The organism is Comamonas sp. Tr-654, assembly GCF_011752915.1.
Classification (GTDB): domain Bacteria; phylum Pseudomonadota; class Gammaproteobacteria; order Burkholderiales; family Burkholderiaceae_C; genus Comamonas.
In genome coordinates this window covers 228,081-285,751 of record NZ_VWWQ01000007.1, presented here as the reverse complement: position 1 = coordinate 285,751, position 57,671 = coordinate 228,081, and the positions used below count along the sequence as shown (strand labels likewise).

Here is a 57,671-nt window from a genome sequence, read left to right as displayed (position 1 = left end):
GTGCCAGCGGCGCGGGCTGCAGCACCACATGGTGGTATTGCACGGTATCCAGCCAGAGCTGGTCGCGCACCATCAGCCGCTCCAGCGTCAGGCGGCCCTCCATAGGGTGTTGCTTGACGGCGTCGGCCTGCTGGCTGTTCAGCGGCGTGCGTTGCTCGGCCAGCTGGTTTTGCAGCACGGTCATGCCGATATTCATGGTCAGCGCGGCGCGTATCAGTGTGTCGCGCTCGGGCTGGGGCAGGCCCAGCTCCTTGGCCAGGATGTGACACAGCCCTGCGCAGACCACCGCATGAGAGGGGCTGTAGCCCACGGTGGTCGAGCTGGCACGCTGAAACATCAGGTACAGCGCGGCGTCGCTGTCCTGGGTGATGAGGTCCTGCAGCCATAGATCGAGCTGGTGCAGCTTGATGGCAAAGCCGGGAATGCGCAGCGGCTCGGTCAGCAACAGCGCCAGTGCCGCCTCCAGATCTGACCACAGGCCCAGCAGGTCTTCGTAGGGATCGTCGTAGCGTGCTTGCATGGGCGTGAGGCGGGTTCAGTTCTTTTCCAGAACCATCTCATTGCCCCTGCGGGTCATCTGAAACTGGGTCAGCAGATTGTTGCCCAGCAGCACATAGGGCATGGATTGGGGGGCGACGACGGCGTCCATGCCGTAGACCTCCATTTCGCCCAGCTTGACAGTGTCGAGCTTGATGCGCCAGCCCTGGGCAGTGCCGTTGGCGGTGCGCATCAGTACGGGGACGCCCTGTTCGTAGGGCAGGCCCATGCGATCGGCATCGGCACGGCCTATGGCAATGGTGCTGGCGCCGGTGTCCACCATGTACTGCATGGTTTTGCCATTGATATAGCCACGATCGATGAAATGGCCGCGCGAGTCGGCGATCAGGACCAGCCGGCCCGAGCGCGCGGCGCCGCCAGTGCCGCCCCGGCTGCCCACGCTGACCGGAGCATCGCCCAGGCGCACAGTCTGGCGCCGGCCCTTGATATCCACCACGGCGGTGTCGCCGCTGATCTGCAGCAGGCGCACTTCCCTGTGGCTTTCGTTGACGGCCAGCGCTTTGGGCGCGCTGCCATCAATGACCAGCAAGGCCTTGCTGCCCAGCACGCCGGTCAGTGCCACGGACTGGCCCCAGGCGCCGCCGGCGGTCAGGCCGATCGACAGCAGAAGACCCATGCGGCGCAGACCGGCGGCACCCGGCCAGGGCGTTGGCTGGTCGCTCCGCACGGCTACAGAGGAGCAGGCAGCGAAGCTGCGCAGCAGGGGCTTCATTCAATCGCGGAAGTTGTTGAACGACAGGGGATGGTCGGCCAGGTCCTTGCGGATCAGGGCCATGGCCGCCTGCAGATCGTCGCGCTTGGCGCCGGTGATGCGGACCTTCTCTTCCTGAATGGCGGCCTGCACCTTGAGCTTGCTTTCCTTCATCAGCTTCTGGATCTGCTTGGCCAGCTCGGACTCGATGCCGTTTTTGACCTTGATGAGCTGCTTGACCTTGTCGCCGCCAATCTTCTGTGCCTTCTGGATGTCCAGGAAGCGCACGTCCACATTGCGCTTGGTCAGCTTGTTGCGCAGCAGGTCCTCAACTTGCTGCAGCTGGAACTCGGCATCACCGTACATGGTGATTTCCTTGTCCTTGAGCTCGACGGCGGCCGAAGTGCCCTTGAAGTCGAAACGGGTGCCAATTTCCTTGGTGGCGTTGTCAACGGCGTTCTTCACTTCGACGAAATCGGCTTCGCAAACAGTGTCAAAAGAAGGCATGAGTAATTCCTATCAGTATCAGAGCGGTAAACAGCCACAGTGCGCCGGACCGTGATCTGCTGCTTGCCAGCAGCGGAGCAGGCGCAGTGCGACAATTGGGTGGATGTTAGTCGAGAAAAATGTTCCCCTGCAGCATTGCAACACCTTTGGCATTGCCGCGCGCGCCGAAACACTGGTGCGCATTCGTAGCCAGGACGATATCCGCCAGTTCCTCGCCGACCCGCTATGGGGCCGGCAGCCTGTGTTTGTCCTTGGCGGTGGCAGCAATGTGGTGCTGACGGGCGATGTGGCCCCCGTGGTGCTCAAGATGGAAATCATGGGCATGCGGCTGCTGCACGAAACCGACAGGGACTGGATTGTCGAGATCGGCGCCGGTGAGCGTTGGCACGATATGGTGGCATGGACGCTGGCCCAGGGCTATACAGGTCTTGAGAACATGGCGCTGATTCCCGGCACGGTCGGCGCGGCCCCGGTGCAGAACATCGGTGCCTATGGAATTGAGTTGCAGGATCGCTTCGATTCCCTGGACGCGATGGATCTGGTGACCGGCGAGCAGTTCAGCCTCAATGCCGCGCAATGCGCCTTTGGCTACCGTGACTCGGTGTTCAAGCATGCACCGGCCCAGCCCAAGTACTGGCCCGTGACCGGCTCGGCGGCCGTTCCGCGCGGCCTGGGTCTCAAGGGGCGGGCGGTGATCACCCGCGTGCGCCTGGCGCTGCCCAAGAGCTGGAAGCCGGATCTGGGCTATCTCGATCTGCAGCGCAAGCAGGCCGAAAAAGGCATAGAGCAGCCGACTGCGCAGCAGGTCTTTGAATGGGTCTGCGAGATCCGCCGTGCCAAGCTGCCGGACCCCGAAATCATCGGCAATGCAGGCAGCTTCTTCAAGAACCCCACGGTGACGACCGAGCAGTGCGCGGACATCATAGCGCGCGAGCCCAAGATTGTTCACTACCCCATGGATGACGGCTCCATCAAACTGGCGGCCGGCTGGCTGATCGATGCCTGCGGCTGGAAGGGCAAGACCATGGGGCGCGCAGGCGTCTATGACAAGCAGGCGCTGGTGCTGGTCAACCGCGGAGACCGCCACAGCATAGACGCCAGCGTGACCGGCGGCGAGGTAATGACGCTTGCCGGGGCCATCCAGACCAGTGTCTACGAGCGCTTCGGGATTCGCCTGGAACCCGAGCCGGTGGTGATCTGAACTTGCGAGAGCCCACAAAAAATGGAGCCCAAGGGCTCCATTTTTTGTGGGCGGCAATGGCTTACTTCCAGAATGCCGGACGCAGCAAGATACCGGAGATGCGGTAGGGGGCCTTGGGCTCGACCGCCAGCTCCATGGGCACGAAGCCCTTGGTGCAGCTCAGCAGCACGCTGGTGGCCAGAGGCGTGGAGCTTTCCATGCGACCGACTGTCTGGCAACTGCCTACGCCGGTGCGCACCGAATCCAGGGCTTTCTGCACGGTGTCGATGGGAGAGTTCTTCAGGAACTCCTCGTTGAAATTGCTGGCGGCCAGCTTGGACTTGCCGTCCATGGCCGCCACTACGGCTTGCAGGCGTTTGCGCAAGGCGGCGTCAGCGGCAGCTGCATCCACATTGGCAGGGGCTGCCTGGGCTGCAGGTGCAGCCTGTGGTGCGGCGGCCTTGGCGGCATCGGCTGCTACGGCATCGGGCTGGGCCTGCGCTGCAGTCATGAAGCCGGCGGCAGCCAGCAGGGCGGTCAGACAAACAGCATTGCGTGTTTTGGTGGAGATCATTCCGTTGAGCCTTTCGTCAAACAACGAGAGGCACTGTAAACCTTCTGCAAGCTTTATTTCGCCAGACAGCAAGCTGTTTTTGTGAATGAATGGCAAAGACCTGGTGCAGGCTGTGACGGTGGTGCGACTTTGTTGCAGCGCAGACAAGCTTGCTTGTCAGGGTTACTGCTTGCCGGGACGGCTTGCGCACTGCCTAAAATCTGTTGCACTGCAATAGCTCAATTGACGACGGGGCAGACCCCCAGAACATAAAGGACTTGCGATGCAAGAAAGCAAAGAGGGCAAAGACGGTGATGTCCAGGCGGGGAAGCAGCGAATCATCAAGAAGTACCCCAACCGTCGTCTGTACGACACCAATACCTCTTCATACATCACGCTGGCCGAAGTCAAGCAACTGGTCATGGATAGCGAGCCGGTGGTCATCAGGGATGCCAAGACCAATGAAGACCTGACGCGTTCCATTCTGTTGCAGATCATTCTGGAGGAGGAGGCCGGTGGGGCACCCATGTTCTCCGAAGCGATGCTGGCCAACATCATCCGCTTCTATGGCCATGCCATGCAGGGCTTCATGGGAAGCTATATCGAAAAGAACGTGCAGATGTTCACGGACTTCCAGAGCAAGCTGGCGGGCCAGTCCCAGGGCGCGAATCCCGAAGCCTGGAAGCAGTTCATGAGCATGCAGCCTCAGGCCATGCAGGGGTTGATGGGCAGCTATATGGAGCAGTCCCAGAACATGTTCACCCAGATGCAGGAGCAGATGCAAAAGCAGACGGAGCAGATGCTGGGAGTGTTCGGCATCAAGCGCTGAACGTTCAAATACTGTTCCAGAGCGGGCCTGCGGCCCGCTTTTTTTATGGCCGCGACGCTGGCCTGCCTGCGCTAGTCCCAATTGACGATGCTCTTGAGTGTCACCGGCCGAACAATGATTTCGTTGCTTCGCAATTGCGAGTCGGCAAGGAAGAAGAACGACAAGAGAAGTTCAATGACAGGTAGATGCATGGCAATGCATCCAAGGAGACTCCGCATGAAGTTAGGAGTGAGGCCCTGTTCGCAGACGGTCTTGGCCGCAGGCGCGTTGTGGGCGGGGGGCGGTCCGGGCCAAAGCAACGCCTGATGAACTGGCCAGGTTGGGCAAGTCGTTGACATGCGCAGGCGGAGAAAAAGCGGGCACGGCCAGCGGCGTGCCGGAGTTCACCGGGAAATGGCTGGGCACGCCACCCGGCATTCAATACAACCCGCATGCGGGCCAGCGTCCGGTGGACTTTTATGCCAGTGAAAAGCCTTTTTCACCACTACGGCAGGGAGCCAGGCTCAGCATGCCGAGCGCCTTGCAGAAGGCCGGAAGGCCATGAATCCGGCAAACAGCCTGAGGTACACATGGGTGTGGCTGCGGGCTATTTTCCGGCCAGGCTAGGAGGCGCTTGCGCCTCCTTTTTGTGTGGCAGTGGCAATGCCCTGTTCAGGGCCGAGAAAAAATCACGAGGAGACAGAGGATGACAAATCGTTTGCAGGGCAAGGTGGCCCTGGTCACTGGTGGCGCCAGTGGCGTGGGGCTGGAGGTGGTGAAGCTGCTTCTTGCCGAAGGTGCCAAGGTCGCATTCAGCGATATCAATGAAGCGGCAGGTCTGCAACTGGCGGCGGAGCTGGGCGAGCACGCCATGTTCATCCGCCATGACGTGAGCAGCGAGACGGACTGGAAGCTTGTGATGGCGGCGGTGCAGCAGTGTCTGGGCAGGCTCGATGTGCTGGTCAACAACGCCGGCATCCTGCTGCCGGGAGACATGGAAACCGGGCGTCTGGAGGATTTCAGCCGCCTGCTCAGGATCAACACCGAGTCGGTCTTCATCGGCTGCCAGCAGGGCATAGCGGCGATGAAGCAGGCCGGCGGCTCCATCATCAACATGGCTTCGGTATCGAGCTGGCTGCCCGTGGAGCAATATGCGGGCTACAGCGCCAGCAAGGCGGCCGTGTCCGCGCTGACGCGCGCTGCTGCGCTGAACTGCCGCAAGCAAGGCTATGCGATTCGCGTCAACTCCATTCACCCCGACGGCATCTATACGCCCATGATGCAGGCTTCGCTGCCCAAGGGCGTGAGTCAGGAAATGGTCTTGCATGATCCCGAGCGCAATCGCGCCGGACGTGCCTACATGCCCGAGCGCATCGCACAGCTGGTCCTGTTCCTGGCCAGCGACGAGTCCAGCGTCATGAGCGGCAGCGAGCTGCATGCCGATAACTCGATTCTGGGCATGGGGCTGTAGATGACGGCCTGAATCCGGTGGACAGTCACAAAGGCCTTGAATCATTTCAAGGCCTTTGTCGTTTTGCTGAGTAGGATGACGGCGCTGAACGGCAAACAGGCGCGCGTTCAACGTTTCAATTCGCTTGAGCTTTGAGAAGGTGTTTCATGAAACTGGGCTACACAATCGTCTATGTCCCTGATGTCTCGGCATCTCTGGACTTCTTTACCCGCGCATTCGGCATGCAGCGGCGTTTTCTGCATGAATCCGGAACCTACGGCGAGCTCGAGACCGGGCAGACGACGCTGGCATTTGCCGCCCATGAGCTGGGTGGGCTGAATTTTCCGGGAGGCCATGTCGAAGCGCACAGCTCCGCCAAGCCATTGGGCTTCGAAATCGCGCTGGTCACAGAAGATGTCGAGCAGGCCCATCGAAACGCGCTGAGTGCTGGCGCTGCCGAGATGGCCGCACCGACGGCCAAGCCCTGGGGCCAGGTGGTGTCCTATCTGCGTTGCCCCGATGGCTGCGTGGTGGAACTCTGTACGCCCATGACGGCCTGAGCCCGGGAGGTGCTTGACCGTCGCCTGGCGGCCCGGTTGCCTTCAGTCAAGCGCGAGCTGCATTGGAAGCCGTCTCCGTGGTGAGGCGGTCGATATGTTTTTGATAGCTTAAAGCGCTTTTTGGATAAGGCATTGCTTCTATATACTCGCCTCTTTTTTGCGAACAGGAGAAGCAATGCTTGCGAGATGGTCTGGTGCTTTGGTGCTCTCGACTTGGCTCTCGGTCTGGGGTTGTGCCCAGGCCCAGCCCAGCGATACGGTCAACGCCGCAAAGACAGGCGATGTCGCGGCACAGTACGAGTTGGGAAAGGCCTATCTTTACGGCAAGGGCGTGGAAAAGAGTGCCGACGATGCCTTGCGCTGGCTGAGGCTGGCCGCCGATCAGCAGCATGCACCGTCCCAGTATCTGCTGGGCCTGGTCTATGTGCTGGGGGCCGAGGGCGTGAAGAAAGATCCTGAGGCAGGCCTGGCACGCATTCATCAGGCTGCAAACGCTGGCAATCTCGATGCGCAGAACCTGCTGGGTACGATCTATCTGAAAGGCGAAGCGGTTGAGAAGGATGCCGCAACAGGTGTTGCATGGCTGGAGCGCGCCGCGCAACAGGGCTCTGCGACAGCACAGAATAGCCTGGGCTTTGTTTACCGCAAAGGCGAGCTGCTTGCCCAGGATCTGCAGGCCTCGTTTCGCTGGTATCTGATGGCGGCGCAGCAAGCCGATGTGCTCGCGCAGTTCACGGTGGGCGAGATGTACTACCTTGGCGAAGGCGTAGAGAAGAACCATGCCGAAGCTGCGAAATGGCTGACCCCGCTCGCAGACAAAGGCGTGCAGAAAGCCCAATTGCTGCTGGGGAGGATTTGCTTCGAAGGCCAGGGTGTGGCCCCCGACTACAAGCGAGCCGTGCTGCTCCTGCATGCTGTTGCCATCCGCGGCTCGGGCGAGGCGTACTATGAACTGGGCCGCCTGTTCGAACAGGGCGAGGGCGAGTATCGCAACGATAAGGAAGCGATTGCCTATTACACCCAGGCACTGAAGTACCAGCATGCAGCGGCGGCGCAGCGGCTGGAGCAGCTCTCCGCTTCGTCGCCCAAGGCAGCGGAGTTTGCGCAGTCCATGGAATACATGGAGAACCTGAACTCGGCTCTCAAGGGCAATGTTCTGGCCCAGTACAACGTCGGCGTCTTCCAGTACCTGGGCAAGGGTTTCGACAAGCCCAACTACGCCGAGGCCGCCAAGTGGTTCACCATGGCAGCCAATCAAGGCTATGCCAAGGCCCAGTACAACCTGGGCACCTTGTACGAGAACGGCGAGGGAGTGGGCAAGAGCATGGCTCAGGCACTGAAGTGGTACAAGCTGGCCGCCGAGCAGCAGGATGCCCCGGCCCAGTACGCGCTGGGAACTTTGTACCGCGACGGCCTGGGTGTGAATAAGAACGCCAGGCAGGCTCGTGAGTGGTTGCAGCGCGCCGCCGAGCAAGGTTATGCACCTGCAAAAAAGGCTTTGGCACAGCCCTGACCGAGCGCCGGGGGTATGCCTCCCGGCCTTGGTAGATCGGGGGGCGGCTAGGCCAGTTCCGAGATTTCGATGAGGTTCAGATCGGGATCGCGCAGATAGATGGCTATATGCAGATGGATGAAGCGCCCTCTCTGTGAGGACAGACAAATCTCTTTAATTTGCCATGGCAGACGCCATAAATTCCTTGACCAGTCCTCCGGAATAGTGAGGCTGACATGGAGATGAAGGCGAGCTAAGCAATAGCTTCCGTGGGATGCTTGAACATCTCGATATGGGGGATACCATCGTCATCGTAGACATCTCCGACAGGCTGGAATCCGAGCGAGCCATAGAAATTTTGAAGATGGGCTTGTGCACCAATGCGGATGCCTTGACCTTGAAAATTCGACTCGGTGAACGCTATAGCCTCGGCGACCAAGGCTCGCCCGATTTGTAAGTTGCGGAACTTTTTCAGTGTTATCACCCGGCCAATAGAGGGCTCAGGGTACTTGATGCCCGGTTCAACAACACGCGCGTAGGCGGCAAGCTCACCATCTAAAAGCACGCTGAGATGCCAGGATTGAGGGTCAGCGCCATCTGCTTCCTGATACGCACATTGTTGCTCTACAACGAATACGGACTCACGCGCCTTAATAACTTCGTACATCTCCAGAGCCGTCATCGACTCCATGCGGTTCCATTTGAAATGCAGACTCATCTTCTACTTTCTTTGTATTTCGGTTGAGGGAGGTGTCGCTACTGGTAATGCCTTTTGACCACGAGGTAACGAGCAGTCACTGCTGCTTGATTGCCAAACGCGCTCTCCTGGGTGGTTGAAATCCGAGCACAGTCGCCCGGCTGTAGTTCATAGACGATGTCTCCGCTGCGCAGACTCAATCGGCCTTCAAGTAACAAGACCTGGTCGGATGAATGAAGACTCTCTGTTGCGGGAAAAACCACGGTCTGACCTGCGGGCAGCTCCACTGCAACAATCTCAACCTCTTCGTCATCGCCCGGCGGAGATATCAGCCGGCGAATGTAGCCAGTCTCGGGGTCGACCCAGTGCGGCTGCTCTTGCAAGTAACGAAGTTGTGGGCTCACCGTGCGTGGCTCGCTCATCAGTGACGACAGGCTCAGACCCATGGCATCCGCAATTTTTGAAAGAAGCACTGCGGTTGGGCTGCTCTCTCCGCGTTCAATCTTGGAAATCATTGCGCGGCTAACGCTCGCCATCTTCGCAAGCTGGTCAAGTGTCAAACCACGTCGAGTCCGTTCTTCACGAACACGCAGCGGGATCAGGTTCTCAGGAGATGGGTTGTTTGCCATGACATCTACTATAGTGGAAAATCCACTATGATGGAATTGACTGTGGAGATGCTGGCGTCACCGTATTTTCGAAGAGAGGATTGAAGAGGTCGGTCTTCTGTCGATTGCTCTTCTTAAGCTTGTCAGTGGCAGACTCAAATCGGATGGCGAGGTTGACGCATGTCGCGAAACGTCACCGACCACTGTATCTCGAAGGTCTCCTCCACGCAGTGCTGCCATTTCCAGCAAGCATCTCCTCGCATGACATAGATGGACCGAGACTTAGCCTCAGGCTGACAACCCCGTGCACGCAACTTATGTTGTCAGGGTTCGAGCGGAATATCCGCGTCGCTGTTCCTCTGAATGAGGCATCCGCAGATGCTCTCGAAGTCTGGGGCATCGCGATGCCGATCTAGCGGTGTACCGAGCGAATACTCAGGCACCAAGGCGTGAGAGAGCCTTTCGCGCTCCATGTTGGCTCACTGCGCGACATGCGCACGCAACGGCAACAGGCGCTTGTCGAGTGGCTATCCTGGCTTCAGTTGGTTCATATCCTGGCAAGACTGCTTCTGGGTTGCGAAGACGGATGTGCTGGCATGCCGCAGGGCACGGTATGACCGTAGTGGAGCGAGGGACTGCGGCGGCTCTCAGACGGCTGCCGTCCCGTCCTGGCGCATGACTCCCTGCAAAAACGCCTGCTCGGCAAGCTGAGCCAGCGGCGCGCGAGGGATGCGGCCACGGCGCTCGCCGTCGATCAGGGCGATCACGGTTCCCAGCCACAGCTCGGTTAATGTTGCCGCGCTGAAATCGATGCGGAACACGCCTTCCTGCTGGCCGCGCAGGAAGAAAGCATCGACCTTGGGCTCCCAGATCGCATTTTCCTCCATGGGTTTTTCGACCTCGTTCCAGTAATAGGTCAGAAACAGCGTGAATTCGCGGTGTTCAAGATGCTTGGCATTGAGGCGCTTGAGGGCCTCGAGCACCGGGCCTTCCTCGATGCGGGCTTCGTCCAGCGCGTCGTCCAGCGTGCGCAGGCTCTGCTCCAGCAGGCGCTTGATCAGCAGATCGCGCGTGGGGCAGAAGCGGTAGAGCGTGGCCTTGCTGATGCCAATGGCCTTGGCCAGCTCCTGCAAGGTGGCGCGTGGGTGGTTGACCAGGGCCAGGGCCAATGGGGGGAGGATTGCTGTGTTGTCGTGGGGGGCTGTTGTCATTCGTAGCTCCGGTTGGGGCGGATACGGATGAACCTATTTTGATTCAATCAGCGAGTCTAAAAGCAAGAGCTGTCAACTTTACACGCCAGCAAAATATCAAGAATCAATACAGGTCTTAATGAATCAAATTTGATTCAAAAAACTTTTTCGTGCATCATGCGCGTCTTTCTAGATTTGACAAGACTCAAAAGCCATGAAGACGAAAAGCCAGAATGTGCGTGCCTGGCCGGCCCTGGCCGCATTGGCGGCCGCAATGATGTTGAGCGGTTGCATCCAGTCGGAAGCGGGCGGCCAGCCCCAGGAGCAGCCGCAGGTGGATGTGGTGACTGTCAAGCCCAGGGCGCTGAGCCTCAGCGCTGAACTGCCCGGGCGAATCGAACCTGTGCGCGTGGCCGAAGTGCGTGCGCGTGTGCCGGGTATCGTGCTGAGCCGCCATTTCAAGGAGGGCGCCGATGTGAAGGCCGGCGAGGTGCTGTTCAGTATCGACCCGGCGCCGTTGCGCGCTGCGCTGTCGCGGGCCCGGGGCGAGCTGGCGCGAGCCGAGGCTGCGCTGTCGGAAGCGCAGTCCGTGGTGCGCCGTTACGAACCGCTGGTGACGCAGGAAGCCGTGAGCCGCCAGGATTTCGACAGTGCCAAGGCCGCGCTGCAAAGCGCCACAGCCACGCGTCAATCGGCCCAGGCTGAAGTCGAAGCGGCACGCCTGAATCTGGACTATGCGACGGTGAAAGCACCGATCGCCGGTCGCATCGGCCGTGCCCTGGTGACCGAAGGTGCCCTGGTTGGCCAGGGGGAGGCGACAGCGATGGCGGTGATCCAGCAGCTGGACCCCGTCTACGCCGATTTTCGCCAGCCTGCCGCGCTGGCCACGCGCTGGCGTGCCCAGCAACTGCAGGGCCAGTCGCCACGCAGCACTCCGGTGACGCTGGTGGCTGACGGCCTGGACCAGAAGCGCCAGGGGCGGATGCTTTTCTCGGATGTGACGGTGGATCGCGGTACCGGTCAGCTGGCGCTGCGCGGTGAGTTTCCCAACCAGGATGGCTTGCTGCTGCCCGGCATGTATGTGCGCGTGACCCTGGGCCTGGGCGAGGACCCTGCGGCCATTCTCGTGCCTCAGCGCGCGGTGCAGCGCGGCGCAGACGGACTGGCCCATGTGCTGGTGCTCGACGAGCAGAACATGGTGCAGTCCCAGAAGGTGAGCACCGGCGCCATGTACGGCTCCGACTGGCATATCACCGAGGGCCTCAAGGAAAACGCCAGGGTGGTGGTCGGAGGCCTTGCGGCAGCCGTGCCCGGCACCAAGGTGCAGATCCGAGCGGCCGCTGCAGCTGAAGCCGGCGTCGTCAAAGACTCTGAAGCCACTTCAAAAAAATGAGCAATATGCGCTGATTCTGAAAGCGCTGAATGCCAAATAAGACAAGCCTTATTCAAGGATAGATGATGTCCCGGTTTTTCATTGATCGCCCCAAGCTGGCCTGGGTGGTTGCGATCTTCATCCTGCTGGCCGGCCTGCTGGCGATCCCGGCCTTGCCCGTGGCGCAGTTTCCCAATGTGGCGCCGCCGCAGATCTCCATCTCGGCAACCTATCCGGGGGCGTCAGCCACCACGGTGATGGAGTCGGTGACCAGCGTCATCGAGGAGGAACTCAACGGCACCAAGGGGCTGCTGTACTTCGACTCGTCCAGCGGCGCCACGGGCCTGGCCGAAATCACCGCTACCTTTGCGCCGGGCACCAATCCTGCATTGGCCCAGGTCGAGGTGCAGAACCGCATCAAGAAGGCCGAGGCCAGGCTGCCCGCATCGGTGATGCAGATGGGTTTGCAGGTCGAGCAGGCCAGCGCCAACTTCCTGCTGATCTATTCGCTGACCTACAAAGGCGATGACAGCGGCAAGAACGAGGTCCGTCTCTCCGACTATGCGGTGCGCAACATCAATAACGAGATTCGCCGCGTGCCTGGCGTGGGCAAGGTGCAGTACTTCGGCGCCGATGTCGCCATGCGGGTCTGGGTCGATCCGCAGAAGCTGCTGGGTTACGGCTTGTCGGTGGCGGACGTGAATGCGGCCATTGCCGCGCAGAATGCCCAGGTGCCGGCAGGCAGCTTCGGCAGCCAGCCCGGATCGTCCGAGCAGGAGCTCAGCGCCACGATTGCCGTCAAGGGAACGCTGAGTTCGCCTGAGGAGTTCGGCCAGATCGTGTTGCAGGCCAGGGCCGATGGCTCGGCCGTGCACCTGGCAGATGTGGCGCGTCTCGAAGTCGGCCAGCTCGATTACAGCTTCGCCTCGCGCGAGGACGGCCACAAAGGAGTGGCGGCCGCCGTGCAACTGGCACCTGGTGCCAATGCTATGCAGACCGCCAAGGCGGTCAAGGCGAGGCTAGCCGAGCTGTCGCAGAACTTCCCGGACGATATTCAGTACGCCGTGCCCTATGACACCTCGCGCTTTGTCGAAGTCGCCATCGGCAAGGTGATCCAGACCCTGGTCGAGGCCGTGGTGCTGGTGTTCCTGGTGATGTGGCTGTTTCTGCAGAACTTGCGCTATACGCTGATTCCCACCATCGTGGTTCCGGTGTGTCTGGCCGGCACCCTGGCCGTGATGTATGCGCTGGGCTTCTCGGTCAATATGATGACCATGTTCGGCATGGTGCTGGCCATCGGTATTCTGGTCGACGATGCCATCGTGGTGGTGGAGAACGTGGAGCGTCTCATGGCCGAGGAGGGTCTCTCGCCGCTGGCCGCCACGGTGAAGGCCATGCAGCAGGTCTCGGGGGCCATCGTCGGCATCACGCTGGTGCTGGTGGCCGTGTTCCTGCCCCTGGCCTTCATGAGCGGCTCGGTGGGCGTGATCTACCGTCAGTTCTCGCTGTCGCTGGCGGTCTCCATCCTGTTCTCGGGCCTGCTGGCGCTGACATTCACGCCGGCACTGTGCGCCACGCTGCTCAAGCCTGTTTCGGGGGATCACCACGCGGAGAAGAAAGGTCTCTTTGGCTGGTTCAACCGCCACTTTGCCAAGCTGACCGAGCGCTTTTCGCTGCTCAATCAGCGTCTGGTCAAGCGCACGGGCCGCTATATGCTGATCTATGCAGCCATAGTGGGCGGGCTGGGCTTTGCTTACACGCGCATGCCCGAGTCCTTTGTGCCTTATGAAGACATGGGCTACTACATCGTCAGCGTGCAACTGCCTCCGGGTGCGACCGAAGCACGTACCGAGGCTGTGGTGCGCGACATGGAAACCTATGTGAAGAGCCGCCCTGCGACGGCCCAGGCTGAGTTCCTGATGGGCTACAGCTTCTCGGGCATGGGGCAGAACGCGGCCATGGCCTTCGTCACGCTCAAGGACTGGTCCTTGCGCGGCAAGGGCCACGCGTCGTGGGACGAGGTCCAGGCCTTCAATCAGCGCTTCGGCAGTCTGTCCGATGGCGCGGCCATGGCAGTGGATCCGCCACCCATTGACGGTCTGGGCAATTCCGGCGGCTTTGCGCTGCGTCTGCAGGATCGCGCCAATCTGGGCCGCGAGGCCCTGGTTGCAGCCCGCGACGAACTGTTGAAGAAGGCCAATGCCTCGCCTGTGATCGCCTACGCGATGATGGAAAACCTCGAAGATGCGCCGCAGCTGCGCCTGGACATAGACCGGCGCAAGGCCCAGGCCCAGGGTGTGAGCTTCGCAAGCGTCAGTGCCGTGCTGTCCACGGCCTATGGCTCGGCCGTGATCAACGAGTTTCCGAATGCCGGACGCCTGCAGCGTGTGGTGGTGCAGGCAGACACGGCCGCGCGCATGACGCCCGAAGCCTTGCTGCGTCTGTATGTGCCCAATGCTCAGGGCGAGCAGGTGCCGCTGGCGTCGTTTGCCAGCGTGGAGTGGGAGCAAGGGCCGGTGCAGATCTCGCGCTACAACGGCTATCCGGCCTTCCGAATCGCGGGCGACGCCAAGCCCGGCCACACCACGGGTGAGGCCATGGCCGAGCTCGAACGCATTCTGGGCGAGATGCCGCGCGGCATAGGTTACGAGTGGACGGCGCTGTCCTATCAGGAAAAGGCCGCTGGCGCACAGGCCCCCAAGCTGTTCGCACTGGCCATCGTGGTGGTGTTCCTGTTGCTCGTGGCCCTGTACGAAAGCTGGAGCATCCCCGCAGCCGTGATGCTGATCGTGCCCATAGGTGCGCTGGGCTCGGTGCTGGCCACTTCGGCGCTGGGTCTCTCGAACGACGTGTACTTCAAGGTCGGCCTGATCACCATCATCGGCCTGGCGGCTAAGAACGCCATCCTGATCGTGGAGTTCGCCAAGGACCTGCACGAGCGTGGCCATTCGCTGACGGAGGCAGCATTGCAGGCAGCACGTTTGCGCTTTCGCCCCATCGTGATGACTTCGCTGGCCTTCATCCTGGGGGTGGTGCCGCTGGCGCTGGCCACCGGCGCGGGTGCCTCCAGCCAGGCCGCCATCGGTGTCGGCGTGATCGGCGGCATGCTCAGCGCGACTCTGCTGGGCGTGTTGTTCGTGCCCATCTTCTTTGTCTTCGTGTTATCGCTGCGGCGCAAGCGTCGCGCAGTGCCTCAGGAAAAAAATACAGACTCCAAAGGAGAATCCGCATGAACCGGCATGAAACCATGCGCAGGGCGGCGCTGACGCTGATCACCGCGGCACTGGCCGGCTGCTCTTTTGCACCGACATACGACAGGCCTGCTGCGCCCATTCCCGGCAGCTGGAGTGCAGCCTCGGCAGCCACACCTGTATCGGCGCAGAGCTTGCACTGGAAGGATTTCGTGATCGATGAGCGCTTGCGCTCGCGTATCGAAACAGCGCTGGCCAACAACCGCGATCTGCGTCAGACACTGCTCAACGTGCAGACCGCACGTGCGGCCTATCGCGTGCAGCGTGCGGACCAGCTGCCCGGTCTGGAAGCTCAAGCCAGTGGCAACCGCCAGCGCCTGCCTGCCGATCTGAGCGGCACAGGAGCGGCCAGAGTGCAGAGCAACTATCAGGCAGGCGTCGGGTTGATGGCTTTCGAGCTTGATCTTTTCGGCCGCGTGAGCTCGCTGTCCGAGGCCGCGCTGATGGAATACCTGGCCACCGAAGAGGCCGCGCGCAGCGTGCAGATCAGTCTGGTCGCCGAAGTGATTCAAGCCTCGCTGGCGCAGGACAGCGCGCGGCAGCGCCAGGCCCTGGCGCTGCGCACCCTGCAGGCGCGCGAGAAGGAGTGGCAGCTGATGGGCGAGCGCCGCAAGACCGGCACGGCCAGTCGCCTGGACGAGCAGGAGGCTCAAGGCCAGCTCGAGCTGGCGCGCGCTGAAGTCGAGCGCCTGGCACGCGAGCTGCGCCAGGCAGCAAACGCGCTGGATTGGCTGGTGGGCGATGGCTCGGTCCAGGCAGCAGCGGATCTGAGCGCTGCTCCCCTGGTGCAGGAGATCGGTGCCGGCATGCCGTCCGATCTGCTGGAGCAGCGCCCGGACATCCGTGCAGCCGAATACCAGCTGCGTTCGCGCAATGCGAGCATCGGCGCTGCGCGGGCCGCATTCTTTCCACGCATTTCGCTCACGGGCTCATACGGCTCGGCCAGTGCTGAGCTCTCCGATCTGTTTGCCGGTGGCCAGCGCTCCTGGTCCTTCATGCCGCAGCTCAGCTTGCCGATTTTTGATGGCGGCCGCAATCGCGCAAATCTGGAGATCGCGCAGCTGCGCAATGACATGGCGATAGCCAGTTACGAGCGAAGCATCCAGACGGCGTTTCGTGAAGTCAGCGACGCGCTGGCCTCTGTCGAGACCCTGAGGCGCGAGGAGCTGGCCCGCCAGCGGCTGGTGCAGACCAGCGCGAATACGCTCAAGCTCGCCGAGCTGCGCTATCGCGCCGGGCTGGATAGCCATCTGCGCTATCTGGATGCACAGCGCACGGACTTCGCGCAGCAGATGGCTCTGATCGAGGTCAGTACGCAGCGGCAAATGGCCCTGGCCACGCTGTTCAAGGCCTTGGGCGGAGGCTGGCAGTCGCAGCAGGGTGCTCAGAGCTGAGTGCACCCCAGGGGCGGCGTATTGGATGCCGCCCCCTTAACTTCGGTGAACAGGAGTCCACCCAGTGCGCCGGAGATATCTGCCAGGCAGGGCGTTCCGGAAAAACCACAGCTATTTCAGTTTGCTCATCGATCGATAATAATTCTCATTACTGAAATGAGTAAGCTGCTGTATCTTGTCACACCCATCCCACTCCTTGACCGACATGGCCGCGATCTATGGAGAGCATCACCCCTGGCTTCTAGGCTGGTTGAGGCGCAAGCTAGGCGGGGCGGATCACGCCGCGGATCTGGCACAAGATACTTTTGTGAGAGTGCTGGCGGCCCAGGCCGAGCAGCGCGCGCTGGTATTGCGCGAGCCGCGAGCCTATCTGACCACGGTTGCGCGCAATCTGCTCATCAATCATGTGCAGCGGCTGTCGCTGGAACAGGCATGGCTGGACGCAATGGCCCAGCTACCGGAGCCCCTGGCGCCTTCGCCCGAGCAGCAGTTGCTGGTGCTGGAGGCATTGCATCAGATCGATGCCATGCTCAACGGCCTGCCGCCCAAGGTGCGTGAGGCGTTCCTGCTGTCTCAACTCGATGGCCTGACTTACGCGCAGGTGGCGCAGCGCCTGGATGTCACGGTCCGCACCGTCAAGCGCTATATGGCGCAGGCCTTCGAGCAGTGCATCTTGCTGGTGGTCTGAGCATGTCCGCTTCACCGTCCCCGACCCTGGCTATCGATCCAAGCGCAGCGCGGCAGGCAGCGCAGTGGCTGGTGCGGCTGCACGCCGATGAAGGCGATGCGACGCTGCAGGCAGAACTCATGCAATGGCGCAACGCGGACCCGCGCCATGAAGTCGCCTGGCAGCGCGCCGAACGGGTGCTCGGCCAGTTGAATGCAAGCCGGGCCGGCAAGACGCTGGGTGTGCTGAGCGCGGCGGCCCTGCGCGATGCGAACCGGTCGCAGCGGCGTGCCGTCACGCGGCTGCTGGCGACTGTGATCGTGGCGGGGCCCGTCAGCTATGGGGCCTGGCGTCTTGCGCCCTGGCATGAATGGTCGGCGGATATGCGTACTCATACGGGAGAGCGCCGTGAGTCGACGCTGGCCGACGGCAGCAGAATGCAGCTGGACTCCGGCAGTGCCGTAGACATGATGTTCACATCTTCGGAGCGCCGCCTGATCCTGCGTGCGGGCGCCATCTGGGTACAGACTGCTGCCGATGCCGCGCAGCGGCCGTTTCTGGTCCAGACGGCACAAGGAACGGCGCGTGCGCTGGGAACGCGCTTTACCGTGCGTATCGCTCCACCTTCTGCGCCGACGGATCGCAGTTCCCTGGTTGCGGTTCAACAGGGGGCGGTGGAGCTGATCCCCGCCAACGGCGGCGCGGCGGTGCGCATCAATGCGGGGCAGCAGGCACATATGAGCGCAGAGTATGTGGACGCGCCCGAAGCCGCCGGTCTTGCCGCCGATGGCTGGACGGCAGGGGTGCTCTATGCGGAAAAGACAGCGTTGGGCGTCTTTGCAGCCGAACTCTCGCGCTACCGTCCGGGCATTGTGCGGTGCGATCCGGCGGTGGCAGCCTTGCCGGTGAGCGGAGCCTTTCAGCTGCGTGATACGGACCAGGCACTGGCGGCGCTGGCGGCCTCCTTGCCCATCAGGGTTCTGCAGCGCTCGCGCTACTGGGTGACCATCGTGCCGCGCTGAGGCACTTGATTTATTCCGCTTCCATGTCCCCTTTTGGCGGGACGCCGGTCATACCAGAAAGACAACACATTTATCGGCGTTTTCAGAAGGGTCACTTCATGGTTATGGCGCAGCATTTTTGCGGGCAGACTTCGCTTCTTTCCTCGTCCATCCTGTCCGTTGGCGGCCAGGGATTCAAACATAGTGCCGTGCAAGCCGGGCTGATACTGCTGATGGGCATGGCCGCTGCCGGCAGCGTTCAGGCCCAGTCTGGCCAGAGCTTTCCGAGTGAGCCGGAGCGGCGAGAGTACAGCCTGCCTCGGGGGCCATTGAGCCAGACCCTGGCGCGTTTTGCGGGCGAGTCGGGGGTGACGCTGTCGGCGGACTCTGCACTTTCCGGGGAACTTCAGACTGCAGGTTTGCATGGCAGGTTCGCGGTCGCAGAGGGCTTTGCTCAGCTGTTGCGCGGCACGGGGCTAGAGGCTGTCCAGACCCAGCCTGGCGTTTTCATCCTGCGCAAGAGCACTGCGGCTCCTGTGGCGGCCGGCACGGCCCCCAGCCTGGCGGAAGTGCTGGTGACTGCACCGGCCGAGGTTTCGACCTTCTCGGAGGGCACGGGCTCCTACGCGGCGCAGCTGGTCACCGTCGGCAAGAGCGCCCAGAGTCTGCGCGAAATTCCGCAGTCGGTTTCCGTCGTGACGCGTCAGATGCTCGATGACCAGAATATCCAGAGTCTCGATGACGCCATGCGCACTGTGCCCGGCGTCACCGTGGAGCCTGGCAGCACCGGAGGCAATCATGGCAATTTCTATCTGCGCGGCTACGCGGTGGATACCGTGCAGGTGGATGGCATTAACAACCCGGCCAGCACAGGCAATGATCTTTCGAGCGGATTCGGTATGGCCATGTACGACCGTATCGAAGTCCTGCGCGGCCCTGCCGGACTGTTTCAGGGCGCAGGCGATCCTGGCGGCTCCATCAATCTGGTGCGCAAACGCCCCAAGGCGCACAAGGAGTTCACCACTCAGCTGTCGGCCGGTTCGTGGAGCCGCTATTACGCCGAGGCGGACATGACGGGGCCTTTGAGCAGTGATGGACGCATACGCGGGCGTCTTGTCACGGCCTACCAGGACCAGGGCTCCTTTGTGGATCATGTGTATTCCAGGAAGCCGCTGATCTATGGTGTGCTGGAGGCCGATCTCACGCCATCGAGCACGCTCACCGCCGGAGCCAGCCATCAGCAATACAAGGGGCGTCCCGCATTCGGACTCCCGGCCTATCCGGATGGACGCCTGCTGGACATTCCGCGCTCCAGCTATCTGGATCCCATCTGGAACCACATCACCGAACGCAATACAGAGTACTTCGCAGAACTGCAGCATCGCCTGGACAACGGCGGGCAGATCAAGCTCAGCGCCAGCTACCGCGAGCAGGACGAGCCCTCGCGGCTGTTCGGCTGGTCGGACTGTGCAGCGGACCCCGCCACCGGCGACAGCTGTCTCATCAGCTGGGCTTACCGCAGCCACTGGAAGACGCATGGCCTGGACGGTTTCATCAGCACGCCGTTCACCGCTCTGGGTTCATCCAACAACGAGCTGACGCTGGGAGCAGACTATCGCAAGGTGCACAAGAGCTTCAAGTACGGCGGCGGCGATGGTGCTCCGATCAACATCTTCGATCCTGACAACAACGTTCCCAAGCCGACGAACTACAGTTTCTCCAATGGCAACGACAACCGCACGGAGCAGTACGGGCTGTATGGGCGGGTCAATCTGCGCCCGGCCAGCGGTGTGCTGCTCAGCATGGGTGGGCGCATGACCTGGTGGGACAACCATGCCGTCAATCGCAACGCCTATTTCAACCAGTTCTCCGAAACCAATACGCGCATCAGCGGCAAGTTCACTCCTTATGCGGGTGTGGTGTTCGATCTGAGCGAGCAGCTGTCTGCCTATGCCAGCTACACCCGCATTTTTGCGCCGCAGACCGCCAGCGATGCCGACGGCATGACATTGCGTCCACGCGTGGGCCAGCAATACGAAGCAGGTGTGAAGGGCGAGTGGCTTAACAAGCAGCTCAATGCCCGTGCGGCGATTTTCCGCATGGAGGACACCAACCGTGCGATGACCGACCCGGCAAACCCGCTGTTTTCGGTTGCCGCAGGCAAGATGCGAAGCCAGGGGGTGGAAGCCGAAATCAATGGCCGCATCACGGCGGGCTGGAATCTGGCTGTCGGGTATGCGTACACGCAGACCAAAACCCTGGAAGGAACGCCGGACGAGAAGGCCCAGCTCTATACCTTCATCGCTCCGCGTCACAGCTTCAACCTGTGGACGCGCTATCAGTTCGGTCCGGGTGCCCTGGAGGGCTTCAGCCTGGGTGGCGGTCTGCGCAGCACCAGCCGCATGTACCGTCTCAATGGCGATGTGAAGTTCTCGCAGGGGCCGGTGACCACGGCTGCGCTGCAGATCGGCTACCGCTTCAACAAGCATCTGGATGCAACGCTGACCGTCAACAATGTCTTTGACAAGGTGTACTACCAGCGTGTCTGGGCGGCCTATGGCTCCAACTACTATGGCGAGCCGCGCAATGTGATGCTGACGCTGCGCGGCAGGTTCTGAGCGCCTGATTCAAGGCGAGCTCTGGATCCGGCCTGCAGATGCCCTGGCCCGTCAAAGCCCGCCAACGCGGGCGTGAGGGGGCATTGCTGGCAGGCTGATCGTGCGTTGCGTTTTTTCCAAGCCGGCCCGAAAATGGCCGGGCTCGACTTTTACGATTCGGCCCGTGGCATTGCCCGGTGCCGGGCAGGATATCCAAGATGCTATTGCCGTACAGTGAATTCAAATCGTATTCACAGCTGAATGCGGCAAAAAGAAAAAAGGCCTTGAATTACTTCAAGGCCTTTTGTCATTTGGCGGAGCAGGCGGGATTCGAACCCGCGGTGGGCTATTAACCCACACACGCTTTCCAGGCGTGCGACTTAAACCACTCATCCACCGCTCCACAGCGATCCCAAAAATACTTCATTGCTGAAGTAAAAAACCAAGTGTGGTCGACTTGATTTTAAAATCTGGCGGAGCAGGCGGGATTCGAACCCGCGGTGGGCTATTAACCCACACACGCTTTCCAGGCGTGCGACTTAAACCACTCATCCACCGCTCCGTGTGATGAAGCCGCTATTCTAACCAGAAATTTCGACCTCAAAATGAAAGTGCAGAAAGTTCTTTTCTGCACGGCGCATCAAGCGAGGCGGTCAGGCGTTCTTGCCCACCTGCACCATCTTCATGGCGGAGGCAATCAGGCCGGAGACTTCAGTCATGTTTGCAGGAATGACCAGGGTGGTGTTGGAGTCTGCGGCCACCTTGCTGTAGGCCTCCACGGCGCTTTCAGCCACCTTGAGCTGCACCGCCTGCTCGCCGCCGGGCTGGCGGATGGCCGTGGCCACGCGCTCCAGCGCCTGTCCGGTGGCTTCGGCCACGGTGGTGATGGCTGCCGCCTCACCCTGGGCCTTGTTGATGGCGGCCTGCTTTTCGCCTTCGGAGCGGGCGATGAAGGCCTCGCGCTCGCCGGTGGCGATATTGATCTGTTCCTGGCGGCGGCCTTCGGAGGCGGCGATCAGGGCACGCTTTTCACGCTCGGCCGTGATCTGGGCCTGCATGGCGCGCAGAATTTCAGCGGGCGGTGTCAGATCCTTGATCTCGTAGCGCAGCACCTTCACGCCCCAGTTCAGCGCGGCCTCGTCGATGGCATTGACGACCTGGGCGTTGATCATGTCGCGTTCCTCGAAGGTCTTGTCCAGCTCCAGCTTGCCGATCACGCTGCGCAGCGAGGTCTGGGCGAGCTGGGTGACGGCCATGATGTAGTTGGACGAGCCGTAGCTGGCACGCATGGGGTCGGTGACCTGGAAGTAGAGAATGCCGTCCACGGTCAGCTGCGTGTTGTCCCGCGTGATGCAGACCTGGCTGGGCACGTCCAGGGGAATTTCCTTGAGGCTGTGCTTGTAGGCGATGCGGTCCACGAACGGGATCAGAAAGTTCAGGCCGGGCGTGAGCGTGCCTGCATACTTGCCCAGACGCTCCTTGACCCATGCATGCTGCTGGGGAACCACCTTGATCGAGCGGACGATGAAGATGACGGCAATGATGGCGATGGCGAGAGGGACTGCGTAATCCATATTGTCTCCAGCCCTTGTGGGGCGTTGATGTGAAGAAAGAGTGCGAGGCGTTCCAGCGTCCAGCATAACCATGCCGGGGCCGGGCGGTATCAGATCTTGTCAACCAGCAGTCGGTTGCCGATGACTTCGGCCACGCGGTGGGGGCCGGGAATGGGCAGGGCGCCCTGGCGTCCCATGACGGTCCAGGTGGCGCCTCGATAGCGGACCTGGGCCGTGCCGTCGGTGTTCCACTGCTCCACGACCACGGTTTCGCCCACATCCATGTTGACATCGCGATTGCTGGAGGCGGGCTGCCGGCGCGGGCTGCGTTTGCGCAGCAGATAGCAGACGAGGACGGCGCCCGAGCCCAGCAGCGCCGCAGTGACGATCTGGCTGTTGGTGCCCATGCCGAAATGGGCACAAAGCGCACCGGCAATGGCGCCAAGGGCCAGCATGAGGAGATAGAAAGTGCCGGTCAACAGCTCCGCAATGACCAGCAAACCTGCAAGCAACCACCACGCGGTGGAGTGATCCATACCTGAGCTCCTGTTAAGGCCTGTATTTAGTGCACCACATTCTGGGTTAAAAACAGCCTGTTTCAAAGCCGCAATAAGGATATTCCTTACACTTCGCGGCTGTTTCGTTTTTTAGGCCTGATTGGTACGGAGGCTGTTCATGAAGTTTCGCTTTCCCATCGTCATCATCGACGAGGACTATCGTTCCGAGAACACCTCGGGACTGGGCATTCGCGCCCTGGCTCAAGCCATTGAAGAAGAGGGCTTTGAAGTCCTGGGCGTGACCAGCTATGGCGACCTGTCGCAGTTCGCACAGCAGCAAAGCCGGGCCAGTGCCTTTATTTTGTCGATCGACGACGAGGAATTCCAGCTCGGCGGCGACAAGGACCCCATCATTCACAGCCTGCGCGACTTCATCGGTGAAGTGCGCCGCAAGAATGAGGAAGTGCCCATCTATATCTACGGTGAGACCAAGACCAGCCGTCACTTGCCCAACGACATTCTGCGTGAGCTGCATGGCTTCATTCACATGTTCGAAGACACGCCCGAGTTCGTGGCCAAGCACATCATCCGTGAAGCGAAGAGCTATCTGGAGAGCGTGCAGCCTCCGTTCTTCAAGGCACTGCTGGACTACGCCGAAGACGGCTCCTACAGCTGGCACTGCCCCGGTCACTCGGGTGGCGTGGCCTTTCTGAAGAGCCCCGTGGGCCAGATGTATCACCAGTTCTACGGTGAGAACATGCTGCGCGCCGACGTCTGCAATGCCGTGGAAGAGCTGGGCCAGTTGCTGGACCACAACGGCGCCATCGGCGAGTCCGAGCGCAATGCGGCACGCATCTTCAATGCCGATCACTGCTACTTTGTGACCAATGGCACATCGACCTCCAACAAGATCGTCTGGCACCACACCGTGGCACCCGGCGATGTGGTGGTGGTGGACCGCAACTGCCACAAGTCCATCCTGCACTCGATCATCATGACCGGTGCGATTCCGGTGTTCCTGAAGCCGACGCGCAATCACTTCGGCATCATCGGACCGATTCCGCAGAGTGAGTTCTCCGTCGAGTCCATCCAGGCCAAGATTGCCGCCAACCCCTTGCTCAAGGGCGTGGACGCCAAGGCCGTCAAGCCCCGCGTGCTGACGCTGACGCAGTCCACCTACGACGGCGTGCTCTACAACACCGAGACCATCAAGGGCATGCTGGACGGCTATGTGGCCAATCTGCACTTTGATGAGGCCTGGCTGCCACACGCTGCCTTCCACCCCTTCTATGGCAGCTATCACGCTATGGGCAAGAAGCGCAAGCGTCCGGTGCACTCGGTGGTCTATGCTACCCAGTCCATCCACAAGCTGCTCGCCGGCATCAGCCAGGCCTCGCATGTGCTGGTGCAGGACAGCCAGACCGAGAAGCTGGACCACCCGCTGTTCAACGAGGCGTATCTGATGCACACCTCGACCAGCCCCCAGTACAGCATCATCGCCAGTTGCGACGTGGCTGCCGCCATGATGGAGCCGCCCGGCGGCACGGCCCTGGTGGAAGAGTCGATTGTCGAGGCGCTGGACTTCCGCCGCGCCATGCGCAAGGTGGAGGACGAGTTCGGCGACGACGACTGGTGGTTCGAGGTCTGGGGCCCTGAAGCCCTGGCCGAGGAAGGCGTGGGCACGGCCCAGGACTGGATCATCCGTGGCACGGACGCATCGACCAAGACCCGCTCCAAGAAGAACGGCAAGGAGTTCGACAACTGGCACGGCTTTGGCGATCTGGCCGATGGCTTCAACATGCTGGACCCCATCAAGTCCACCATCGTCACGCCAGGCCTGGATCTGGATGGCGACTTTGCCGACACCGGCATTCCCGCGTCCATCGTCACCAAATACCTGGCCGAACACGGCGTGGTGGTCGAGAAGACGGGTCTGTACTCCTTCTTCATCATGTTCACCATCGGCATCACCAAGGGCCGCTGGAACACCATGCTGACTGCGCTGCAGCAGTTCAAGGACGACTACGACCGCAACCAGCCTCTGGCGCGCATCCTGCCCGAGTTCTGCCAGCAGCACCGCCGCTACGAGCGCATGGGCCTCAAGGACCTGTGCCAGCACGTGCACGAGCTGTACGCCAAGTACGATATCGCACGCCTGACGACCGAGATGTATCTGTCGGATCTCAAGCCCACGATGAAGCCCTCGGATGCCTATGCTCATATCGCGCAGCGCAAGACCGAGCGTGTGGAAATCGACCATCTGGTCGGCCGCACCACCGTGGGTCTGGTCACGCCTTACCCGCCCGGAATTCCGCTGCTGATCCCCGGTGAGGTCTTCAACAAGAAGATCGTGGACTACCTGGTGTTCGCGCGCGAGTTCGCCAAGGAGTGCCCGGGCTTCGAGACCGACATCCACGGTCTGGTGGAGCTGGAAGACGAAAACGGCGAGATCCGCTATTACGCCGACTGCGTCGCGGAGACCAAGTCCGTGCCCGCCAAGAAGGCCCCTGCGGCCAAGAAGCCTGCAGCCAAGTCCGGCGCGGTCAAGGCGGCAGCCAAGCCCTCGGCGAAGACGGCGGCCAAGGCCGTAGCCAAGCCTGCGACAAAGCCCGCAGCCAAGACGGGCAAGGCTTCGCCCAAGGTCAAGGCTTCTACGCCTGCCGATATGGACGTGCGCGTGGCCGGAACCGCCGCCAAGCCGGCCCGCAAGGGCAAGAAGCCGGTGCAGGTGGGCGATGCCGGACCGTTTGGTCGCACGCTGTGACGCACCGATGATTCGTTGACGCGAATCGCCGTGCCAAGACAAAGCCCGGGGTGCTCCGCATGCCGGGCTTTTTCATGCCGGAGATGAAAGAGGCCATGCGTTCACAACTGTCGATGACTGCTGCAGCCTGGCCTGGGCGCTGTTCATGCTGTGGAGCTGCCTCAATGAAACCGGTGCCAGCGGCGGCTTGATCCTGAGGCTGTTCCCGATTCTGCATGGGATACGGATAAGTTTTCAGCGGAATTCACGACAGGTAAGTTGTTATGAAATCGGCGTGGCTAATCTTAAATGTTGGTCGTCGTTGTTCGGCATTCCGCCCTTAGTTCAGCGGTGTGCTTGATCTGGTCGGCGGCAATCGCCGACACCAGTCGTTGAACGCCGTCTGTACTGGATGAGCACTTTGCCCTCATGGCTGGTCACTCGCTTGCGCGGTGCTTCGCGGACGAGTTTGAAGGTTCGCTTTGCAGCGATTGCTGCCTCTCATTCTTTTCACCGCTACGCAGCAGCCCCTTGACAACAAAGCCCGCAGCACATTAGCACTGCGGGCTTTGCTCAATGGCTATTCAAATAATCGCTCAGATCACCATTGCACCCTCACGCCCAGCGAGGCCTGCACGCCACTCTTGATCCGGCTGTCACCACCTACGGCCCAGAGCTTTCCCAGTTCTCCGTAGATGCTGGTGCTCTTGTTCAGTTGCAAGCTGGCACCGGCCGCCACTTCCGTGGAGGTGTAGCCACCCTTGGCCGTGATCTGCGTGGTGGCTGCCGAAGTAATGAAGCGTGCTGCATCATTGGTACTGCTTGCCTTGTACACATTCACGCGTGCATAGGGCTGCAGGTGACCTGCGCCTGTTGCAAAACTGCCTTTGATACGAGCTCCCAGGCGGAGCGTCCAGTCATTGTCAGCCTTGTTCTGCACCTGGGCTAGGCTCATGGCGCTGTCGTGCAGGTTGATGCTTCGGTAGCTGATCTGGGTCTGGGGCTCGATCTGCCAGTGGCTGCCTACTGCAAAGGACTGCCCCAGCTCCAGCGAAGCCAGTACCCCCGTTCCGTTGATGATGCTCGAGCCTGATGCACCTGTGCTTTCTGAAGTGTGCAAAGTGCTGCGATAGTCTGCAGCTTGCAGCACGGCATCGGCATACAGGCCGTTGGCGCTTTGCCAAGTTCCATACAGACCCAAGTAACGGCTGGTCAGGCTGTTAAAGCCCACATATTTGCTATTGATACCGCCAGCAAACCCTGTGACGCTCATATCGCCTTGCAGCTGACCTACATAGAACCCCCCTTTGAAACTTTGGCCAGCATACAGATCCAGCCCGGCCTGGAAGCCCGTTAGGTGGCCGCTGCTTTGAGGGTTCACAGTGCCTTGTTGGGTGATAGTGGGATCGGCGCGAAGAATGCGGCCCCAGGCCCTGCGACCCGAGCCGGTGTCGCTGCTAAAAGTGCCGCTAGCAGCCATGCCCGTCACATTGTCATCACCCATGCGCTTGCGCAGATCGCCGAGCATGGCGGCATCGGCTTGGCGCAATTGGGCCGGCAGAGCCGAAATCAGAGGCACTTCGCTGCGATAGGCCAACTGGGTGTTAATGGACTGCAGCGCTGCACCCTGAGCTGTCTGGAACAGGCGATATTCATAGGCGCCCGCATCCACATGTCCTCCCGCCAGCGCAAAACTGCCAGGTTGCAGGCGGGCACCGTTCTCGGTCGCAACGACTTGAATGCCGCTGCCGGTGGTCTGCGCACCTAGCCCGCCGGCATTGGTGATCTGGATAGCCGTTGTGCCGCTGGCCACGGCATCGGCGCCGCTTAGCAACAGCTTGTCACTGGCGCTTCCGTCGGCAGCCAGCACGGTGGAGATGCCCAGCGTGCCGTTGTTGCCCACATAGGGACCCGTCAGTTTGAGCACGGCTCCTGGCGTGCCGCCGCCATGGCGACTGAGGTTCACTGTGCCGCTGTTGCTCAGGCTGCTCAAGCTCTGGCTGTAGCCGGCCAGATCCAGCACGGCACCGGCAGCCACACTATGGGCCGAGCTGCTGCTGAAACTGTTGACCGCTGCCGCCTGCAGTGTCCCCTGGGCCACCTGAGTGGCGCCGGTGTAGTTATTGGCTGTGCTGCTCAGCGCCAGGACTCCCGAGCCTTGCTTGGTCAGGAAACCTGTACCGCTGATGGCACCAGCCCAGATGGCGCTGTTGGCGCCGGTATCGATGACGGGGTCATTGCTACCCGTCATCACCAGGTTGTTGGCAATCGCCATGCCATTGGCTGTCAGAGCCAGGCTGGTGCCATCGTCCATGGCCAAGCTGCCTGTGCCTAGGCCCTGGGCATTGCCCAGATTGATGCGGCCCTGCTTGAGGCTGACCCCGCCGGCGAAGCTGCTGGCATTGTTCAGGGCCAACACCCCCTCGCCCTGTTTGACCAACTGGCCCGTGCCTGCAATCTGTCCGTCAAATTCGGTGCTCTGACCTGCCGCATTGTTGATGGTCAGATTGGCCGAACCCAGCAGCAGATTGCCGCCCCCCGTCAGCACCGAAGCCAGCAGCGCGTGGCCGTTCAGGTCCAGCGTGGCGCCCTGGTTCAAATGGTAGGCGGTGTTTTGCACCAGCGCACCGGAGGAACCCGCCCGCAGCGTGCCTGCCACCACCACCGTGCCCCCTGTATAGCTGTTGCTGCCCGTCAGCGTGGTTGTGCCGCTGCCCAGTTGCTGCAGACTGCCGCTGCCGCTGATGTTCTGAGCCAGGGTCACGGCGTCCCTGCGCAGCACGCTGAGCACGCCGTTGTTGGTGACAGCACCCGTGCCCAGGCTGCCCGAGTTGCCGCCGGCGCCCACCTGCAGCGTCCCGCTGGCAATCGTGGTTTGGCCCGAATAGCTGTTGTCGCCCGTCAGGGCTACCGCACCCGTGCCTTGCTGGGTTAGGCTGCCCGTGCCGCTGATGCTGTTGGCAATCAGGTAGGCATCGCTGCGATCAAGCAGCAAGGCCCCGTTGTTGAACACATTGCCAGCACCCAGCGTGCCCGATATGCCGCCATTGCCGAGCTGCAGCGTGCCTGCCTCAATCGTGGTGTCACCGGCATAGCTGTTGCTGCCGGTCAGCACCAGCGTGCCGGCCCCACCCTGGGTCAGGCCGCCCGTGCCTTGCATGCCGCTGTTAATGGTCAGCGTGGTGGCGGCATCGGGGCGGAAGCTACCGCCATTGGCGCCCAGCGTGATTTGGCGCTGGGTGCTGGTATTGGCTGTGGTCTGCAATGCTCCGCCGTTTAAGCTCAAGGCTCCGCTGGCTGCGCCCAGGCGAGCGTCCGAGTCCACCTGCACTGTGCCGCCGTTGATGCTGGTGCCCCCCTGATAGCTGTTATTGCCGGTCAGCACCAGAGTGCCGCCTTCCAGTTTATTCAGGGTACCGCTGCCGCTCAGGTCAACAGCCAGAGTCGCGGTGTTGCCGCTGCCTACGCGCACGCCAGTGAAACCGGCAACGCTGTTGATCAGGTTTAGACCGCCGCCCGTGCCGTTCGAGAGGGTGTAGCCGTCGCTGAGGAATTGCAGTCCGCTGGTGTTCTGCAGGCCATCCACCGTCACGCTGCCCGCCGTGCCCTGGAACACCACGAAGGCACCGTCGAGCCAAGCTTGGTTGAAGTTGCCGCTGGCAGTTGTCCAGTTCTTGATCGGACCGCCCCAGGTACCGCTGCCGCCTTCGATGACGCCGTTGCTGGTGGTGTTGCCATCCCAGAACAGCACATTGCCGGCCGCGCCGCCGACCACCAGGTTGACCTGCTTGTTGGTGCTGGTCTGCACTTCCAGGTCACTGATGGCCAAGCCGCTCGGGATGATGCCGACGCTCAGGCCGTTGTCGGTCAGGGTGCCGGTGTAGTCAATTAGGCGGTAGACGCCCATACCGAAGCCGCCGATATCGGAAACGTTGAGTTTGCCGTCCAACACCAAGTTGCCGTTGACCCGCAGCAGGCCTGGCGCGCCATCGACGGGCGCACCGAGGGAAGCAGCGAGTATGGAGTTGGCGCTCAGGTTCAGGGCGCCAGTGGTCATCGTGTTGCCACTGACGAGGCCGAGACTGGCGCCGTCGGCGACGTTCACGGTGCTGTCGAAGGCAGCGCCACCGAAGCCAATCAGACTCGCGCCGCTGGCAACGTTTACGGCGGAGGCGCTGAAGACCACATTCGAGCCGAAAAGGATTACGCTTCCACCGGAAACAGTGAGCGAGCCACCAATCGCACTGTTGCCGGCAAGTATCAGACTGCCATTGCCGACCTTGGTCAGGTGGCCGCTGCCGCTGAAGCTGCCGCCGAGGCCTCCCCCGTTCACCGTCAGGGTCGAGTTGGCCAGCTCCACGTTGCCACTGCCGGTGAGTTGGTTCAGGGTGCTGTCGGCTGCGACCTTCAGAACGGAGCCGCTCTGAAGGTTGACACTGGGCACCCCCAGTCCGGTGATGCCCTGCAGGGTCACCTGGCCAGTGGAGATGTTCATCTGTCCAAGGAAGTCATTGGTGCCACTCAGGGTGAGCGTACCGGTACCCGTCTTCGTCAACACGCCACTGCCGCCCAGGCGGCCGGAAAGGCTCACGTTGTCGGCACTGCTGAAGGTGAGGCTGTCATCGATCTGCAGGCGGTTGCCGAGCGTGGTCACGCCAACGGTTTGCAGTGTGCTGCTGCCCGTGACCTTGAGCACGCTGTCGCCCAGCGCATCGTTGTGGCCCAGCCGCAAGGTGCCGGCGTTGAGCACGGTGTCGCCGGCATAACTGCTGCTGCCGTTCAGCACCAGGGTGGTCATGGCCCCTTCCTTGATCAGCCCCTTGCTGCCACTGATCGCACCGTCCAGGGTCAGGGCACCGGCACCATTGAAGGTCAGGTCAGCGTCAAGGATCACATCGTTGGCCAGCCTGACGGGACGATTGCTGGCAAAGCTGGCATCCGTGGTAACCCGCAGGCTGCCACTGCCCAGGGCGTTGTCGTTACCGACAACCAGCCGGCCACCCGCCAGCAGCGTGCCGCCGCTGTAGCTGTTGCTGCCATTGAGGACCAGGGTGCCGCTGTCGAGCTTGTTGAGTGTTCCCGCACCGCTGATGTTCACGTCCAGGTCGGCGGTCACGCCGCTGTCCACGCGGACATTGGTCGCGCCATTGCTGTCGTTGACCAGCACCAGCTCACCGGCGCCGCTGCCGTAGAGGTTATAGCCGCTGGTGACGAATTGCAGGCCGGTGACCCGCTGCGCGCTGGTCAGATTGACGAACCCGGAAGCGCCCTGGAACACCGCGAAGGTATCCAGCCAGGCGGAGTTCAGGTTGCCATTGGCGCCGGTCCAGTTGGTAGCCGTGCTGTTCCAGGTGCCGTTGCCGCCCTCGATGCGCCCATTGCCCGACAGCTCCGAACCATCCCAGAAGCGCACATTGAACGGCCCGCCCGCCACCAGGTTGACCTGGCCCGTGACGTTGGTTTGCACATCCAGTTCACTGGTCAGAACACCATTCGGCGTGGTACCGATCACCAGCCCGTTGTTGGTCAACAGGCCGCCATAGTCAAACAGGCGGTAGACACCCGCACCGAAACCACCGGCGTTGCTGACGTTGAGCTTGCCATCCAGGGTCAGGTTACCGGCCACATTGGCCAGGCCTGCTGCACCCGGAATCGCCGCGGCCAGCGCGACATCGACATTGGAATCGTTGTTCAGCACTAGCGAGCCTAGGCTCATCACGGAGCCGGACGCCAGACTCAGGTGGCCGCCATCGACGACGCTGACCGCACCGGCCATGGTGCCGCTGCCACTCAGGTAAGCACCGCTATTCACCGTGACGCTGCCCGAGCCGAGCAGGCCATCGACCAGCAGGACACCGCCGTTGACCGTGGTGCTGCCGGAATGGGTGCTGTTGCCGTTGAGACGCAAGATACCGGTGCCGGTCTTGACCAGGCTGCCGCTGCCGCTGAACGCCCCGCCGAAGCTGCCCGCGCCGACGGAGAAGTTGCCCGCGTCGAGCTGGACCGCGCCCGCGCCGTCCAGACGGCCGATGCTGCCGCCCTGGACGATCTGCAAGGTCGCGCCGGAGGCGACGTTGACCTGGCTCGATGCGCCCAGGCCGGTGACGACACTGCTGACCAGGCGTCCGGCGCTGACCTGGTAGGTACCGTCGAAGGTGTTCACGCCGCCCAGGGTCAGGGTCGAGCTGCCCGCCTTGGTCAGGCCACCGCTGCCACTGAGCACGCCACTCAGGGTCAGGTCGTTGCTACCGCCCACGGTCATCACGCCACTGACATCCACGGCGTTGCTCACGGTCAGCGCACTGCTGCTCTCCACCGTGGCGATGCCGTTGACGTTCAGTTTGCCGCTGCCCAGGGCATTGGCATGGCCCAGGCGCAGGGTGCCGTTGTCGACCTCGGTGTCGCCGGTGCGCGCCTGGTTGTTGCCGGACAGGGTCAGGGTGCCGGTGCCACTCTTGCGCAGGTTGCCCGCGCCGGTGACCACGCCGCCCAGGTTAAGGTCGTTGCTGCCGACCACGGTCAGCATCGCGCCCAGGTCCACCGCGTTGGCCACGCTGATATTGGCGGCGCTCTGCAGGGTGGCGGCGCCGGTGACATTGAGCTGGGCGTTGCCCAGCGAGGTGTTCTGCCCCAGGCGCAGGGTGCCGCCCTTGAGGGTGAGGGTGCCGTCGAAGGTGCTCGCGCCGGTCAGGTTGAGGGCGTTGCCGCCGTTGTGGATCAGGTTGCCGGTGCCCGAGATCACGCCGCCGAGGGACATGTCGCGGTTGCCAAGGAAGGTCAGGTCGCCGTTGATCACCACGTTGTTGTCGACGGTCACCCCCGGCAGGCTGGCGTCGAGGGTGGTGCCGCTGCTGGTGACCAGCGAACCCGAACCCAGTGCCAGCCCGTTGCCGATGATCAGGCCGCCGGCAATCAGGTTGAAATTGCCGAGCATGTTGTTGCTGCCGTTCAGCACCAGGGTCCCGCTGCCGGTCTTGATCAGGCCGCCGGCACCGCTGATGTCGCCGCCGAGGGTCAGGCGGCTGACGCTGACCTGCAGGGTGGAAACACCATTGGTGACCAGGGCGTTGTTCAGGCTCGGCGGGAACGAGTCGGCCACCAGCGTGGTGCCGCTGCCCAGCACCAGGTTGCCGGTGCCCAGGGCGCTATCACTGCGCACGGCCAAGGTGCCGGCGCTGAGCACGGTACCGCCGCTGTAGCTGTTGCTGCCGCTGAGGATCAGGGTGCCGGCGCCGCTCTTGGTGAGCTTGCCCGTGCCGGTGATGTTCGTGGCGATCTGCGCGCTGACGCCGGTGTCGGTCACCACGCTGGCGGTGCCGCCGGTACCATTGACCAGGTCGAGGGCACCGGCCGCGCCCTGGACCAGGACGTAGCCATCGGTCTTGAACTGCAGCGCGTTGACCGACTGCTGCCCCTGGACCAGCACCACGCCGGTACTGCCGGCGAACGCTGCGGTCTTGCCCGCCCAGACCTCGTTGGTGTTGCCATCGGACTTGGTCCAGTTCGACGCGCTGGAACTCCAGATGCCGCTGCCGCCGTTGATGACCCCGTTGGCCAGGGGGTTGTTGCCGTCCCAGTACTGGGTGCCGAGGGTCGGCGAGTTGATCACCAGGGTCAGGGTCTTGCCGGCGATGTCGAACACCCGGCCGATATCGGTCGACAGCAGGTCGGAGGGGGTGCTGCCGGCGGTGAGGTTGGTGCCGGTCAGGTTGCCGCTGTAGTTGAGCAGGCGATAGTTGCCGTTGGCCAGGCCACCGGCATCGGTGATGTTGAAGGTGCTGGCGGTGATCGACAGGTTGCCGATGATGTTGAGCATTGGCCTCAGGGTCGGCGCGCCCAGGGCGAGGTCGAGGATCGCGCCGTTGCTCAGGGTCAGGGAGCCGGTGGTCAGGGTGCTGCCGCTGCTCAGGGCCAGGCGGCCTCCGATACCGACGGTCACCGCGTTCACGGTACCGCTGCCGCCGAGGGTGCCGCCGGTGCTGACGGTCACCAGGTTGCTGGCCAGGCTGGCGCCGGCCGCAACATTGACGCGACCGACGTTGATCGTGGTGGAGCCGGTGTAGGTGTTGATGCCGCCGAGGGTCAGGGTACCGCTGCCGACCTTGAGCAGGCTGCCCTGGCCGGTGATCTGGCCGTTGAAGGTCGAACTGACGTTGGCGTAACCGACGGCCACGCGTGAGTCGGTATTCACCTGGCCGCTGCCGCTCAGGGTCGTGAGGTCGGTGTTGCCGCCCAGGTTGACGCTGGCGCCGCTGGCGACATTGAGGCCGGGATCGCTGCCCAGGGCATTGACCGCCGTCGTGGTCAGCGAGCCTTCGCGAACGTCCCAGTTGCCGGTGAAGTTGTTGGCCGTGGTCAGCAGCAGGTCTGCCGAGCCGGTCTTGGCCAGGGTGCCGGTACCGAGGATGCCCCCGTTGTGGGTGGTCGCGGCCGTGGTGTTGAAGTCCAGGGTGACGCCGTTGTTGACCGTCATCGCGGAGCTGATGGTCTGCGCCGAGGTGACCGCCAGGCGGCTGTTGCCAGTGGCGGTGAGCGTGCCGCTGCCCAGCGCACCGCTGCTGGCGACGGTCAGGGTACCGGCGTTGAGGTCGATGTCACTGAGCAACCCGCTGTTCGAGCCGCCCAGGGTAAGGTTGCCGGTGCCCGTCTTGGTCAGCTTGACGCTGGTGCTGCCGGTGATCGCGCCATTCAGGCGCAGGTCGTTGTTCCCGGAAACGTTCAGGTTGCTGTTGAGGGTGACGGCGTTGGCCAGGGTCACCGACTTGTTGCTGTTCAGGCTGGTGGTCGCGCCCACGGTCAAGGTGCCGCTGCCCAGGGCCTGGTCGTTGCCGACGGTGAGGGTACCGGACGAGAGCAGGAGACCGCCCTGGAAGGTGTTGGTGCCATTCAGGACCAGGTTGCCCAAGCCGACCTTGGAGAGCTGGTTGGTGGTGCCAAGCACGTTGCCGTCGAGCGTCAGCGTGCTGGTGCCGCCGAGAATCAGCGTGCCGCCGAGGTTGATCGTATTGGCCAGGTTGACCACGGCGCTGGAGTCGATGCGCGCGCCGGCCGAACCGGTATTGATCGCACCGGTACCGAACGCCTCGTTGGTGCCGACGATGGTGGTACCACCGTTGAGGTTGGTACCGCCGCTGTAGGTGTTGACCCCGTTGATGCGCAGGACGTGGCCGCCGTTCTTGGTCAGGCCCGCCGTCCCGGAGATCACGCCATTGAGGGTGATGGCGTTGGAGCCGTTCAGGGTCAGGCCGCTGGTGCCGGCCGGAACATTGGGGCGCAGCTCGATGTTGTTGGCCAACGTCAGCAGGGAACCCGAACTGCTCATGGTGCCGCCCAATGCGCTGATCGTCCCGCTGCCGGCGAAGCCGCCGTTGTTTACCACTAGTGCGCCGCCTTCCAGGCGGGCACTGGTGGTGGCGCCCGTCAACAGCGGGCCGGTGACGTTCCAGGTACCGCTCTGGATCACCAGGTTGCTGAAGTTGGTGTAGACCGCCGAGGAGAGCGTGCCGGTGCCGGTGGCACCGCTGTTGACCGTGTTGCGCAGGGTCAGGGTGTTGTTGCCGTTGGCACCGCCATCGACGATGCCGGGCGCGGCGAACTCCAGGTCGATCCCGGCGCTGTTGCCCAGGGCCGGCCCGCTCGCGCCATTGTTCGAGATCGAGCTGCCGGTGATGGCGATGAACTGGTTGCTGCTGTTGGCGCCCAGCGACACGCTGCCGTAGACCGCGCCACTGTTGGTGAAGAGGTTGCCCAGGGCCGATGTCTCGAAGGCCACCCGACCGTAGATCTGGTAGGTGTTGCTCATCTCCACCCGACCGCCGCCATACACGGCCACCACCGGACGCAGGGCGTCGGCCTCGGTAGCGCCGGCCAGGGCGATCGAGGTGATGGTGCCGTTGTTGACGATGGTGGTCAGGCCCGTCGGCGTATTGCTCACCTCGATCGCCATGCCGTCCATGTTGGCCAGGGACGCCCCGAGGTTGCCCGAGGCGCCGCGCATGAAGGCCGAGGCATTGTTGTTGATGACCAGGTTCGACGCGCCGATCCCTTGCATTTTCAGGGCCGAGGTGGCGACGCTGAAGCCCTTGCCGAAGATCGGGTCGAAGATGCTGTTGTTGTTCACCGTGATGCCGGTGCCGATGAGGCTCATCGAGGGCACGCCCTCGATGCTGGAGGTCACCAGCGTGCCACTCGAGATATTGAAGATCAGGTTGTTGCCGATGGCCGCGTAGTCCTCGACGGTGCCGGTGCAGGTCACCGTGCTGCCGTCCGGTGGCGCTACGGGCGAGCAGGCGGCGAAGGCAGCATCGCTGCCAAAAGCTGCCGTGAGCAAGGCTGCAGCAGCCACAAGCATAGGAACTCCAACCCGGCTTCGCACACGTTTTGTGCGACGACTGCTTTTTCCAGGTCCACGAGCGATCTCGCTGACGACCTGCCAAATGCCCGAAACGGCATTGAACACCACCCGATAAACATGATTCATTCAGCCTCTCCCTCTCCATCGCATGGATGGAAGTTCCGTTCTTCTTTTCAAGAGCTTGAGACCCACCAACGAGCCGACTTACTTCGACAACTTTCGATATGACATCGAATGCAGTTCTGATGCGTTCAAAAAGCGGTGAGTCAATGCAATTTTCCGCTACAAATACGGATAATTAATTTCATTTTGATACATTGTCTCCTTTCTGGCTTCCAGCCTGAGCAGATCTGTATCTGCAACAGTGAAGGCATTCACAACTGGTACAAGTTCGGCCTCGGCATCACAAGTCGCATGATTCGGCGTTCAGAAGAGGTAGCTAATGAAGTTTTTTCGTTGCCGCGCAACTGGCGCAATGAGCATGGTTCTGCTCACGCTAATGAGTAGCAGCGCTGGTAGCGCAAGCAGCAATGGTGAATGAGACAACACCCGCGCCAGCTGTTGCCAAGTTAGGAGCCATCACTATTTCTTCCAACGAAGTTCAACAGCTATTGCGGGCTATGCCAGAAAGCGAGCGCACAAAGGTAAAAAGCAACCCGGAGGATCTGAAGAACTGGTTGCGACAACGTTTGGCAAGCGAGGCTCTGCTGCGCGAAGCCAGCAAAGGAATGGGCCGAACGTCCGGAGGTCAAGACACGCATTGACTCAGCTATCAAAGATGTCACAGCTCGCATTGTCAGCACCAGTTATCTGGAGTCCGTCGCCCGACTGCCAGCAGGTTTTCCCAGTGATGCAGATGTCGGTGCAGCCTATGAACGCTCCAAGGCCCAACTTAATGTTGCAGCTACCTATTGGGTAGCACAGATCTTCCTGCCTGTTGCAGCAGATGCAGATTCAGCGACGGTTGATAGCGTACGAGCCAAGGCCGCCGAGTTGGCCACTCAGGCGCGGGGTGGTGACTTTGCGACTCTAGCCAAAGCTCACTCACAAGACACCTACAGTGCCGTCCAAGGTGGTGAGGTCGGTAGTTTGCCGCTGCTGCAGCTATTGCCAGAGACCCGTGAGGTCGTCGCTAAAATGCACCTCAACCAAGTCTGCGAGCCTGTGCGCTCCCCTTATGGCTTCCACGTCCTAAAGCTACTGGGCAGTCAGCCTGCACGTCCGGCCACCTTGCTAGAGGTCAACCCCACTCTACAAGCTGCCTTACGTGAGCAACGTCAGCAAGAGCTCATCAATGAGTATCTGAGCAAGCTGGCGCCGTCTTCTAAAGTGAGCATTGACGAATCAGCCTTGAATGCAGCGGTGCAATGAGTCAGCTGGAGTGAGGACATCCAGTAGTGGGCGGCAGCGCTGCGTGGGCGCAGTCTGGCTCGGGCCTGGACGCTGGCGCAGGCCGCATGCGTGGTGGGGCTGTGCGCGGTCTACGGCGGCCTGATAGAGGGCCTGCAGTCGTTTCTGACCGTCACGCGCGGCGCTGAATGGCTGGATGCGCTGCCAACACCTTGGGCGCCGGCCTGGCCGTGCTGTCCTGGCAGAGGCTGGGGTCACGGTGGTTGGCTCCATTAAAAATATAGCAGCTACCGCTTTTTCTCACTTGTTTTCATGCTTCATTCATATGAAAAACAAGATGAGACAAGCGGAGGCTGCTTTTAGTTAAATAGCGTTATTCCAGCGTGATCTTCGCGTCGCGGATCAGCGCGGCCCAGCTGGCCTGCTCCTTTTGCAGATAGGCCTGGGCGTCCTGCAGGCTGCCGCCCATGGGCGTGCTGCCTTCGGACTGCAGCTGCTTGAGCACGGCGGGGTCCTGCAGGCCGGTGTTCACTGCGGCGTTGATCTTCTGCGCCAGTGCGGCAGGCGTGTTCTTGGGGGCCACGATCAGTTTCCAGTCCACGGCTTCAAAGCCGGGAAAGCCGGACTCGGCCACGGTGGGGACCTGGGGCAGGATGGCAAGACGCTTGGCCGAGGTCACCGCCAGTGCGCGCAGGCGCTGGCCCTTGATCATGGGGTAGACCGCCTGAGGTGTGCCGAACATATAGTGGGTCTGTTTGCCCAGCAGATCGGTCACGGCCGGCGCGGCGCCCTTGTAAGGCACGTTGAGCACATCGATCTTGGCCTTGTAGGAAAGCATTTCCCCCGCCAGATGGCCCACGGTGCCCGTCGACGCCAGGCCTTGCTTGATGGCGCCGGGCTGGGCCTTGGCCGCGGCAATCAGGTCCTGCAGCGATTTCCAGGGCGAATCGGCGGGCACGACCAGCACCACGGGCTGCGAGGCCACCAGAGCCACGGGAAGCAGATCGGTCTTGGCATTGAACGGCATGCTGGGCAGCAGCGAGGGATTGATGGCCAGATTGGCGGTCTGTCCCATGCCGAAGGTATAACCGTCGGCCGGTGCCTTGGCGACGGCATCAAGTCCGATGTTGCCGCCCGCACCGGGCTTGTTGTCCACCACGATGATCCAGCGATTCGCGGTCGCCATGCGCTCGCTGATCTGGCGTGTCACCGTGTCGGTGCCGCCGCCAGGCGTGAAGGGCACGACCATGCGGATCGACTTGGCGGGCCATTCCCCGGGCTGGGCGCTGACGCCGCCGCTGGCGACCGCCATGGCCATCAGCGCGCAGGCTGCAATGGCCTGGCGGCGGTTTGCCGGTCGTGCTGCGCAATGGGGGAAAGAGCTGTGTTTCATGGTTTTGTCTCCTGGTGGCTGGAAATTGGGGGTAAGGAATCCCCGCAGGGCGTGCATGGGCGCCCTGTTCTGGGGTGTGCTGAAGAAAGCGGGGCTGTGGCCCCGCAGGGGCGCTCAGTCGGGTAGGCCCTGGGCCAGTGCCTGGGCCTGATCCTGGCTGTAGCCCAGAGCGGTCAGAATCTCCAGGCTGTGCTCGCCGAGCTTGGGTGGCGAGAGACGCACCTGCAGATGCTTGCCGTCCAGGGTCAGCGGCAGCAGCACGGTCTTGCTGTCGCGGCCGTCGGGCAAGGTGATGGGGGCCAGCGCACCGGTGGCGTTCAGGTGCGGGTCTTCGAGCAGATCGTGTGGACGGGCGATGGGTGCAAACGGCAGGCCCTTGTCCTCAAAGACGCTGGCGATATGCGCGGCGCTGTATCCGGCCATGGTTTCGCGCAGCAGCGGCATCAGCCAGCTGCGGGCCTGCACGCGGTCGTTGTTGCTGCCGAGGCGCGGATCGTCACGCAGCTGGGCCAGGCCGAAGGCATCGCAGAATTCGCGCCATGCGCCGTCGCTGACCACGGCCAGAAAGATCTGTTCGCCGCCCTGGACTTCGAATACGTCATAGATCGCCCAGGCCGAGATGCGTGCGGGCATGGGGGCTGCGGGCTTGCCGGTCACCGCGTACTGCATCATGTGCTGGGCGATCAGGAATACATTGTTCTCGAACAGTGCGCTTTGTACTTCCTGGCCCTTGCCGGTCTTTTCGCGCTGAGCCAGGGCCGCCATGGCTCCCATGGCGCCGAACATGCCACCCATGATGTCGTTGACGCTGGTACCCGCGCGCAGCGGGTCGCCGGGTCTGCCTGTCATATAGGCAAGGCCCCCCATCATCTGCACCACCTCGTCCAGGGCCGTGCGGTGTTCGTAGGGGCCGGGCAGAAAGCCCTTGTGGCTCACATAGATGAGGCGTGGAAACTGCTGCTTGAGACTTTCATAGTCCAGGCCCAGCTTGGTCATGGTGCCGGGTTTGAAGTTCTCGGTCACGATATCGGCCGTGGCGATCAGCCGCAGCGCGGCTTCCTTGCCCTCGGGGGTCTGCAGATCCAGCGTCAGGCTTTTCTTGTTGCGGTTGAACAGCGGGAAAAAACCCGAGCCCGAGCCCAGCAGCTTGCGCGTGGCATCGCCGTTGCGGCCGTGACCCACGGGCTCGACCTTGATGACTTCGGCGCCCAGGTCGGCCAGCATCAGGCCGCAACTGGGGCCCATGACCATGTGGGTGAATTCCACCACGCGGATGCCGGCATAGGGCAGGGGAGCGGCGCCGGTGCTGGCGGATTCGGTTGAGGAGTGCATATTCATCTCTTGTGGTGCTCGGCTCGTCGGCGAGCCGAGGCGTGATCAGTAACGGTGAGGCACAAAGCCCTTGGGCAGGCCTGCGGGTGGCAGCATGCCGTACAGCGTCTCGCCCGGCAGGCCGGCGGCCAGCGTTTCTCGCGCTGCAAGCAATCGCTCAATATCAATGCCGGTGCGCAGTCCCATGGCTTCGAACATGAAGACCAGATCTTCGGTCACCACATTGCCCGAGGCGCCGGGGGCATAGGGGCAGCCGCCCAGTCCGGCCTGGGAGGCATCGAAAGTGCGCACGCCCGCCTCATAGGCGGCCAGGCAGTTGGCCAGGCCCAGGCCTCGGGTGTTGTGCATATGCGCGGCGCCGGCCTTGTCGCCGAGATCGCTGCGCAGGCGTGTGAACAGGCGCTTGACCTGGGCCGGGTTGGCCATGCCCGTGGTGTCCGACAGTCCTGATTCGTCGGCGCCAGCGGCCACGCAGGCTGCAGCCAGAGCGATCACGTCGTCCTCGGGCACCAGGCCCTGCAGGGTGCAGCCGAAAGCGGTAGAGATGCCGGCCTCGATATGCACGGCAGGGGCCATCTCGTCGCGTAGCCTGGCGATGGCACGCACTTCCTCCACCATCTGTGCGGGCGTCTTGCGCACATTGGCCATGGAGTGCGCGGGGCTGGCCGATACGGGCAGCGTGATCTTGTGCGCACCGGCACGCATGGCGGCTTCGGCTCCCTTGAGATTGGGCACCAGGGCCATGATGGTGACGCCGGGGTGGGTGACGGCATGGCGCACGACTTCGGCGGCATCGGCCATCTGCGGCAGCAGTTTGGGCGAGACAAAGGAGCCGACTTCGATTTCCTGCACGCCCGCTGCCACCAGGGCATCGATCCAGGCGTATTTATGGGCCGTGCTCATGGTGGCTGAGATCGACTGCAGGCCGTCGCGGGGGCCGACTTCGCTGATCAGGAGATCGAAGCGGTGTGGGAATGACATGGTTGCCTCACTTGGATTTCATACTTGCATTGCGGCTGGCACAATGTTTTAATGGTGTTCTATCTAATAGAACTTAATTCTTTCTATTGAAATATTGCCTTGCGTCCTGATGCCCTGTCAAGCTGAGGGGCAGGAGTTTTTATGCCGCGTAAATCCCTGAATGAATCCGTAGCCGACGAGAATGCCGCGCCTGGAGGTGTGGCCGCAGTGGACCGCGCCCTCAGCGTGTTGAACGCATTCCAGGATGGCGATGCCGCGCTGAGTCTGGCCGAGCTGGCCGAGCGCACGCGTCTTTACAAGAGCACGGTGCTGAGATTGCTGGCCTCTCTGGAGCATGGGGGCTGGGTTCAGCGCCAGGATGACGGGCGCTATGCAGTGGGCTCGGCCGTGGCCAGGCTGCATGCGGTTTACGAGCAGAGCTTCTCACTGGACAAGCTGGTCATGCCGGTGCTGCGAGCACTGGTTCAGGCCACGGGCGAGAGCGCTGCCTACCATGTGCGCCAGGGGCGCGAACGCCTGTGTCTGTACCGCGTGGATTCGCCGCACCCGGTGCGCGACCATGCGCGCACCGGCGATCTGCTGCCCCTAGACAAAGGTGCGGGCGGGCGCGTGCTGGTTGCCTTCGATCCGGAACTGGGCGACTGGTTGAAGAAAAATCGCAACCACTATGCGCGTGTACGGGCCGATGGCTACGAAGCCCTGGTGGGTGACAGGCATAGCGAGATCGCCGGCATCTCGGCACCGGTTTTCCGCCGCAGCGGCGAGCTGGCGGCCGCCCTGACGCTGACCATGCCAGCGCATCGCTATGACGAGCGCTATGTCAAAAACGTGTTGCAGGCCGCGCGCGACCTGGGGGCGCAACTGCCGTAGCCACTGATGTCGCGGGATTCAGGCGCATGGTCAATGGTCGCAGGCAACGATGAAGTTGTGAATCACGGGCTTGTCGGCTCGGGCTGAAAGCCCAGCTCGCTGCGCACGCGCATAAAGCGGGCAAAGCGCGGCAGGCCGCTTTTTTCATGCAGGCCCTGATAGCGATAGGTGACCCAGCTGCCCAGCGGAGGCGGACTTTTGCGCATCTGGGCCGTCAGCCCGGAGCCCAGTGAAAACTGCCGGCCGTCCGGGGTCTGCACCAGCAGCGCCCCCGTCATGCCCCGCCATTGCCCGCGTCCGCTTTTGTAGCCTATGACCCGGGCTTCGGCATCATCGAAGGGCTTGAGCTTGAGCAGATCGTCGCTGCGGCCCGAGCGATAGGGTGCGCTGCCCTTGTGCAGCATCAAGCCCTCGCCGCCGCCTTTGATGACGGTACTCAGCCATTGCTGCAGCTCCGCTTCCGAGCCCAGCTTGCGCTGCTCCACCATCTGCACCCAGTCCTGGGCAATGGCGTCCACGGTGCGCTGCAGCAGCGGCAGGCGCTGATCAAAGCTGCCCGTAGCTGCGGGCAGATCGAACACCATGAATTTCATCTGGCGCCAGGCTCGGTCGTCGGGGATGGCCTGTGCCGTGGTGGATTGGGCATGGCCAAACCGGCCGCGACTGGCCCAGAGCTCGCCATCCATGGGGGTGGCTGGCCAGCCCCGGACAAACCACTCAGGCGCCGCGATCCGCTGCCCGCCACGGCTGACGAGCTGGTGGCCGTTCCAGTAGCCGCGCACGCCGTCCAGCTTTTCGCTGACCCAATAGTCCTGCAGCGGCAGGCCGCTGCGCCAGACCTGGGCCAGCATCAGCGAAGGTGGCTGTGCAGTGGTCTGGGCCAGTACGGCAAAGCCCAGGCAGAGACAGGCACAGACCAGCCAGCGGACGCATTCCTGCAGGGCTCGGTGCCGTGGTTCAGGCATGGCTATCTTCCGGTAAAGAGGCAGCTCATGCTAGAGCGCGAAGCCCCTGCTGTCGATGCGGACACGAAGCCTTGTCAAAAAACGTAGCTGTCAGCTCTTTATCTATAAGGGGTTGCGGCGATCTCATAAAAAAGCCGCTGCGGGCAGGCAGCGGCTTTTTCCTGGGACAAGGCCTTCAGTCGCGGCTGATGACCGCGCAGGCGATGCGCGCGCCGGCATTGCCCGTGGGCTGGGTGGTGTAGTCGTCGGGCTGGGCGTGGACGATGACCGCACGGCCTATGACATTGCCGGGGCCGGCCAGCAAGGTGATGTCCGCCGACTGTACGTTGACGGTGGCCACGCCGTTGGAGTCGGCCTTCAGGCTGGGCAGATCACCCATATGGTGCTGGGTCGAGTCATATTTGCCATGCGGATTTCCCGAGGGGTTGAAGTGGCCCGCAGCGGCATTGCCGTTGTCACCGCAGTCGCCCTTGTCGTGGATGTGAAAGCCGTGCTCGGAATTGGGCTTGAGGCCGTGAATCACGGCGTTGATCACGACCTGCTGACCGGTCTTCTGGGTGAATTTCACATCGCCGCTGACCTTGCTGCCCGAAGTAGCCTGCAATCTGGCGATGGCCTGGGCGGGCTGGGGTTCGGGGGTGCTGCAGGCCGTCAGGGCAGCAGCGGATGCGGCCAGGATGAGAAAACGATATGGCATGTAAGCTCCTCTTGAGTATTCGTCAGAACCTTAGATAAAACACTGTGAACCATAGCGTCAGTGCTCTCCTGCGCTTGTAGGGCAAGGGCCAAGATGTCGCACAAGGCGGCAAAAAAACAAAGCCCCGCAGGCCTCAGAAGCCTGCGGGGCTGGTGTCGTCAGAAGCAATGGGCTCAGACCTGATCGGCCGACAGGCCTGCGGTCTGGCTGAAGCCGCCGTCCACATAGGTGATCTCGGCGGTCACGCCAGAGGCCAGGTCGGACAGCAGGAAGGCCGCCACATTGCCCACGTCTTCGATCGTCACATTGCGGCGCAGGGGCGCAGCATCGGCCACGCGGCCCAGCAGCTTGCCGAAGTCCTTGATGCCCGAGGCAGCCAGGGTTTTGATGGGGCCGGCGGAGATGCCGTTGGCGCGGATGGCGCGGCCGTCGGCGGTGCGGCCCACGGCTTCGGCCAGGTAGCGCACGGACGCTTCCAGCGATGCCTTGGCCAGGCCCATGGTGTTGTAGTTGGGGATGGAGCGCAGGGCGCCCAGATACGACAGGGTCAGCAGCGAGGACTTGTCGTTCAGATAGGGCAGGGCTGCCTTGGCCATGGCGGGGAAGCTGTAGGCGCTGATATCGTGGGCGATCTTGAAGGATTCGCGGCTCAGGCCGTCGAGGAAGTTGCCGGCAATGGCTTCGCGGGGAGCAAAACCGATGGAATGCACAAAACCGTCGAACTTGCCCCAGGCATCGCCCAGGCCCTTGAACATGGCTTCGATTTGCTCGTCGCTGCCGACGTCGCAGTCAAACACCAGCGTGGAGTTGAAGTCGGCCGCGAACTCGGTGATGCGGTCCTTGAAGCGTTCGCCCACATAGCTGAAGGCCAGCTCCGCGCCTTGTTCGTGACAGGCCTTGGCAATGCCATAGGCGATGGAGCGGTTGGACAGAACGCCCGTGATCAGCAGCTTTTTACCGGCGAGAAAACCCATTGTTGTTCTCCAAAGAAAATTGAAAGAGACGATGGCTGCATCTGTGGCAGACGCGCCATCCTTGAAAACGTATCTGTACGAACTGGGTGCGAATCAGTCGGGGTAGGGCAGAATTGTCGCATGCGCCATTGGATGATTTGCTCAGCCCTGATTGTCAGCAGCCAAGTTGCCACACCTGCCATGGCAGCACATGGCTATGCGCTCTGGGGTCAGCCCAAGTATGCGGCCGACTTCAAGCACTTTGACTATGTGAACCCTCAAGCGCCCAAGGGCGGCGAGCTGCGCATGGTCAGCAATCTGCGCTATTCGACTTTCGACAAGTACAACCCCTTCACGATCAAGGGCTCGCCGCCTGCCTATCTGGCGGACATGCTGTTCGAGACGCTGCTGACTCCCAGTCTCGACGAGACGGCGACGGGCTATGGCCTGCTGGCCGAGGATGTGGAGGTGGCGGCCGACGGCCTGTCCGCGACCTTCAAACTGCGCAAGCAGGCACGCTTTCACAACGGCAAGCCGGTACTGGCTCAGGATGTGAAGTACAGCTATGAGACGCTGCTGAGCAAATATGTCTCGCCCGGCTACAAGACGCTGTTTGCCGAGGTGGCAGGCTGTGACGTGATCGACGAGCGCACGGTGCGCTTTCGCTTCAAAAAGCCCAATCGTGACCTGCCGCTGACCGTGGGCACCCTGCTGCCGGTGTTCAGCCGGGACTGGGGACTGGGCGCGGATGGCAAGCCCAAGGCCTTTGACCAGGTGGTGATGGACACGCCGATCGGCAGCGGGCCCTACAAGATCGGTCCGGTCAAGTTCGGCAAGGACATCAGCTATGTGCGCGACGCGGGCTATTGGGGGGCGGCCCTGCCGGTGCGTGTCGGCCTGGCCAACTTCGATCGCATCACGATCAAGATCTATAAGGATGGAACGGCGCGGTTGGAGGCGCTCAAGGCCGGCGAGTTCGATCTCATGCGCATCAATAGCGCGGGTGACTGGGCCAGGCGTCTGACGGGGCGGCGCTTTGCCTCTGGCGAGCTGGTCAAGGGCGCGTTCGAGAACAAGCTGCCCTCGGGCTTTCAGAGCTTCTTCCTGAACCTGCGCCGCGAGCAGCTCAAGGATGTGCGTGTGCGCGAGGCCTTGGGTCTGGCCTATGACTATGAGTGGATGAACCGCCAGATGTTCTACGGCGCCTACCAGCGCGTGCACGGGTTGTTCGGCAACACGGCGTGCGAGACCAGGGGCGAACCCACCGAGGCGGAGCTGGCCCTGCTCACCCCTTTCAAGACCAGCCTGCCGCCCGCCACGCTGGGGCCCATGGCCCAGCCGCCACGCACCGATACGGGCGACGGCCTGCGCGGCAATCTGCGCCGCGCGCAGAAGCTGCTGGCCGATGCAGGCTGGACGGTCAGGGACGGAGCCTTGCGCAACGCCGGCGGCGAGCCCATGGTGCTGGAATATTTGGACAGCAGCGAGAGCGGCGTCAAGATCGTCAGCAGCTGGATGCGCAATCTGGAAAAGCTGGGCATCACGCTCAAGGTGCGCAATGTGGACTACGCGCTCTATCAGCAGCGCATGGACAAATACGACTTTGACATCGTGACGCTGAACGTGCCCGGTACGCATAACCCGGGTCAGGAATATGCCGAGCTGTTTGGCAGCGCCGCCGCCGATGTGGAGGGCGCCTCGAACTATGTCGGCCTTAAGAGCAAGGCGGTGGATGCCATCATCGCCCAGATGGCTGCGGCCAAGTCCGAGCAGCAGATGCTGCCCGCCTGCCATGCGCTGGAGCGCATCATCGTGCACGGCCACTACCTGATCCCGCAGTACTACTCGGGCACGCACCGTATGGTCTATGACGCCTGGAGGCTGGCGCTGCCAGGGAAGATTCCGGCCTATTCGCCGGGCGAGCTATGGGCTGTCTATGCATGGTGGGCCAAGTAAAGTGGCCCCCACGCTCCACCGTTGCACGGGTCGCTGCCCCCCAAGGGGGCTGGCCTTGCTTGGGGCGGCCCGGCGCTGCGGCCATCGCCACCGCGGCTGAAAACAAGGGTTGATCGAAGATGTTTGCCTATATTCTCAAACGCATTTTGCTGATGATCCCCACGTTGTTGGGCGTGCTGCTGCTGACCTTTGTGGTCATCCAGTTTGTGCCAGGCGGGCCTGTGGAGCAATATCTGGCCGAGGCCAAGGCCGGCGCAGGTCGTGGGGCCGAGGGGGCGGCCATGAGCTATCGCGGCGGCCAGGGCGTGGATCCCAAACGCCTGGAGGAGATCAAGGCGCTGTACGGCTTTGACAAGCCGCCGGTCGAACGGTTCGTGCAGATGCTGGGCCAGTTTGCGCGTTTCGATCTGGGCACCAGTTTTTTTCAGAACAAAAGCGTCTGGGCGCTGGTCAAGGAAAAACTGCCGGTCTCCATCAGCCTTGGCCTGTGGACGTTTTTCATCAGCTATCTGGTGGCTGTGCCGCTGGGCGTGGCCAAGGCCGTGCGAGCAGGCTCACGCTTCGATCTGGCGACCACCATTGTGATTCTCATCGGCTATGCCATCCCGGGTTTTGTGCTGGGCGTGGCGCTGCTGGTCATCTTTGGCGGGCAGCTGCAGTGGTTTCCGCTGCGCGGGCTGACATCGGCCAACTTCGACGAGCTCAGCACCATGGGCAAGGTGGCGGACTATCTCTGGCATATCGCGCTGCCCGTTACGGCCATGGTGGCCGGCAGCTTTGCCGTGACAGCCATGCTGACCAAGAACTCGTTTCTTGAGGAGATCCGCAAGCAGTATGTGCTGACGGCCCGCGCCAAGGGCCTGTCCGAGCGCCAGGTGCTCTACAAGCATGTGTTTCGCAATGCGCTGATTCCCATCGTCACGGGCTTTCCCTCGGCTTTCATCGGTGCCTTCTTTGCCGGGGCGCTGCTGATCGAGACCCTGTTCTCGCTCGACGGTCTGGGTCTGCTCAGCTACGAAAGCGTGATTCGCCGCGACTTTCCCGTGGTGCTGGGCACGCTGTATCTGTTCACGCTGATCGGTCTGGTGACCAAGCTCATCAGCGATCTTTGCTATGTCTGGGTGGACCCTCGGGTCAAGTTTGACTGAGATATGCAAATAAGGCCTCAAACCCAACCCTCTAAAGCGCAAGCAGCTATGAATTCAGGAGTTGATGCCGTGCAGACTGTGTCTGCTGCCAAATCCGAGTCCCCGGGGCGCCGGGCCTGGAGGCGTTTCAAGTCCAACCGGCTGGGATTTGTCAGCCTGGTGATCTTCTCGGTGCTGGTGGTGCTCAGCTTGTTTGCCGAACTGCTGTCCAACGACAAGCCGCTCATCGTGCGCTATGAGGGGCAGACCTATTTACCGCTGCTGCACGATTACCCGGAAACCACCTTCGGGGGCGATTTCCATACGCCGACCGATTACCTCGATCCCTTCATCCGGCAAAGGCTTGGCGAGGGCGACAACTGGGCGATCTTCCCCCTCAACCGCTATGGCAAGTCCACCATCAACTACTTTGCCAAGTCGCCCAATCCTTCTGCGCCCTCGGCAGACAACTGGCTGGGCACCGACGACCGGGGGCGTGATCTGCTGGCGCAGCTCATCTACGGCTTTCGCGTCAGCGTGCTGTTCGGTCTGGCGCTGACGGCCGTGGGCGTACTGCTGGGCGTGCTGGCGGGAGCGGTGCAGGGCTTTTTTGGCGGCAAGACTGACCTGGCCTTTCAGCGCCTGACGGAAATCTGGGGCTCCATGCCCGAGCTCTACCTGCTCATCATTTTCAGTGCGCTGTTTGCGCCCAGTGTCTCGCTGCTGCTGATCCTGCTGAGCCTGTTCGGCTGGATGGGGCTGGCCGATTATGTGCGGGCCGAGTTCCTGCGCAATCGCCAGCTTGACTATGTGAAATCCGCCCAGGCGCTGGGTGCCAGCAATCGCTCCATCATCTTTCGCCACATCCTGCCCAATAGCATGACGCCGGTGATCACCTTTCTGCCTTTTCGCATGAGCGGGGCCATTTTGGCTCTGACCTCGCTGGATTTCCTGGGCCTGGGTGTTCCCCCGGGCACGCCCAGCCTGGGCGAGTTGCTGAGCCAGGGCAAGAACAATATCGATGCCTGGTGGATTTCCCTGTCCACCTTTGGCGTGCTGGTCATCACGCTGCTGTTGCTGACCTTTATGGGGGATGCCCTGCGCGATGCGCTGGACCCGCGCAAGCAGGCGCGTACCGAGGCTTCAAAGCGCGCAGGAGGCAAGCCATGAGCAAGGAGAAATACGAGGGACAGGCCGGCAGCAAGCTGCTGGCCGTGCACGATCTGAGCGTGACTTTTGCGGGCAAGCCCGTGGTTCAGGGCGTGAGCTTCGAGATGGCTGCCGGTGAAAAGCTGGCGCTGGTGGGGGAGTCCGGTTCGGGTAAGTCGGTCACGGCGCTGTCGCTGCTGAGGCTGGTGGGGGAGGCCCAATTGAGCGGGCAGGCGCTGCTGGACGGGCGCGACCTGCTGGGGCTTTCGGAGCGCGAGATGCAGGGGGTACGCGGTGGCGACATTGCCATGATCTTTCAGGAGCCGATGACGGCGCTGAATCCGCTGATGACTGTGGGCGCGCAGGTGGCCGAGGTGCTGCAGCTCAAGCAGGCCTTGAGTCGTGGCCAGGCCTTGACGCAGGCGGTGGAGCTGCTGGCCACGACCGGCATTCCCGAACCCGGGCGCAGGGCGCAGAGCTTTCCGCATCAGCTCAGCGGCGGGCAGCGTCAGCGCGCCATGATTGCCATGGCACTGGCCAGCCGTCCCCGGCTGCTGCTGGCCGACGAGCCGACGACGGCGCTGGATGTGACGCTGCGTGGCCAGATCCTGGATCTGCTGGCTGATCTGCAGCGACAGACCGGTATGGCCGTGCTGATGATCACGCATGACCTGAACCTGGTGCGACGCTTTGCCGACCGCGTGGCGGTCATGGAAAAAGGCGTTCTTGTGGAGCAGGGCGCCGTGTCGGAGGTGATGCAGAACCCACAGCATGCCTATACCCGCAAGCTGCTGGCCAGTCGGCCGGTGCGCAATGTGGTGGAGTCTGAGCCGGCTGGCGAGGCGGTCGTGGTGGAGACCCGGGCCTTGCAGGTGAGCTATGCCACGCCCTTGCCCGGCATTCGTGGCTGGTTCAAAAAAGGCGCATTCGTGGCGGTCAAGGGCGCGGATATGCTGCTGCGGCCGGGCCGTACCCTGGGTGTGATCGGCGAATCGGGCTCGGGCAAATCCACGCTGGCCCAGGCCGTGCTGGGACTGTTGCCTGCGACCGGGGAGCTGCAGGTGGCCGGCAGGCCCTGGCAGCAGCCGGCGATCCGCAACAGCGCGGCCAACCTGGCGCTGCGGCGCAAGATCCAGGTAGTGTTTCAGGACCCGTTTTCCTCGCTGTCGCCGCGCATGACGGTGGAAGAGATCGTCGGTGAAGGCCTGCAGATTCATGCCCCCGAGCTCGCTGCCGGGCCACGGCGCGAGCGTGTGCTCCAGATGCTGGAAGAGGTGGGTCTGAGCGAGGCCCAGTTCCCCGGCCTGCTGCAGCGCTATCCGCATGAATTCTCGGGCGGGCAGCGGCAGCGCCTGGCGATCTCACGCGCGCTCATCATGGAGCCTGAGGTTCTGGTGCTGGACGAGCCCACCAGTGCGCTCGATGTCACCATTCAGCAGCAGGTGCTGGCCCTGCTGCAGCGGCTGCAGAAGGAGCGTGGTCTGGCCTATCTGCTCATCACCCACGATGTGGACGTGATTCGCGCCATGGCCCATGAGGTGTTGGTCATGAAGAATGGGCAGATCGTGGAGCAGGGTGGCGTGCAGGCGGTGCTCACGGCACCGCAGCAGGCCTATACACGCCAGCTGGTCGAGGCCGCCGGAGTCGTTGCCGAGTCGGCGGTGTTCTGAAATTGATAGCGAGCAGTGCTTGCCCCTCAAAGGCTTGAGGCTTTGAATGCCCGCAATTGCTGTCGATTCGCTGATTCGTGAGGCGGGCATTCGCTGAAAAACACTGAATCCGCACTCGAAAGTTTGTATTTATTTGGCGCGAATTCTCTGGCTGTGGCCTAATTGATCCTTTTCAACCTCCCAATTGAGAATTCGACATGGGCAATAAGATCGTTACCGAAGCAGACCGCAAGGCCACTCCCCGTCCTCAGGCACCCAATGGCGTGACCCTGCCCACTCCCGGCCGTGGCCAGCGCGTGAGCCTGGAGCGTGGTTCGCACACTCGCAGCAAGAAACAGCCCGGCAAGCGCCACGGCTAATTCCTGCAGCAGGCCGCGCCCTGGTGTGCGGTCCGCAAAAAAGCCCTCGTCACTTCGGTGCGAGGGCTTTTTGCATTGTGCGCCTCTGGGCGCTGGCGGGCTTATCCCTGCAGATTCCTCAGCTTGCGGCGCAGCTGCTGCACTTCCTCGATGAGATCCGTGGTCAGGGCGGCGAGCTGGGGGTCGGCATCGAAGCTGTGCTCCAGCTGGGCAATGCGGCGCGCGCGCACCAGCGTCTGGCTGCTGAAGCGCCATTGCTCATGGCTGATCTCGCGGACCTGGCCGGCGTTGTCGTAGCTGATGACGCCTGTCTGCACATGTTCGATCACCCATTGAGGGCTGGTGCAGCAATGGCGGGCCAGCTCGTGCAGATCGAGCACGGCCTGTTCCAGCAGCTCGGCAGGTTCGTAGAAAGGGTAGTGGGAGGTACTCATGGGAAAACCTTTCAACTCAGGCTGCGGGCATCGAACTGCGGGAAGGCTTTGGCAAAGTCGGCATAGGCCTGCTTTTGCTCGGCCGTCGCGGCGGGCGGGAAGACCACATCCAGCACCAGATACAGATCGCCCGGCGCGGCCGCGGGCAGGCCCTTGCCCTTGAGACGCAGCTTGCGGCCCGAGCGATAGCCGGCGGGGACGGTGACTTCCAGCTCTCCGGCCAGCGTCTTGAAGCGCACGGGGCCGCCCAGCTCTGCCTCCCAGGGCGCGAGCGGCACACGCTGGTAGACATCCTTGCCCTCGGACCACCAGCGCGGATCGCTGCGAAAGTGCACCTCCAGCAGCAGATCGCCGGCAGCGCCCTTGCCAAGGCCGGGGTTGCCCTGGCCGGCAAGGCGAATCATCTGGCCTTCGCGCACCCCTTTGGGAATGGTGACCTGCAGCTCCTTGTCCTTGTAGGTGGGGATGCCCTGTTCGTCGAGTACGGTGGCACGCAGATGCAGCGAGCGCACGGCGCCGCTATAGCTGTCCTGCAAATCCAACTCTATGCTGGCATGCTGGTCCTGGCCGCGCATATCGGGGGTGCCGCGTGCACCTTGCTGGCCTTGATGGCGTCGCGCACGGGCGGCCTGGCCGAACATCTGCGAGAAGAAGTCGCTGAAATCGGCGTCGCTGCCGGCATCGCCCTGGCTGCTGAAGTGAAAGTCCTGCTGGTCCCAGTCTGGGGGCGGGCGAAAGCCTCCGCCACCCTGGGCTTTGGCATTTTGCGCAAACTGCATCTCGTCACCCATGGCGTCATAGGCTGCGCGCTTTTCGGGGTCGGAGAGCACGGTATTGGCTTCGTTGACCTCGGCCATGCGGGCGTCCGCATCTTTTTCCTTGCTGATGTCGGGATGGTATTTGCGGGCGAGCTTGCGATAGGCCTTCTTGATGTCGTCGGCGGAGGCCTTCCTGTCCACGCCAAGTATCTTGTAATAGTCCTTGTAATCCATGGAGTCACCAATCTTCTTGTTAAAAGAAGGGCGCAAGCCAGTTGCTCTGGCTGCAGCCATTGCCGCGCCCGGGTTCAGGAAAATAATAGGGATAGAGTGCGATGGCTTCAAGAGCTGCTGCGCAGATGGCCGGGGTGATGGCCGTAGCCTCAACCCTGGGCCGCATCTGGCGCTACCATTAGCGGATCAATGCAAGGGCGTGTGCGAAGGCCGGCCCAGAGTTTGTGAAATGAAACAAGAAATTACAAAGGCGCAGGAGTGGCTGGTGGTCTGCCTCTGCGCCGACTGGTGCGGAACCTGCAAGCAGTACCGACAGCCCTTCGAGGCGCTGGCGGCCCAGTTTCCGCAGATGCGTTTTGTCTGGCTCGATGTGGAAGATCGTGAGGATGTCGCCGGCGATCTGGACATAGAAACCTTTCCGTCCATTCTGGTGGCGCAGGGCGAACGGGCCCGATTCCTGGGGCCGGTGCTGCCGCAGACAGGGGTGCTGGCGCGGATGCTGCAATCCCTGCAGACGGACGCGGCGGCGAAGCCTTCACAGGAGCAGGATGCCCAGGAATTGCTGCAGCGATTGTTGCGCGCCGATGACCTGCAGGATGTCTTGCGCTGATTGCTGTTTTATGCGAGACACTTTTTGCGAAAACAATGGTTTGCGGCTACAATCACGGCTTCACGACCAAACGGGCGGGTACATACCGCCCGTTTTTTTTGGGCAATTCATGGCAAAACCTGTTTCTGACAGAGCTAAGTCCATGATTTGACAGATTTTTCGGGATTGAACTGAATACACGTGGCACTACAGCAAATCGTTGAACAAACCGTCACAGGTCTGGGCTATGACCTGGTTGAAATCGAGCGCTCGGCCGGCGGCCTGCTGCGCATCACGATTGATTTGCCTTGGCAGGCGCCAGAGGAAGGTGCGCCTGAGCTGCCCGAGCAGTTCGTGACAGTGGAAGACTGCGAAAAGGTCACGCGCCAGCTTCAGTTTGCGCTGGAAGTCGATGGTGCGGATTACGCCCGCCTGGAGGTCTCTTCTCCCGGCATTGATCGTTTGCTGCGCCATGAGCAGGACTTTATCCGCTTTGAAGGCTCGGAGGTGGATCTGACGCTAAAGGCTCCCATCGGGGCTGCAGGTGGGGACAAGATCAATGCAAACCGCAAGAAATTTCGTGGCACGCTGGAACGGACTGAAGAAGGTGGCTGGCAGATCGTCTGGAGCGATGAGCCGCCTCCCAAGCCGGGCGTGCGAGTCAGTAAGAAGCGTGAACCCGCGCCATTGAACGCCATGGGCTTTACGCTTGACGAGTTGCGCGAAGCGCGTCTGGCACCGATTGTGAATTTCAAAGGACGCGCAGCCAAGCCCGAATGAGGCGGCTGCAGCGTTGGAATCTTTTGGGGCAAAGAGGTCGCATGCAAATCCTCTTTGTGTGATTGAAATAGGAGAGTCGTCGCATGAATCGCGAACTGTTGATGTTGGTTGAAGCCATTTCGCGTGAAAAGAACGTGGAACGCGATGTGGTTTTTGGTGCAGTGGAATCCGCACTGGCGCAGGCCACCAAGAAGCTGTACCAAGGTGAAGTAGACATCCGCGTGTCCATCGATCGCGAAAGCGGCGACTACGACACCTTCCGCCGTTGGGTGGTTGTGTCTGATGATGCCGGTCTGCAGAACCCCGACGCCGAAGAAATGCTGATGGATGCGGAAGACCGCGTGCCCGGTATTCAGATTGGTGAGTTCATTGAAGAGCAGATCGAGTCGCTGCCCATCGGCCGTATCGGTGCCATGGCGGCCAAGCAGGTCATCCTGCAGAAGATTCGCGACGCCGAGCGCGAAATGCTGCTCAACGAATTCCTGGCCCGTGGCGACAAGATCTTCACCGGCACCGTCAAGCGCATGGACAAGGGCGACATCATTGTCGAATCCGGTCGTGTGGAAGGTCGACTCAAGCGCGGCGAGATGATCCCCAAGGAAAATCTGCGCAACGGCGACCGCGTGCGTGCCATGATCATGGAAGTCGATGCCACCTTGCGCGGCGCTCCCATCCTGCTGTCGCGCTCGGCCCCCGAATTCATGGTGGAGTTGTTCCGCAATGAAGTGCCCGAGATCGAGCAAGGCCTGCTGGAGATCAAGAGCTGCGCCCGTGATGCTGGCTCGCGTGCCAAGATTGCCGTGCTGAGCCACGACAAGCGCGTGGACCCCATCGGCACCTGCGTCGGTGTGCGCGGCACCCGCGTGAATGCCGTGACCAACGAGCTGGCCGGCGAGCGTGTGGATATCGTGCTCTGGTCCGAAGACCCCGCCCAGTTCGTGATCGGTGCTCTGGCTCCTGCCAATGTCTCTTCCATCGTTGTGGATGAGGAAAAGCATGCCATGGACGTGGTCGTGGACGAGGAGAATCTGGCCATCGCCATCGGTCGCGGCGGTCAGAACGTGCGTCTGGCCTCCGAGCTGACAGGCTGGAAGATCAACATCATGGACGCTGCCGAGTCTGCACAGAAGCAGGCCGACGAGTCGGCTGTCTCGCGCAAGTTGTTCATGGAAAAGCTGGATGTGGACGAGGAAATCGCCAACATCCTGATCGAAGAAGGTTTCGAGACCCTGGAAGAAGTGGCCTATGTGCCGCTGCAGGAAATGCTCGAAATCGAATCCTTCGACGAAGAGACGGTGAACGAGCTGCGTAGCCGCGCCAAGGATGCACTGCTGAGTCAGGAAATTGCTCGCGAAGAAAATGTGAGCAAGGCATCCGAGGATCTGGTCTCTCTGGACGGCATGACTGCCGAACTGCTGGACAAGCTGGCGCAAGCTGATGTGCACACCCGTGACGATCTGGCTGATCTGGCGATCGACGAGCTGACCGATATCACCGGTCAGACCGCCGAAGAAGCCAAGGCCTTGATCATGAAGGCGCGTGAGCACTGGTTTGCCGATGGGCAAGAGTAAGGTCAGGGAGGTACAGAACATTTATGTCGAGTAATACGGTTGCAGAATTTGCGAAAGAGCGCAACACGACCCCTGATTCCTTGCTGCAGCAGCTCAAGGCCGCCGGGGTTGAAAAGGCTGACGCAGCCGATGTGCTGACCGAAGGTGACAAGCAGCGTTTGCTGAGTCACCTGCAGGTCAGCCATGGCAGCGGCGCTAAGAAGATCACGCTGACCAAGAAGTCCACCAGCGAAATCAAGCAGGCGGATTCATCGGGCCGTGCTCGTACGATTCAGGTGGAAGTGCGCAAGAAGCGCACTTTCGTGAAGCGGGAAGACACTCCCGCCGAGGCTCAGGCCAATGCGGAAAGCATGGCTAAGGCTGTGCAGGAGCGTGCTGCTAGTCAAGAACTGGCACGCCGTGAAGAAGATGCTCGCCGCGAGGCCGAGCTGTTGAGCCATCAGGAAGAACAATTGGCCAAGGAACGTCAAGAGCGCGAAGAGCGCGAGCGCCGCGAGCGCGAAGCCGAGGAACGTGCTGCAGCCTATGCAGCCGCGGAAGTTGCCAAGGTGGCTGAAGCCAAGGCGGCTAAGGAAGAGGAAAAGCGCGAGCACGCCGCTGGCGCTGCCGCACGTGCTGCGGCCCAGGCCGAGGCACGCTCCAAGGCCGAAGCCGAATCCCAGGCAAAGGCGGCTGAAGAAGCCAGCCGCGCCAAGGATCTGGATGAACGCCGCCGCAAGGCCCTGGCCGAGGCGGAAGCCATCCGTGCCATGATGGCTGCTCCCAAGAAGGTACTGGTCGCCAAGAAGCCCGAGGAGCCCAAGAAGGCTGCTCCGGTCGCTGCGGATGCCAAGAAGCCTGTTGCAGCCAAGGATGGCAGCAAGCCCGCTGGTGCCGCTGGAGCGGCCAATGCAGGTGGCGGTGCCCGTCCCGGCAAGGAAGTCAAGTCCGCTAAGCTGTCTTCGAGCTGGTCCAACGACGCGGCCAAGAAGAAGGAAATCAAGACCCGTGGCGACAGCTCCGGTGGCGTGGCTGGCCGCTCCAACTGGCGCGGCGGCCCCAAGGGTGGCCGTCGTGGCAATGACCGTCACGAGCAGCAACAGCAGCAGGCTCCCGAGTTCCGTCAGCTGGAGATCTCGGTGCCCGAGACCATCACCGTGGCCGAGCTGGCCCACAAGATGGCCATCAAGGCGTCCGAGCTGATCAAGGTTCTGATGAAGATGGGGCAGATGGTCACCATCAACCAGCCGCTGGACCAGGACACCGCCATGATCGTGGTGGAAGAAATGGGCCACACCGCCAAGGTGGCAGCGCTGGACGACCTGGAGGCCTTCACCGATGAAGAAGTCTCCAGTGCCGAAGCCGAGCTGCTGTCGCGTGCTCCTGTTGTGACCGTGATGGGCCACGTGGACCACGGCAAGACCTCGCTGCTGGACTATATCCGTCGCACCAAGGTGGCGTCGGGCGAAGCCGGCGGCATTACCCAGCACATCGGTGCCTACCATGTGAAGACGCCTCGCGGCATCATCACCTTCCTGGACACCCCCGGTCACGAGGCCTTCACGGCCATGCGTGCTCGCGGTGCCAAGTCCACCGACATCGTGATTCTGGTGGCTGCTGCCGACGACGGCGTGATGCCTCAGACCAAGGAAGCCATCAAGCACGCCAAGGCGGCCGGTGTTCCTATCGTCGTGGCCATCACCAAGGCCGACAAGCCTGAAGCCAACCCCGACCGCGTCAAGCAGGAGCTGGTGGTGGAGGAGGTGCTGCCCGAAGAGTACGGCGGCGACTCTCCCTTCGTGGCCGTGTCCTCCAAGACCGGTCAGGGCATCGACGAGCTGCTGGAGCAAGTGCTGCTGCAGGCCGAAGTGCTGGAACTCAAGGCTCCCGTGGACGCCGCAGCCAAGGGTATCGTGATCGAAGCCCAGCTGGACAAGGGCCGCGGTACCGTGGCTACGGTGCTGGTGCAGTCCGGTACGCTGAAGGTCGGCGACGTGGTGCTGGCAGGCCAGACCTATGGTCGCGTTCGTGCCATGCTGGACGAAGACGGCAAGCAGACCAAGACAGCCGGTCCTTCCATCCCTGTGGAAATTCAGGGTCTGAGCGAAGTGCCTCAGGCCGGTGACGACTTCATGGTACTGAGCGATGAGCGCCGTGCCCGTGAAATCGCGACCTACCGCGCTGGCAAGTTCCGCAACACCAAGCTGGCCAAGCAGCAAGCTGCGAAGCTGGAAAATATGTTCGCCGAAATGTCCGCTGGCGATGTGCAGACTCTGCCCATCATCATCAAGGCGGACATGCAAGGCTCGCAGGAAGCTCTGGCAGCCTCGCTGCTCAAGCTGTCCACCGACGAGATCAAGGTTCAGCTGGTGTACTCCGGCGTGGGCGGTATCTCCGAGTCCGACGTCAACCTGGCGCTGGCTTCCAAGGCCATCATCATCGGCTTCAACGTGCGTGCGGATGCTCAGGCCCGCAAGACCGCCGAAGGCAACGATGTCGATATTCGCTACTACAACATCATCTACGACGCCGTGGATGAGGTGAAGGCTGCGATGTCGGGCATGCTGGCTCCCGAGAAGCGCGAAGAGATCATCGGTATGGCCGAGATCCGCACCGTGTTCGTGGCAACGAAGATCGGCACCATTGCCGGCTCGTACATCACGCAAGGTCACGTCACCCGCAACGCACACTTCCGTCTGCTGCGCGACAACGTGGTCATCTACACGGGCGAGATCGAGTCGCTGCGTCGCATGAAGGACGATGTCAAGGAAGTCAAGGAAGGCTTCGAGTGCGGTATCAAA

The 57,671-nt window shown here is 62.1% G+C and carries 42 protein-coding genes, 2 tRNA genes and 1 pseudogene (2 of these 45 cut by a window edge); 25 read left to right on the top strand and 20 right to left on the bottom strand.

From position 1 onward, the window contains the following. The 3 genes from F3J24_RS21120 to F3J24_RS21110 form a co-directional block, all read right to left on the bottom strand. On the bottom strand, positions 1–520 hold the 5' portion of the coding sequence (locus F3J24_RS21120) for an HD-GYP domain-containing protein (protein WP_167010360.1). 473 nt of this gene lie to the left of the window's left edge; the window shows 520 of its 993 coding nt (coding positions 1–520); it begins with the start codon at positions 518–520; its stop codon lies beyond the left edge, outside the window. A 15-nt stretch (positions 521–535) separates the two neighbouring features. Then, positions 536–1,174: a TIGR02281 family clan AA aspartic protease gene (locus tag F3J24_RS21115; protein ID WP_167010508.1), complete on the bottom strand. Its 639-nt coding sequence runs from the start codon at positions 1,172–1,174 to the stop codon at positions 536–538. Between the two features lie 96 nt (positions 1,175–1,270). Beyond that, positions 1,271–1,756 (bottom strand): YajQ family cyclic di-GMP-binding protein, encoded by a 486-nt coding sequence (locus F3J24_RS21110; protein WP_003056407.1) that lies wholly within the window; start codon positions 1,754–1,756, stop codon positions 1,271–1,273. A gap of 103 nt (positions 1,757–1,859) precedes the next feature. Here F3J24_RS21110 and murB point away from each other — a divergent pair, with 103 nt between their 5' ends. After that, on the top strand, positions 1,860–2,957 hold the full coding sequence (gene murB / locus F3J24_RS21105) for a UDP-N-acetylmuramate dehydrogenase (RefSeq protein WP_167010358.1): 1,098 nt from the start codon (positions 1,860–1,862) through the stop codon (positions 2,955–2,957). Positions 2,958–3,018: 61 nt separating this feature from the next. Here murB and F3J24_RS21100 read toward each other — a convergent pair whose 3' ends face one another. After that, positions 3,019–3,510 carry a hypothetical protein gene (locus F3J24_RS21100; protein ID WP_167010356.1) on the bottom strand — a complete coding sequence of 164 codons (492 nt, stop codon included), beginning with the start codon at positions 3,508–3,510 and terminating at the stop codon, positions 3,019–3,021. Positions 3,511–3,772: 262 nt separating this feature from the next. Between F3J24_RS21100 and phaR the strand changes: the two genes are divergently transcribed. The 5 genes and pseudogenes from phaR to F3J24_RS21080 all read left to right on the top strand — a co-directional run bounded on the left by phaR (position 3,773) and on the right by F3J24_RS21080 (position 7,820). Next, positions 3,773–4,318 carry a polyhydroxyalkanoate synthesis repressor PhaR gene (phaR, locus tag F3J24_RS21095; protein ID WP_003056399.1) on the top strand — a complete coding sequence of 182 codons (546 nt, stop codon included), beginning with the start codon at positions 3,773–3,775 and terminating at the stop codon, positions 4,316–4,318. Positions 4,319–4,534: 216 nt separating this feature from the next. After that, positions 4,535–4,861: pseudogene (locus F3J24_RS25220) on the top strand (DUF1329 domain-containing protein); the annotation flags it as partial. 142 nt (positions 4,862–5,003) lie between these two features. Further along, complete coding sequence (locus tag F3J24_RS21090; RefSeq protein ID WP_167010354.1) at positions 5,004–5,768, top strand: SDR family oxidoreductase; 765 nt, start codon at positions 5,004–5,006, stop codon at positions 5,766–5,768. A 146-nt stretch (positions 5,769–5,914) separates the two neighbouring features. Next, a complete protein-coding gene (locus F3J24_RS21085; protein WP_167010352.1) occupies positions 5,915–6,307 on the top strand; it encodes a VOC family protein in 393 nt (130 codons plus the stop codon). A 175-nt stretch (positions 6,308–6,482) separates the two neighbouring features. Next, complete coding sequence (locus F3J24_RS21080; protein ID WP_205244883.1) at positions 6,483–7,820, top strand: tetratricopeptide repeat protein; 1,338 nt, start codon at positions 6,483–6,485, stop codon at positions 7,818–7,820. 232 nt (positions 7,821–8,052) lie between these two features. Here F3J24_RS21080 and F3J24_RS21075 read toward each other — a convergent pair whose 3' ends face one another. From F3J24_RS21075 to F3J24_RS21065, 3 genes are all read right to left on the bottom strand, one after another. After that, on the bottom strand, positions 8,053–8,517 hold the full coding sequence (locus F3J24_RS21075; protein ID WP_167010350.1) for a GNAT family N-acetyltransferase: 465 nt from the start codon (positions 8,515–8,517) through the stop codon (positions 8,053–8,055). Positions 8,518–8,555: 38 nt separating this feature from the next. After that, positions 8,556–9,125, bottom strand: coding sequence for an XRE family transcriptional regulator (locus F3J24_RS21070; RefSeq protein ID WP_167010348.1), 570 nt, complete (start codon positions 9,123–9,125; stop codon positions 8,556–8,558). A gap of 626 nt (positions 9,126–9,751) precedes the next feature. Continuing rightward, positions 9,752–10,315 (bottom strand): TetR/AcrR family transcriptional regulator, encoded by a 564-nt coding sequence (locus F3J24_RS21065; RefSeq protein ID WP_167010346.1) that lies wholly within the window; start codon positions 10,313–10,315, stop codon positions 9,752–9,754. Positions 10,316–10,508: 193 nt separating this feature from the next. Between F3J24_RS21065 and F3J24_RS21060 the strand changes: the two genes are divergently transcribed. The 6 genes from F3J24_RS21060 to F3J24_RS21035 all read left to right on the top strand — a co-directional run bounded on the left by F3J24_RS21060 (position 10,509) and on the right by F3J24_RS21035 (position 20,597). Next, entirely contained in the window at positions 10,509–11,687 is a 1,179-nt protein-coding gene (locus F3J24_RS21060; protein WP_167010344.1) for an efflux RND transporter periplasmic adaptor subunit, read from the top strand. 65 nt (positions 11,688–11,752) lie between these two features. Next, positions 11,753–14,899 (top strand): efflux RND transporter permease subunit, encoded by a 3,147-nt coding sequence (locus tag F3J24_RS21055; RefSeq protein WP_167010342.1) that lies wholly within the window; start codon positions 11,753–11,755, stop codon positions 14,897–14,899. Further along, positions 14,896–16,311, top strand: a complete 1,416-nt coding sequence (locus F3J24_RS21050) for an efflux transporter outer membrane subunit (RefSeq protein WP_240154415.1) — start codon at positions 14,896–14,898, stop codon at positions 16,309–16,311. The genes F3J24_RS21055 and F3J24_RS21050 overlap by 4 nt, the downstream gene beginning before the upstream one ends. 205 nt (positions 16,312–16,516) lie before the next feature. Continuing rightward, complete coding sequence (locus F3J24_RS21045) at positions 16,517–16,999, top strand: sigma-70 family RNA polymerase sigma factor (protein WP_034369408.1); 483 nt, start codon at positions 16,517–16,519, stop codon at positions 16,997–16,999. Between the two features lie 2 nt (positions 17,000–17,001). Then, positions 17,002–18,000, top strand: a complete 999-nt coding sequence (locus tag F3J24_RS21040) for a FecR domain-containing protein (protein ID WP_167010340.1) — start codon at positions 17,002–17,004, stop codon at positions 17,998–18,000. Positions 18,001–18,098: 98 nt separating this feature from the next. Beyond that, complete coding sequence (locus F3J24_RS21035) at positions 18,099–20,597, top strand: TonB-dependent receptor (RefSeq protein WP_240154414.1); 2,499 nt, start codon at positions 18,099–18,101, stop codon at positions 20,595–20,597. Positions 20,598–20,888: 291 nt separating this feature from the next. On the opposite strand, the gene F3J24_RS21030 is transcribed toward F3J24_RS21035, so the two are convergent. From F3J24_RS21030 to F3J24_RS21015, 4 genes are all read right to left on the bottom strand, one after another. Beyond that, a tRNA-Ser gene (locus tag F3J24_RS21030) sits at positions 20,889–20,979 on the bottom strand. 68 nt (positions 20,980–21,047) lie between these two features. Then, positions 21,048–21,138 (bottom strand) — tRNA-Ser (locus tag F3J24_RS21025). 91 nt (positions 21,139–21,229) lie between these two features. Next, on the bottom strand, positions 21,230–22,150 hold the full coding sequence (locus tag F3J24_RS21020) for an SPFH domain-containing protein (RefSeq protein ID WP_003080523.1): 921 nt from the start codon (positions 22,148–22,150) through the stop codon (positions 21,230–21,232). Between the two features lie 89 nt (positions 22,151–22,239). After that, a complete protein-coding gene (locus tag F3J24_RS21015; protein ID WP_167010338.1) occupies positions 22,240–22,665 on the bottom strand; it encodes an NfeD family protein in 426 nt (141 codons plus the stop codon). Between the two features lie 139 nt (positions 22,666–22,804). Here F3J24_RS21015 and F3J24_RS21010 point away from each other — a divergent pair, with 139 nt between their 5' ends. Next, positions 22,805–25,390 (top strand): arginine/lysine/ornithine decarboxylase, encoded by a 2,586-nt coding sequence (locus F3J24_RS21010; protein ID WP_167010336.1) that lies wholly within the window; start codon positions 22,805–22,807, stop codon positions 25,388–25,390. Between the two features lie 580 nt (positions 25,391–25,970). On the opposite strand, the gene F3J24_RS21005 is transcribed toward F3J24_RS21010, so the two are convergent. Next, on the bottom strand, positions 25,971–35,849 hold the full coding sequence (locus F3J24_RS21005) for an autotransporter-associated beta strand repeat-containing protein (protein ID WP_167010334.1): 9,879 nt from the start codon (positions 35,847–35,849) through the stop codon (positions 25,971–25,973). A gap of 404 nt (positions 35,850–36,253) precedes the next feature. Here F3J24_RS21005 and F3J24_RS21000 point away from each other — a divergent pair, with 404 nt between their 5' ends. Further along, positions 36,254–36,487, top strand: a complete 234-nt coding sequence (locus tag F3J24_RS21000; protein WP_167010332.1) for a hypothetical protein — start codon at positions 36,254–36,256, stop codon at positions 36,485–36,487. Then, positions 36,483–37,094: a peptidylprolyl isomerase gene (locus F3J24_RS20995; protein ID WP_167010500.1), complete on the top strand. Its 612-nt coding sequence runs from the start codon at positions 36,483–36,485 to the stop codon at positions 37,092–37,094. The genes F3J24_RS21000 and F3J24_RS20995 overlap by 5 nt, the downstream gene beginning before the upstream one ends. Positions 37,095–37,446: 352 nt before the next feature. Here F3J24_RS20995 and F3J24_RS20990 read toward each other — a convergent pair whose 3' ends face one another. From F3J24_RS20990 to F3J24_RS20980, 3 genes are all read right to left on the bottom strand, one after another. Next, a complete protein-coding gene (locus tag F3J24_RS20990; protein WP_167010330.1) occupies positions 37,447–38,466 on the bottom strand; it encodes a tripartite tricarboxylate transporter substrate binding protein in 1,020 nt (339 codons plus the stop codon). A gap of 114 nt (positions 38,467–38,580) precedes the next feature. Beyond that, the gene (locus F3J24_RS20985; RefSeq protein ID WP_370527754.1) at positions 38,581–39,798 is read right to left on the bottom strand and encodes a CaiB/BaiF CoA transferase family protein; all 1,218 of its coding nucleotides are present in this window, start codon (positions 39,796–39,798) and stop codon (positions 38,581–38,583) included. A 45-nt stretch (positions 39,799–39,843) separates the two neighbouring features. Further along, complete coding sequence (locus tag F3J24_RS20980) at positions 39,844–40,779, bottom strand: hydroxymethylglutaryl-CoA lyase (protein WP_167010326.1); 936 nt, start codon at positions 40,777–40,779, stop codon at positions 39,844–39,846. 141 nt (positions 40,780–40,920) lie between these two features. Here F3J24_RS20980 and F3J24_RS20975 point away from each other — a divergent pair, with 141 nt between their 5' ends. Continuing rightward, positions 40,921–41,649, top strand: coding sequence for an IclR family transcriptional regulator (locus F3J24_RS20975; protein ID WP_167010324.1), 729 nt, complete (start codon positions 40,921–40,923; stop codon positions 41,647–41,649). Positions 41,650–41,711: 62 nt separating this feature from the next. On the opposite strand, the gene F3J24_RS20970 is transcribed toward F3J24_RS20975, so the two are convergent. From F3J24_RS20970 to fabI, 3 genes are all read right to left on the bottom strand, one after another. Further along, positions 41,712–42,614, bottom strand: coding sequence for a DNA ligase (locus tag F3J24_RS20970; protein ID WP_255498943.1), 903 nt, complete (start codon positions 42,612–42,614; stop codon positions 41,712–41,714). A gap of 175 nt (positions 42,615–42,789) precedes the next feature. After that, complete coding sequence (locus tag F3J24_RS20965; protein WP_003056373.1) at positions 42,790–43,311, bottom strand: superoxide dismutase family protein; 522 nt, start codon at positions 43,309–43,311, stop codon at positions 42,790–42,792. Between the two features lie 173 nt (positions 43,312–43,484). Further along, a complete protein-coding gene (gene fabI, locus F3J24_RS20960) occupies positions 43,485–44,285 on the bottom strand; it encodes an enoyl-ACP reductase FabI (RefSeq protein ID WP_043372156.1) in 801 nt (266 codons plus the stop codon). Between the two features lie 120 nt (positions 44,286–44,405). Here fabI and F3J24_RS20955 point away from each other — a divergent pair, with 120 nt between their 5' ends. The 5 genes from F3J24_RS20955 (at position 44,406) to F3J24_RS20935 (ending at position 50,525) form a co-directional block, all read left to right on the top strand. Then, the gene (locus tag F3J24_RS20955; RefSeq protein ID WP_167010322.1) at positions 44,406–46,220 is read left to right on the top strand and encodes an extracellular solute-binding protein; all 1,815 of its coding nucleotides are present in this window, start codon (positions 44,406–44,408) and stop codon (positions 46,218–46,220) included. A gap of 119 nt (positions 46,221–46,339) precedes the next feature. Then, positions 46,340–47,368, top strand: a complete 1,029-nt coding sequence (locus F3J24_RS20950) for a microcin C ABC transporter permease YejB (RefSeq protein ID WP_167010319.1) — start codon at positions 46,340–46,342, stop codon at positions 47,366–47,368. A 48-nt stretch (positions 47,369–47,416) separates the two neighbouring features. Beyond that, positions 47,417–48,517, top strand: a complete 1,101-nt coding sequence (locus F3J24_RS20945) for an ABC transporter permease (protein ID WP_167010317.1) — start codon at positions 47,417–47,419, stop codon at positions 48,515–48,517. Then, positions 48,514–50,166 (top strand): ABC transporter ATP-binding protein, encoded by a 1,653-nt coding sequence (locus F3J24_RS20940; protein WP_167010315.1) that lies wholly within the window; start codon positions 48,514–48,516, stop codon positions 50,164–50,166. The genes F3J24_RS20945 and F3J24_RS20940 overlap by 4 nt, the downstream gene beginning before the upstream one ends. A 197-nt stretch (positions 50,167–50,363) precedes the next feature. Beyond that, on the top strand, positions 50,364–50,525 hold the full coding sequence (locus F3J24_RS20935; protein WP_003056362.1) for a hypothetical protein: 162 nt from the start codon (positions 50,364–50,366) through the stop codon (positions 50,523–50,525). A 101-nt stretch (positions 50,526–50,626) separates the two neighbouring features. Here the strand turns inward: F3J24_RS20935 and F3J24_RS20930 are convergent, their stop codons facing one another. After that, positions 50,627–50,959, bottom strand: a complete 333-nt coding sequence (locus F3J24_RS20930) for a chaperone modulator CbpM (protein WP_034369449.1) — start codon at positions 50,957–50,959, stop codon at positions 50,627–50,629. 11 nt (positions 50,960–50,970) lie between these two features. Continuing rightward, the gene (locus tag F3J24_RS20925; protein ID WP_167010313.1) at positions 50,971–51,951 is read right to left on the bottom strand and encodes a DnaJ C-terminal domain-containing protein; all 981 of its coding nucleotides are present in this window, start codon (positions 51,949–51,951) and stop codon (positions 50,971–50,973) included. A 229-nt stretch (positions 51,952–52,180) separates the two neighbouring features. Here F3J24_RS20925 and F3J24_RS20920 point away from each other — a divergent pair, with 229 nt between their 5' ends. The 4 genes from F3J24_RS20920 to infB form a co-directional block, all read left to right on the top strand. Next, positions 52,181–52,561 (top strand): thioredoxin family protein, encoded by a 381-nt coding sequence (locus F3J24_RS20920; protein WP_167010496.1) that lies wholly within the window; start codon positions 52,181–52,183, stop codon positions 52,559–52,561. A gap of 180 nt (positions 52,562–52,741) precedes the next feature. Then, positions 52,742–53,320: a ribosome maturation factor RimP gene (rimP, locus tag F3J24_RS20915; RefSeq protein WP_003080490.1), complete on the top strand. Its 579-nt coding sequence runs from the start codon at positions 52,742–52,744 to the stop codon at positions 53,318–53,320. Between the two features lie 83 nt (positions 53,321–53,403). After that, positions 53,404–54,891, top strand: coding sequence for a transcription termination factor NusA (gene nusA / locus F3J24_RS20910; protein ID WP_003056354.1), 1,488 nt, complete (start codon positions 53,404–53,406; stop codon positions 54,889–54,891). Between the two features lie 23 nt (positions 54,892–54,914). Continuing rightward, on the top strand, positions 54,915–57,671 hold the 5' portion of the coding sequence (gene infB / locus F3J24_RS20905) for a translation initiation factor IF-2 (RefSeq protein ID WP_167010311.1). Its footprint extends 78 nt past the window's final position; 2,757 of the gene's 2,835 nt are visible here — the first part of the coding sequence; it begins with the start codon at positions 54,915–54,917; its stop codon lies beyond the right edge, outside the window.

Bases quoted from the DNA above. Each gene is read 5' to 3' on its own strand.
- F3J24_RS20990 (WP_167010330.1), bottom strand. From the start codon at position 38,466: ATGAAACACAGCTCTTTCCCCCATTGCGCAGCACGACCGGCAAACCGC.
- F3J24_RS20980 (WP_167010326.1), bottom strand. From the start codon at position 40,779: ATGTCATTCCCACACCGCTTCGATCTCCTGATCAGCGAAGTCGGCCCC.
- F3J24_RS21020 (WP_003080523.1), bottom strand. From the start codon at position 22,150: ATGGATTACGCAGTCCCTCTCGCCATCGCCATCATTGCCGTCATCTTC.
- F3J24_RS21045 (WP_034369408.1), top strand. From the start codon at position 16,517: ATGGCCGCGATCTATGGAGAGCATCACCCCTGGCTTCTAGGCTGGTTG.
- F3J24_RS21055 (WP_167010342.1), top strand. From the start codon at position 11,753: ATGTCCCGGTTTTTCATTGATCGCCCCAAGCTGGCCTGGGTGGTTGCG.
- F3J24_RS21050 (WP_240154415.1), top strand. From the start codon at position 14,896: ATGAACCGGCATGAAACCATGCGCAGGGCGGCGCTGACGCTGATCACC.
- F3J24_RS20950 (WP_167010319.1), top strand. From the start codon at position 46,340: ATGTTTGCCTATATTCTCAAACGCATTTTGCTGATGATCCCCACGTTG.
- F3J24_RS21090 (WP_167010354.1), top strand. From the start codon at position 5,004: ATGACAAATCGTTTGCAGGGCAAGGTGGCCCTGGTCACTGGTGGCGCC.
- F3J24_RS20930 (WP_034369449.1), bottom strand. From the start codon at position 50,959: ATGAGTACCTCCCACTACCCTTTCTACGAACCTGCCGAGCTGCTGGAA.
- F3J24_RS21035 (WP_240154414.1), top strand. From the start codon at position 18,099: ATGGTTATGGCGCAGCATTTTTGCGGGCAGACTTCGCTTCTTTCCTCG.
- F3J24_RS21005 (WP_167010334.1), bottom strand. From the start codon at position 35,849: ATGAATCATGTTTATCGGGTGGTGTTCAATGCCGTTTCGGGCATTTGG.
- F3J24_RS21080 (WP_205244883.1), top strand. From the start codon at position 6,483: ATGCTTGCGAGATGGTCTGGTGCTTTGGTGCTCTCGACTTGGCTCTCG.
- F3J24_RS20940 (WP_167010315.1), top strand. From the start codon at position 48,514: ATGAGCAAGGAGAAATACGAGGGACAGGCCGGCAGCAAGCTGCTGGCC.
- F3J24_RS21110 (WP_003056407.1), bottom strand. From the start codon at position 1,756: ATGCCTTCTTTTGACACTGTTTGCGAAGCCGATTTCGTCGAAGTGAAG.
- nusA (WP_003056354.1), top strand. From the start codon at position 53,404: ATGAATCGCGAACTGTTGATGTTGGTTGAAGCCATTTCGCGTGAAAAG.
- F3J24_RS21040 (WP_167010340.1), top strand. From the start codon at position 17,002: ATGTCCGCTTCACCGTCCCCGACCCTGGCTATCGATCCAAGCGCAGCG.
- F3J24_RS20925 (WP_167010313.1), bottom strand. From the start codon at position 51,951: ATGGATTACAAGGACTATTACAAGATACTTGGCGTGGACAGGAAGGCC.
- murB (WP_167010358.1), top strand. From the start codon at position 1,860: ATGTTAGTCGAGAAAAATGTTCCCCTGCAGCATTGCAACACCTTTGGC.
- F3J24_RS21070 (WP_167010348.1), bottom strand. From the start codon at position 9,125: ATGGCAAACAACCCATCTCCTGAGAACCTGATCCCGCTGCGTGTTCGT.
- F3J24_RS21065 (WP_167010346.1), bottom strand. From the start codon at position 10,315: ATGACAACAGCCCCCCACGACAACACAGCAATCCTCCCCCCATTGGCC.
- F3J24_RS21075 (WP_167010350.1), bottom strand. From the start codon at position 8,517: ATGAGTCTGCATTTCAAATGGAACCGCATGGAGTCGATGACGGCTCTG.
- F3J24_RS21085 (WP_167010352.1), top strand. From the start codon at position 5,915: ATGAAACTGGGCTACACAATCGTCTATGTCCCTGATGTCTCGGCATCT.
- F3J24_RS20935 (WP_003056362.1), top strand. From the start codon at position 50,364: ATGGGCAATAAGATCGTTACCGAAGCAGACCGCAAGGCCACTCCCCGT.
- F3J24_RS20970 (WP_255498943.1), bottom strand. From the start codon at position 42,614: ATGCCTGAACCACGGCACCGAGCCCTGCAGGAATGCGTCCGCTGGCTG.
- F3J24_RS21100 (WP_167010356.1), bottom strand. From the start codon at position 3,510: ATGATCTCCACCAAAACACGCAATGCTGTTTGTCTGACCGCCCTGCTG.
- F3J24_RS20945 (WP_167010317.1), top strand. From the start codon at position 47,417: ATGAATTCAGGAGTTGATGCCGTGCAGACTGTGTCTGCTGCCAAATCC.
- F3J24_RS20955 (WP_167010322.1), top strand. From the start codon at position 44,406: ATGCGCCATTGGATGATTTGCTCAGCCCTGATTGTCAGCAGCCAAGTT.
- fabI (WP_043372156.1), bottom strand. From the start codon at position 44,285: ATGGGTTTTCTCGCCGGTAAAAAGCTGCTGATCACGGGCGTTCTGTCC.
- phaR (WP_003056399.1), top strand. From the start codon at position 3,773: ATGCAAGAAAGCAAAGAGGGCAAAGACGGTGATGTCCAGGCGGGGAAG.
- F3J24_RS20920 (WP_167010496.1), top strand. From the start codon at position 52,181: ATGAAACAAGAAATTACAAAGGCGCAGGAGTGGCTGGTGGTCTGCCTC.
- F3J24_RS21015 (WP_167010338.1), bottom strand. From the start codon at position 22,665: ATGGATCACTCCACCGCGTGGTGGTTGCTTGCAGGTTTGCTGGTCATT.
- F3J24_RS21010 (WP_167010336.1), top strand. From the start codon at position 22,805: ATGAAGTTTCGCTTTCCCATCGTCATCATCGACGAGGACTATCGTTCC.
- F3J24_RS20975 (WP_167010324.1), top strand. From the start codon at position 40,921: ATGCCGCGTAAATCCCTGAATGAATCCGTAGCCGACGAGAATGCCGCG.
- F3J24_RS20965 (WP_003056373.1), bottom strand. From the start codon at position 43,311: ATGCCATATCGTTTTCTCATCCTGGCCGCATCCGCTGCTGCCCTGACG.
- F3J24_RS21000 (WP_167010332.1), top strand. From the start codon at position 36,254: ATGGTGAATGAGACAACACCCGCGCCAGCTGTTGCCAAGTTAGGAGCC.
- F3J24_RS20985 (WP_370527754.1), bottom strand. From the start codon at position 39,798: ATGCACTCCTCAACCGAATCCGCCAGCACCGGCGCCGCTCCCCTGCCC.
- F3J24_RS21060 (WP_167010344.1), top strand. From the start codon at position 10,509: ATGAAGACGAAAAGCCAGAATGTGCGTGCCTGGCCGGCCCTGGCCGCA.
- F3J24_RS21115 (WP_167010508.1), bottom strand. From the start codon at position 1,174: ATGGGTCTTCTGCTGTCGATCGGCCTGACCGCCGGCGGCGCCTGGGGC.